This window comes from Bacillus sp. EKM501B, assembly GCF_011800505.1.
In the GTDB taxonomy this organism is placed as follows: domain Bacteria; phylum Bacillota; class Bacilli; order Bacillales; family Bacillaceae_G; genus Bacillus_A; species Bacillus_A cereus.
Window position 1 is genome coordinate 1 of sequence record NZ_JAALFZ010000021.1, and the last position, 57,671, is coordinate 57,671.

Consider the following 57,671-nt stretch of genomic DNA (forward strand, 5'->3'; position numbering starts at 1 on the left):
GGGCTATAGCCAAGCGGTAAGGCAACGGACTTTGACTCCGTCATGCGCTGGTTCGAATCCAGCTAGCCCAGCCATTTTTGCGGAAGTAGTTCAGTGGTAGAATACAACCTTGCCAAGGTTGGGGTCGCGGGTTCGAATCCCGTCTTCCGCTCCAATAAAATTTAATATGGCGGCATAGCCAAGTGGTAAGGCAGAGGTCTGCAAAACCTTTATCACCGGTTCAAATCCGGTTGCCGCCTTTTATTTTGTGCCGATGTGGCGGAATTGGCAGACGCGCACGACTCAAAATCGTGTTCCTTCGGGAGTGTCGGTTCGACCCCGACCATCGGTATCATGAACGGCGTAAAAAAGCTCTATACAATTAGTATAGAGCTTTTTTGTTTTCTTTTCATTACATGACAAAATAAGCAGAAAAAATATTGTATATACAATATTTCTTTCGAGTACTCTAGAGAGAATTTCTCCACCCCGGTGACATGAAGTTAAATCCGATACCACCAGTAGATATTAGTACATTATCAACGGTTAAGTTTGTAATCTCTAAAAACTTCTTTTTGTTAAATTATACTAGGTGCTTCTAAAATTCGTAATAAACGTAGGAATTCATGTATAATATAACTTGTCGAAAGAACAAAATGATAGTGATTTATATTATGTCTGTAATATGAATCAAAAATGAACTTTTTATATTTCTTTTAAAAATGTGTTGAACACACATTATATTTCATATTAATATTTTTATGTAGATTTAAAACGGGAAAGAGAGTGGAAAGTATGGGCCGTAAATGGAACAATATTAAAGACAAAAAAGCATCAAAAGATGCAAATACAAGCCGTATATACGCGAAATTTGGGCGTGAAATTTATGTGGCAGCAAAACAAGGCGAGCCAGATCCAGAATCAAACCAAGCGCTAAGAGTTGTATTAGAGCGTGCGAAAACATACAATGTTCCAAGAACAATTATTGATCGTGCAGTTGAAAAAGCAAAAGGCGGTTCAGAAGAAAATTATGACGAGCTTCGTTATGAAGGATTCGGACCAAATGGAGCTATGGTTATTGTAGATACACTTACAAATAACGTAAACCGTACTGCAGCAGATGTACGAGCTGCATTTAGCAAAAACAGTGGTAATATGGGTGTGAACGGTTCTGTAGCTTACATGTTTGATGCGACAGCTGTTATCGGCCTTGAAGGTAAAACATCAGATGAAGTTCTTGAAATTTTAATGGAAGCAGATGTAGATGCACGTGACATTCTAGAAGAAGAAGATTCTGTTATCGTGTATGCTGAACCAGATCAATTCCATGCAGTACAATCTGCACTTAAAGGTGCTGGCGTTGAGGAGTTTACAGTTGCAGAATTAACAATGCTTGCACAAAGTGATGTAACACTTCCTGAAGATGCTCAAGCACAATTTGAGAAAATGGTTGATGCATTAGAAGATTTGGAAGATGTTCAACAAGTTTATCACAACGTAGACTTAGGAGAGTAATACGATAGATGACCCTTTTCGCTTAGCGGATAGGGTCTTTTTTATAAAGTTAATTAAGGTGATGAAGTATTAAAGGTATTTTGTTGTAGGTAGTGAATATGATTATAGGGATATATAAAATATTCATTATCTCTAGGAGGCTTAATATGGAACATAAGACACCAAAGCATATAGTTGCTGTAGCAGGTTATTTAACAAATGAAAAAAATGAAGTGTTATTAACAAAAGTGCACTGGCGAGCTGATACGTGGGAGTTGCCAGGAGGACAGGTAGAAGAAGGCGAAGCGCTCGATCAAGCTGTCTGTAGGGAAATAAAAGAGGAAACAGGGTTAACGGTGAAGCCTATCGGAATTACAGGGGTTTATTATAATACCTCTATGCATATTCTAGCTGTTGTTTTTAAAGTAGCATATATAAGTGGTGAAATAAAAACTCAACCTGAAGAGATACAAGAGGCTAAATTTGTTGATTTAAATGAAGAGAACATAGATGAGTATATAACGCGTCCTCATATGAAATCCAGAACGCTTGATGCAATGAGAGCAACACATTTTATTCCGTATGAAACGTGGGAAGTACAGCCGTATAATTTAATAGGAAGATTGTAAAGAAAAGAGTAGCCGATTTGAGATACATTCGAATCACTACTCTTTTTTGTATACTGTTTAAGAAAAAGGTCAAAATAATAATAGCACTAGTATTGATTTGCAGAACGTTTGTTCTGTATAATAAATCTATATGTTATATACATTTAGATTACTAGATAGTCAAAAGTATATATATTTGTAGATGATATAATTAAAGTGTAAAGTGAAAATATAATAGTCTTAAGGGTTTCTCTTTTATTGGTTATTCGTGCTTTAACATAACCTATATTCAATATTTCAGATGAATAGTAGATAAAAAAATACTGTGATACAATACTTTTTTATCCCACTATTTGCTGGGCAGTAAGCCTGATTGATGAGGGGTCATTAAAGCTTCACTTTATACCTTACAATGATGTAAGGTACGTGTAAGAGAAATCGATGGGATATTTTTTTACAACAATGTATTCTTAAAGTAAGAGTTATATGCTGTGTGGAAAAGAGGTGTTCAAGATGAAAGAACGAGTATTATCTAGGGTGAACTATCATCAAAAAGTTGCATTAAATCCAATGACTAAACTTTTTTATAAAGCCATTATATTATTATTATTGTTAAGTTGTACGTTATTATTCGTTGGAAATGTAATGATTGAGAAAAGTGATATTAGTAAATTACATGTACCGGCTAAGTTAGAGGTGCCAGAATCATTAACACATGCATTTATTGCGACAGAAGATAAAAGATTTTATCATCATAACGGTTTAGATTATATAGCAATTATTAGGGCCTCAGTTGAGAATATAAAGGCTGGTGGTGTCGTGCAAGGAGGAAGTACGATTACACAACAGCTATCTAAAAATGCCTTTTTAACAAATGAACGTACATTTTCTCGTAAGTGGAAAGAGATTTTTTATACGAAAAAAATTGAACGCACATTTACGAAGGATGAAATTTTAAAATTATATGTAAGTAATATTTATTATGGAGAAGGAGCATGGGGAATTGAAAAAGCAGCAAACCTTTACTTCGGTAAAAAGGTGAACCAATTAACGTTGGCTGAAAGTGCAATGATGGCTGCTGTAGTAAAAGCACCTGCTTATTACTCACCTGCCCAAAACTATGATAAAGCAGTAGAGAGACGAAATGTCGTTTTGAGACTAATGGAGAAAGAAGGCTATATAAGCCATGATGAGTATGTTCAAGCAGTTAGTGAGAAATTAGTAATTCGTCATGATATAAAAATAGAGCAGTCGATGTTAAATAGCGCGCGTAAAAAAGCAGTAAGTTAAGAGAAGTTCCTACAGAGGAGCTTCTTTTTTTGAATAAATTGTGACAAATTGTGACACAATATCGTCACAATTATTGTGTTTTTGTAATTTATGTGAGCGTGTTCATTGCGTGACGTATATAAGTGTTGATATTATGTGTATTGTGTACAATGCTGTATACAGAATATGAATTTAAAGAGGAATGTATATGAAATCAAATAAACTCATGGCTCTTGGTATAGTTTTTTCTATCGCAGTATTGATTGTAATTGGAACAATTGCGTATAGCATCATAAATGACAAAAAAGATAAAGGGAATGAGATGTTTGCTTATTCTACGCAACAATCTTTAGGGAAAGATGATGCTCCAGTTAAGGTAGTTGAATTTGGAGACTTTAAATGTCCTGCTTGTCGTACTTGGGATGTAACAGTATTACCTCGATTAAAAGAAGAGTATATTGATAAAGGCAAAGTGCAGTTATATTTTATTAACTTCCCATTTATCGGAAAAGACTCGGATTTAGGTGCAGCAGCTGGTGAAGCAATTTATAAACAAGATAAAGATTCATTCTGGATTTTCTATGATGAGATTTATCAAAATCAAAAGAAAGATACGGAAGAATGGATTACAGAAGATTTGCTTCTTAGCATTGTGAAAGAGAAACTTCCAAAAGTTGATGTAGAGCAATTTAAGAAAGATTTACACAGTAAAGACATTAAAGAAAAAGTACGTAAAGATTCAGATCGTGCTCAAAAATTAAAAGTTCAAGGTGCTCCTTCTGTATATGTAAACGGAAATCTTGCAAACCCTGATTTCGATAGTATGAAGAAGGCAATTGATAAAGAATTGAAAAAGTGATGAGGTCTCTCATCACTTTTTCGACTTTTTTCGATAAAATTCTTGCCTCTACTTTTTTTACATGCTATACTACTTTACATAAGTTATTCTAATATCTTATATGTAATTCATATTTGCGGGTGTAGTTTAGTGGTAAAACAAGAGCCTTCCAAGCTCTGGTCGAGAGTTCGATTCTCTTCACCCGCTCCAAATTTTATTAAATGTTTTTCTATAAATTGTGATCAACGCAGTGTTTCGTTTCCGAGATAAACGAGGCATTGCGTTTTTTAATGTTTGAAAAACCTAATTACATGCGAAAATAGAAGTAAATAATAGTATTCCAAAAGTGAATTACTAACCAATAGAGTCGTTACATAAGGGATGGATTCATCTGAGGAGGCGATTAAGAGTGGATTTTGAACAATTAAAGCAAGATGTAATTGCGTATAGTAAAACAATTGGCATAGATAAAATAGGCTTTGCGAGTGCTTCTCCTTTTGAGGAATTAAAGCAGCGCTTAATCCAGCAACAACAATTAAATTATCAATCTGGATTTGAAGAGCCTGATATAGAGAAGAGAACGAATCCGCAACTGTTATTACCGGGTGCTAAATCAATTATTGCGATTGCTTTAGCATATCCTTCAAAATTAAAAAATGCACCATTAAGTAAGCGTGGAGAACGCCGTGGGATTTTTTGTCGTGCTTCTTGGGGACAAGATTATCATCTTGTTTTACGAGATCGTTTGCAAAAATTAGAAGCATATTTAATTGAAAAACTTCCGGATATAGAAGTGAAGTCCATGGTTGATACAGGTGAATTAAGTGATCGAGCTGTATCAGAGCGTGCAGGCATTGGATGGAGCGGTAAAAACTGCTCTATTATTACACCTGAATTTGGTTCGTACGTATACTTAGGGGAAATGATTACAAATGTTCCATTCCCGCCAGATAAGCCGATAGAAGATCAATGCGGGGGCTGTACGAAATGTATCGATATTTGTCCTACCGGTGCTTTAATACAGGGGGGACAGTTAGATTCGAAGAAGTGCATTGCGTTTTTAACACAGACGAAAGGATTCCTACCTGAAGAATATCGCGATAAAATAGGAAATCGTATATATGGATGTGATACGTGTCAGACTGTTTGCCCGAAAAACAAAGGAATGGATTTTCATAATCATCCTGAGATGGAGCCGGATCCTGAGCTAGTTAAACCATTATTAACGCCACTTTTAACAATTAGTAATCGTGATTTTAAAGAGAAATATGGGATTATGTCAGGGTCATGGAGAGGGAAAAAGCCACTGCAAAGAAATGCGATTTTAGCATTAGCACATTTTAAAGAAACATCGGCAATTCCTGATTTAATTGGTGTTATGAAAGATGACCCAAGACCAGTACTACGCGGAACGGCAGCATGGGCACTTGGGAAAATTGGCGGAGATGGAGTAGGCGAAGCGATTGAGAAAGCGATGGAACGTGAGAAAGATGAAGAAGTGCTTCATGAAATGAATCGCGGGCTTGAATTGTTAGCACAGAAAAAAGAGTAGATAATATTTCCCTTTTTCATATTGTAATATGGGAGGGAGACAGAATGGTTGTAAAAACGAAGATTGAAAACCAAGTACAACAATTTTTAGCATATATAACGGAGAAAAGAACGAATGTGGATGGTATTGCTGAGGATTTACTACAAATGGCACTGAGAAAGAAACAATTGTTTCAAAGACGTAGTGCACATATAGTGAAAGCAACTGCGGATGTTTCTTTCATTAGACAATTAAATAGTAATGACCATCAAGAAATTGATTATCAAATACATTTTAAATATTTAATTAAGCATAAAGAATTATTTTATATTGAAGAGGAACAATTAAAACGAAGAGTTTGTTTAAATAATAGTCGGATTATAGGCGATTATGCTATTGAAGTGTCAGAAGAAATTAGAATGGGTGAGACATTAGAAAGGGAAATTACGAAAGAGAAGTACGGTTCTTATCAGTATAATCGTTTAGAGGCAGTGAAATATGCAGAGCGTTGGTGGGATGACCGAAATCCTATGTATCGTAATTTCCCTGATAATTGTACGAATTTCATTTCTCAATGTCTTCATACTGGAGAAGTACCTATGAGCGGATATCCTAATATTCGTAAAGGATGGTGGCAAAGGGAGAATCAGTGGAGCTGGAGCTGGGCTGTTGCACATTCTTTTTATTGGTATTTGTCAGGTGCTACAACAGGACTTCGAGCAGAGGCGGTAGAGAGGCCAGAAGAACTTATTCTTGGAGATGTCATTGCTTATGATTTCGAGGATGACGGAAGATGGAATCATACGACGATTGTAGTAGCAAAAGATGCAGATGGTATGCCGCTTGTAAATGCACATTCAGCGAATAGCCGTCGACGTTATTGGAACTATGAAGACTCTAGTAAATATACACCACAAATGAAATATAAATTCTTTCATATTATTAATGGGTAGAGATTTTTCGCTCAAGTGGTATAATACGTAGTAGACAAAAAACAGAGGTGAATATCGCGTGGGAGTACATGTTGTTTTATATCAGCCAGAAATTCCAGCAAATACAGGGAATATTGCTCGTACTTGTGCAGCAACTGGAACAGAATTACATTTGATTAGACCGCTTGGATTTTCAACGGATGATAAAATGTTAAAGCGTGCAGGATTAGATTATTGGCAGCACGTAAAAATTACGTACTATGATTCAATTGAAGAATTTTATGAAAAAAATAAAGACGGTGAATTCTTCTATTTAACAAAGTATGGCGAGAAAGCTCATACAGCGTTTGACTATAGCAAGCGCGAGAAGGATTACTATTTTGTATTTGGAAGAGAAACAAACGGCTTACCAGCTAATGTAATCGAAGAAAACTTTGATCATTGTTTACGTATTCCAATGACAGATAAAGTACGTTCATTAAATTTATCTAATACAGCAGCAATTTTAATTTATGAAGCGTTCCGTCAACAAAATTACCCTGGATTAGATTTAGAAATCGTTTATTAAAAGTCGCCATATGGCGACTTTTTTTTATAAAATAAAAATAATATATAATCATACATTTAAAAGAGAGGACATAATCATATAGAATGGGATATATGATTAAAAATAGATAAGACGGGTTGAGATAAATATGAAGGAAGAATATAGTAATCAAAATACCTTTTTAAGTATGATAGATATGGATTTAATTAGACAAGGATTATTACATGCTATTCAAGATTTAGTATTCATATTGAAAGTTATTGATAATGAAACGTTTCAATATATGTATGTGAATAAAATAGGAATGGATTATGCTAGGTTAAGCGAAGAGTGCTATGGAAAAACCTTTGCAGAAGTATTACCAAAAGATATAGCGGGGATATTGCAAAGGCAATATGCAAAAGTAGTGAGAGAAGCGAAAGCACACACCTTTTGTGATGTAGTCAATTTACCAAAAGGTGAGATACACTATGAATCTTCACTTAATCCTGTCTGCGACGAAGAAGGAATATGTCAATTTGTTATTTGTATTACAAGAGATATTACAGCTCAAATTGAGGAGAAGACAGAGATAGAGGAAAAACAAATGTTATTTAAGTCGTTACTGGAATATAATAATGACTCAATTATATCTATAGATTCTATAGGGAGAGTTACATATGCAAATCCGGCAACGTATGAAATATTTGGATATCGGTATGAGGAATTAAATAATAAATTTATTTTTGAATTCATTAATAAAGAATATGAAAAAGATTTTCAAATTATATTTAAGGGATCGATGCAAGGAAAAGCAAAACAAATTGTTTCAAAGAAATATGTTCATAAAGAAGGGTACGAGCTATATATTTCTTTGAGAACTATCCCGATTATTGTGAACGGTGAAATTGTTGGGATTTATATTGTTACGAGAGATGTTACAAGGCAAGTATTAAACGAAATGCGAACAGAATATTTAGCTTACTATGACCAGTTAACGGGATTAATGAATAGAATTTCATGTACAAATAAGTTAAATACTTTTTTAAATGAGAGTGTAAATTTTGCACTTGTATTTATAGATTTAGATGAGTTTCATCGTATTAATGATACATTTGGTCATAAAGAGGGAGATAAAGTATTACAAAAAGTTACAGAATGTTTAAGTAATCTAAAAATAGAAGATATGCACTTATTTAGAGAACACGATGATCAATTTGTTATGTTGATAGAAAATATAACGAAAGAATATGTAGAGGAAGTTGCAAAAAGCATATTAAAAAACATTAGTGAATATTTTGTAATCGAAGAAGAAGATGTATATTTAAGCGCGTCAATTGGAATTGTAATGGCTCCAACAGATGGAGAAGATGAAAAAATACTATTTCAGAGAGTCGATGCTGCTTTAGAAAAAGCAAAAGAAAAAGGAAAAGGACATTATCATTTTTATTGTAGTGGATTAGACTGTGAGCGTGAACAAAGGTTTATAATAGAAAACCAGTTACATCGTGCTATAGAAAAAAATGAATTTTTCTTATATTATCAGCCACAAATTAATATTGAAACGAAAAAAATAGCTAGTATGGAAGCTTTAATAAGGTGGGAGAATAAGGAATTAGGATTTGTTTCTCCAAACCAATTTATCCCGTTGGCAGAAAGAACAGGATTTATTATTAAGCTGGATGAATGGGTAGTAAATCAAGTGTGTCAGCAATTGCGCGAATGGTTAAATAAAGGGTATGATGTGGTCCCAATTGCAGTTAATATTTCAGCTAGACACTTTCGTTCTATTACATTAATAGAGATGATTACAAGGGCTTTAAATAAGTACAATGTACCAACTCATTTATTAGCGATAGAGGTTACAGAAGGAGCTCTTATACATAAAGATATATCGAAGAGAGTGTTACTACAATTAAAAGAGCAAAATTTAAAGATTCATTTAGATGATTTTGGAACAGGCTATTCATCTTTAAGTTATTTAAAAACATATCCAATTGATACTTTAAAAATTGATCGTTCTTTTATGGAAGGTATACATATAGATGAACGTGATACGAATATTACAGCTGCAATTATTCATTTAGCTCATACTTTAGAATTGAATGTAATTGCAGAAGGAGTAGAAAAAAAGGAGCAAATACAGTTTTTGAAAGAAAAGAATGTGAAGCTTGTACAAGGTTATTATTATAGCCGACCACTATCCAAATATGATATGGAAAATATGTATTATAAATAAAAAATGATGTGCTAAAAGCACATCATTTTTTATGTGTACCTGGTTTGTCATTGTAACCGGATGTAAAAATAGCTGTAAGAAATGTGAGTGATACACCTAAAATTAATAATAATTTCATACTAATATCCTCCTTACTTTTTTCGGTTCATGAGTTTTATTTATTACCCAAAATGTATGTAAGGTTCTTAGAAGAAAAGAATTTATTTATAATGAATAGCAGTGTAAAAACGTTAATACCTATATTATACAGAATTTTCTTTGAATTTTGGAGAGAATTTTAGTGTGCTATTATATATTTCGTTTTGATTTAAAGAATGTTTAAGGACATCCTAGCATACCTTTTATAATAATCCGATTGAACAAGGAGATGGGGGAGGAGCTATAATGGATATTCTAAAAAAGATTGAACAGCATCGAGCAGCAGAAGAGCGTTTACAATGGGAAGGTACGTTTGCGGAGTATTTGGAGCTTGTGAAAGAAAGACCATGGGTGGCTCAAACAGCACACTCTCGCATTTACAATATGATAAAAGATGCTGGAATTGAAGAAGTCGATGGTAGAAGAAAGTATAACTTCTTTAGTAATCAGCTCTTTGGATTAGAGGATGCTCTAGAACGTCTTGTAGAGGAATATTTTCATCCATCTGCAAAACGATTAGATGTTAGAAAAAGAATTTTATTATTAATGGGTCCTGTTAGTGGAGGGAAATCAACGTTAGTTACAATGTTGAAACGAGGATTAGAAACATATTCAAGAACAGATCGCGGAGCAATTTTTGCAATTAAAGGATGCCCAATGCACGAGGATCCACTGCATTTAATTCCACATCATTTACGAGATGATTTCTTTGATGAGTATGGGGTTAGAATTGAAGGGAATTTATCACCACTAAATGTCATGCGTTTAGAGCAAGAATACGGATCAAGAATTGAGGATGTAGTTGTAGAGCGTATTTTCTTCTCTGAAGATCGTCGTACAGGGATTGGTACATTTAGCCCGTCTGATCCAAAATCACAAGATATTGCAGATTTAACAGGTAGTCTGGACTTTTCTACGATTGCAGAATATGGTTCAGAATCAGATCCGCGTGCGTATCGATTTGATGGAGAATTAAATAAGGCAAACCGAGGAATGATGGAGTTCCAAGAGATGTTAAAATGCGATGAGAAGTTTTTATGGCACTTATTATCGCTTACGCAAGAAGGGAATTTCAAAGCGGGAAGATTTGCGCTTATTTCAGCAGATGAATTAATTGTAGCGCATACGAATGAAACAGAGTATCGCTCATTTATAGCAAATAAGAAAAATGAAGCATTGCACTCAAGAATTATTGTAATGCCAGTTCCTTATAATTTACGAGTAAGTGAAGAAGAACATATTTATGAAAAAATGATTCGTGAAAGTGATGTATCGAATGTTCACATTGCACCACACACACTTCGCGTTGCAGCAATGTTCACCATTTTAACTCGTTTAAAAGATCCGAAGCGTCCGGATATTGATTTAATTAAAAAGATGCGTTTGTATGATGGAGAAACGGTAGAAGGTTATAATGCGATTGATGTAGAAGAATTACAACGCGAATATCAAGATGAAGGTATGAAGGGTATTGATCCTCGTTATGTCATTAACCGAATTTCGTCTACAATCATTCGAAAAGAGGTACCATCTATTAACGCGTTAGATGTACTTAGATCTTTAAAAGATGGGCTAGATCAGCATCCATCCATTAGTAATGAAGACCGTGAACGTTACATGAACTTCATCTCATTAGCGAGAAAAGAATACGATGAAATCGCGAAGAAAGAAGTACAAAAAGCGTTTGTTTATTCATATGAAGAATCAGCTAAGACGCTTATGGATAATTACTTAGATAACGTCGAGGCGTACTGCAATAAATCGAAATTACGTGATCCGTTAACAGGAGAAGAAATGAGTCCAGATGAAAAATTAATGCGCTCAATTGAAGAGCAAATTGGAATTTCAGAAAATGCTAAGAAAGCGTTCCGTGAAGAGATTTTAATTCGCATTTCTGCTTATGCCCGTAAAGGAAAACGCTTTGATTATAATTCACATGAACGTCTTCGTGAAGCGATTCAGAAAAAACTATTTGCTGATTTAAAAGATATAGTGAAAATTACAACGTCAACGAAAACGCCGGACGAAAATCAGCTTAAGAAAATCAATGATGTTGTTGCGCGTTTAATTGATGAGCATGGCTATAATTCTTCTTCAGCAAATGAATTACTACGCTATGTAGGTAGCTTGTTAAACAGATAGTTTGATAACAAAACGCTGTCTCTTGTATTTTGCGGGACAGCGTTTTATTATCCGTTCATATGTGTATAAAGTGTCATACCTTGTCCAAATGTAATAAATTAAGATGCAATTTTATGAATTTATTGTCAATTATTTTTACAATATGCATATGATAGAGTAACCAACCATTCATACGAAAAAAGCCAACACAATACAATATGTTGCAAAGTAAAAATATGTGCAACAATGCATTGTGTTTCTTTCTTATCAGTGGCTGAATATTTCTTTCTATTATGTGAGTGGCAAAATTTTGTTTAGGATGCTCGGGGTATTGTATGAAAAACGTTATAAATGTTTATGGGATGATTTTCTGTGGGCAGTTACCTTTCAAACATTCTAGCTTGCACATTACAGAACAAAATTTATAGATTGCTGTTCATACAGGAAGACAATTACAGTAAGGAGGGAAAGGAATGGGCGAAGAAAATCAACCAAATTATACGATTTCACAGGAAAACTGGTCCCTCCATCGCAAAGGATATGACGACCAACAGCGCCATCAAGAAAAAGTACAAGAGGCAATTAAGAATAATTTACCCGATCTTGTAACAGAAGAAAGTATAGTTATGTCTAATGGCAAGGATGTTGTAAAAATACCAATTCGTTCTCTAGATGAATATAAGATTAGATACAATTATGATAAAAATAAACATGTTGGGCAAGGAAACGGTGACAGCAAAGTTGGTGATGTCGTTGCGAGAGATGGATCAGGTGGTCAAAAACAAAAAGGGCCAGGAAAAGGGCAAGGAGCAGGAGATGCAGCTGGGGAAGATTACTATGAAGCTGAAGTCTCTATTTTAGAATTAGAGCAAGCGTTTTTCAGAGAGTTAGAACTGCCTAATTTAAAGAGAAAAGAAATGGATGAAAACCGGATTGAACATGTTGAATTTAATGACATTAGAAAAACAGGATTATGGGGAAATATCGATAAGAAAAGAACAATGATATCCGCATATAAACGAAATGCAATGAGTGGTAAAGCATCTTTTCATCCAATTCACCAAGAAGACTTAAAGTTCCGCACTTGGAATGAAGTATTAAAGCCAGATTCAAAAGCTGTTGTATTAGCGATGATGGATACGAGTGGATCGATGGGAATATGGGAGAAATATATGGCACGTAGCTTCTTTTTCTGGATGACAAGATTTTTACGCACAAAGTATGAAACAGTAGATATTGAATTTATTGCCCATCATACGGAGGCAAAAGTAGTTCCAGAGGAAGAGTTTTTCTCAAAAGGAGAAAGTGGCGGAACGATTTGTTCTTCTGTATACAAAAAAGCACTCGAACTTATCGATAATAAATATTCACCAGACCGCTATAATATTTATCCATTCCATTTTTCAGATGGTGATAATTTAACATCAGATAATGCTAGATGTGTAAAACTTGTTGAAGAGCTAATGAAGAAGTGTAATATGTTTGGGTATGGGGAAGTGAATCAGTACAACCGCCATAGTACACTCATGTCAGCCTATAAAAATATTAAAGATGAAAACTTTAGATACTATATTTTAAAGCAAAAAGCAGACGTATTTCATGCGATGAAAAGCTTTTTTAGAGAAGAATCAGGTGAGAAAATGGCATAACCTCTTTTAAAGAGGTTCTTTTTTTGTAAACTTTTTATTTTCCTAGTTGACAATGATAATGAAAATCATTATCATTTATTCGAGAAATGATTACATTTCGAATTATATATTTCGGAGGAGATGTAAAGTTGAAACAAAATAAAAGAAAACGTATAAATGCAATGATTATAGCGGCAGCGTTATCACTTCCGTTTGCTGTTTATTCAACACCTGCTTTAGCGGCAGTAGCAATTGAGGCGAATAAAACTGGACAAGGTTTAGAAGATGGTACATATGATGCTGTTATTAAAGCGTATAAAGATAAAACGAATGAAGAGTCTATGGCAGCTGTTTATATAAAGGATCCGAAATTAACAATTGAGAATGGAAAGAAAATTGTAACAGCAACATTAAGTGATAGTGATTTCTTTCAATACTTGAAAACAGAGGATATTCATACTCCAGGTGTGTTTCATGATGTGAAAGTAATATCAGAAGATAAAAAGAAAAATGGAACGAAAGTGATTCAGTTTGAAGTAGGGGAATTAGGAAAAAGGTATAATATGCGAATGCATATTTATATTCCAACAATGGCCTATGATAATAAGTACCAAGTACAGTTTGAAGTAAATACATTGAATTTAGAGAACAATGTTCCAGAAAAACAAAAGGAAAATAAAGAGGAGCAACAAGATGAAAACGGAAATGTAATATTAGATAAGCAATTACAAAAATATATTAATAAATATAACTTAAATAGAGATAATGTAGATGCGCCAATCACAAAGAAAGATTTATTACAAATTAAAACGTTATCCATTTATTCAGGTAAAGGAATAAATAAAATAACTGGTTTAGAGTATATGACAAACTTAGAGAAGTTGACGTTACGAGAGTCTAATGTAAAAGACATATCAGCCATCTCGAAGTTGAGAGGTTTGAAGTACGTTGATTTAACGTCTAATTCAATTGAAAGTATTCACCCAATTGAGCAGTTAGAGAATATTAATATGCTTTTTTTAAGAGATAATAAAATTTCTGATCTTACACCATTAAGTAAAATGAAAAAAATTAAAACATTAGATTTAATCGGTAATAACATTAAAGATATCCAGCCATTATTTACAGTATCAACTATGAAACAATTATACTTAGCAAATAATCAAATCAGTGATCTTACGGGAATTGATCGATTAAATAATGTGGAATTATTATGGATAGGGAACAATAAAATTAATAATGTTGAATCTATTAGTAAAATGAGTAATCTTATTGAACTAGAAATTTCTGATAGTGAAATAAAAGATATATCATCATTATCGCAATTAGGAAATTTACAAGTGCTGAATTTAGAAGAGAATTATATCTCTGATATATCGCCGTTGAGCACTTTAACAAATTTACATGAGATAAATCTTGGAGCAAATGAAATTTTTGACGTAAGGCCTGTTGAGGAATTAGGTAAGCGAATTTCAATTGATATTCAAAGACAAAAAATCTTTTTAAATGAAGGAAGCTTAGATGAAGAAATAAAAATCCCAGTATACAACCTTAAAGGAGAGCCACTTCAAAATATTAATTTGCAAAGTGAAGGGGCTACTCTGAATAACGGATTTATAAAATGGAATAGTCCTGGAGAAAAAATATATGAATTTAAACTAGATACTAATTCTACTGAAAGTAAAATAAGATTTAATGGTACGGTTATACAGAATATAGTTGAAAAACAAAAAGAAAGTCAAAATGTAATTCTCGATAAAACTTTACAACAACATATTAATAAAGAGAATTTAGGTAGAGAGAATTTAAACGCTCTTATCACAAAAGAAGATTTATTACAGATTAAAAAATTAGAGATACTTAAAGAAAAAGGAAATGAGATAAAAGATATAACAGGTTTAGAATACATGACGAACTTAGAAAAACTCACTTTAGAAGGAGTAGGTCTGAAAAATATTGAGTTCATCTCAAACTTGAAACAATTGAATAATGTGAATGTATCTCATAATCAAATTGAAGATATAACACCATTATCTTCATTGGAAAATTTACAGTGGTTAAATCTTGCGGACAATCATATTAAAGATGTAACGGTTATTGGTTCCATGCTAAACTTATTTAGCTTAAATTTAGCTGGGAATGAGATTCGTGATGTAAGGCCGTTAATACAATTAGGTCAGTGGTTTACAATTGATGTTGGAAGACAAAATATCATTTTAAATAATGCAAAAATAAACGAAGAAATTCAAGTTCCTGTATATGATTTAGAAGGAGAAAGTATTGAAAATATTCAATTGGCAAGTGAGGGAGGGACGTTTAATAACGGAGTAATAAAATGGAATACCCCAGGTGAAAAGGTGTATAAATTTGATTTAGATTCTGATGAAATTAGCATAAGGTTTAACGGAACGGTAATTCAAAATATAATTGAAAAAGAAGAAGTGAAAGAACCAGTAAAAGAAGTTGAAGAAACAAAAGAAGAAGAAAAAGAGCCGGTAAAAGAAGTTGAAGGTACAAAAGAAGAAGAAAAAGAGCCGGTAAAAGAAGTTGAAGAAACAAAAGAAGAAGTGAAAGAGCCGGTAAAAGAAGTTGAAGGTACAAAAGAAGAAGAAAAAGAGCCAACAAAAGAAGTTGAAGAAGCGAAAGAACCAAAGAAAGAAGTAAAAGAATCAGCAACAGGATTGGATCAAGAGCCAAAAGGGAATAATCAAGTTGTTGAAAACGAGGGAAGAAAAGCAGACACTTTAAATAAACAACATACTAATAAGCCAGAGGAAGGCAAGAAATTTTTACCATCAACAGGCGGTGAAGCTAGCACTTCGACTTTACTTTCTGGCATAACACTTGTTCTTTCCGCACTAAGTATGTTCGTATTTAGAAAGAGATTATTTAAGAAATAAATAACGTTTAATCTTATTATTATATATAATTAATTTTTGCTTTTTTGAGAAGACATTATCATGGCGGTTTTATTAGAAACATGCATATGATGATGTCTTTTTTTACTAGAGAAGGATATTACTAGTGATTGTCTAAGTGTATTAGAAAAGGAGGGGAAGTTATGCATATTAATTCTATTTCAAAGATCGAAGAAGCTACAGAATTTATTTCGATGATGAATAAAGATATTACGCAGCATGTTGGTTATTGCGGGGAAAATCATGAAGAAATATTGGACGCTATTCTTCATGGTTTTTCTGATATAGGGTGGGAGAAGTCTTTTGTCGTTTCTTATAATGATAATAATGAAATTGTAGGTGTATTAGGATTTGATATAGATAAGGTAAGCGAAAGTGCGGAGATTTGGGGGCCTTTTATTATAGCTTCGAATTGGGGAGAGATTGCTTTAAGTATGTGGAAGAAACTTATCGAGAAAATTCCACTTCATATTCAAAAGTTTCATGGATTTTATCACGTGAAAAATAGTAATGGCATCGACTTTATGAAATATTTACAAGCTAAAAAACAAGAGAAACATAGCGTTTTAATTTTAAAGAAAACTAATGTGGAGCAATGTACAATAAATCAAGTAGAGGAAGCATCTCAACAAGTATTTGAGCAGTTTATTGTTTTACATAATAATATTTTTCCTAATACATATTATGAAGGAAATGAAATCATTGAACGTTTAAGTGATACGAATAAATTATTTGTAAGTATGAAGAATGGTAAGTTAGAAGGTTATGTATATGTTGAAGTAAATCCGGAGTTTCATGAAGCGAATATTGAATTTATTGCAACCGCTGAAAATAGTAGAAGAAAAGGTGTCGGAGAGCGGATATTACAAGGGGCAATTCAGTATATTTTCTCCTTCCAAGGGATGAGAGAGATAGTACTATGTTTGAATACGAATAATGATCGTGCGATGAAATTGTACAAGAAAGTAGGTTTTGAGGAAAAAGCATGTTTACAACACTATATAATAGAGTGAAAAACCCATTCATATGAAAATGATATTTCATATGAATGGGTTTTATTACGGATTTAGAAGTGATTTGAGGCGCCAATCGTTACATAACCTTTTTTATTTTTTTCGGCACTTCTTTCGTTTGCAAATTAACATCTTCTTTTCGTAGCTCTTTAAAGAGTGAAGTAACCATAAGAACGACTACAATAGAAAATGGTAGCGCAGCAATTATAGCTGCGATTTGTAGTGCATTTAATCCTCCAGCTTGTAATAAAATAGCGGCAATTATCGCGATTGTTAATCCCCATATAAGTTTTAAACTATTTTTCGGTGATAAGCTTCCGTTACTCGTTTGCATGGAAACGACAAATGTTGCTGAATCGGCAGAAGTAACGAAAAATGTGGCTACTAGAATCAACCCGATAATCGTTAAAAATGTAGAGAATGGTAGGTGTGAAATAACAGCAAATAATCCAATCTCTGTACCATTTTTTGCAATTTCATCAGCTATTCCAAGCGATTGGAACATTTCCATATGGATTGCGGTACCACCAAATACTGCAAACCAAAATGTACAGATAAGAGTCGGGACTAATACAACTCCAAAAATAAATTCTTTTATTGTGCGCCCTTTAGAAATACGAGCGATGAATGTACCGACGAATGGAGACCAAGAAATCCACCATCCCCAATAGAAAATAGTCCAGTTTTCAATCCAAGAAGAAGATTTTTCATTAAATGCTCCTAAATTTAATCCCATACTAGGTAAAGCGCCGATATAAGAACCGAGTGTAGATGTGAAATATTTCATAATAAATACAGTTGGTCCTAAAAGTAAGAAAGAGATGAGTAAAATGCCTGCAAGAGAGAAATTCAAGTTACTCAAATATTTAATCCCACGATCTAAGCCAGTTTGTGCACTCGTTAAATATAAAACAGCGAAGATAGCTATAAGTACGAGCTGAGTAAGTAAAGTGTTATGAATGGAAGGGAATAAATAGCTTAATCCTCCAGCAATTTGTTGAGCACCAATCCCAACAGATGGCACAATGCCAAATACTGTGGCTAAAACAGCTAGAATATCAACTGTTTTTCCGATACGAGAATTTTTCGATCGATTAAATAATGGAGTAACTGTAGCCCCGATAGTGCTACCTTTTTGTTTGCGGAATGTGAAATATGCAATTGTTAAAGCGACCATTGCGTATAGTGACCACGGAAAGAGTCCCCAGTGGAAAAATGAATATTGCATAGCGAGTTTGGCACTTTCCTCTGTCCCCGCTTTTCCTGTTAATGGATCTGTAAAATGTGAAATCGGTTCAGCGATTCCATAAAAGAGGAGTCCAATTCCCATTCCTGCCCCAAACAACATGGATAGCCAAGATGGATAATTATATTTTGGCTTTTCTCCATCTTTACCAAGACGAATAGAACCGTACTTAGAAAATGCTAAATAAACAGCCAAAATAATCATTGTAGTCATAAGTAGAGAGTAAAACCACCCAAATTTATTGAGGATAAATGAGTTTAAAGAAGATGTAACACTTTGTAAATCGTAGCCTTGTATCCAACTTGCTGGGGTAATTCCCCATATAATGAATAATGTTGTTAGCAAGAAGGAGATATAAAATACACTGTTTTCTTTTTTTATCATAGAATCCCACCCTTATTTAATAAAGTTAACAATTATAATAATCATAACAATTAAGTTTTTAATTGTCAAAAAATTACCTTTTTATAATGTGAAAGGATGCAATTTGTTTTAGGGAGGTAAAGAGCAATGTGTTCACGATATGTACAAATTATAGGAAGAAATAATATGAAATATTGCATTTTATATTGTTACATCCAGATTTTATGTTAAATTCTTGAATGGAATATTAAAATAGGGGGCAAGGATATGAACAAGAAATCAAAGATCAATAAAGTGATGCTTAGCATTAGTACAATGGCTTTATCGTTAGGCGCACTTCAAACTCATGCAGCAGCGGAAGAAAAAGTACCGTATAACGTGTTGAAAACGAAACCGGTTGGAATTGAAAAGTCGGTAGATGAAGTTGGACATATTTCAAAAGTTGATGAAACTTTATCATTTCAAGAACGTTTAAAAGTAGGAGATTTTTCACAGCGACCAGCATCTATTACGAAGAAAACTGCAGTGAAGCAAGTTAAAGAAAGCTATTCAATGGCTGATTTAAACAAAATGAATGATCAAGAATTAGTTGAAACGTTAGGCAGTATTAAGTGGCACCACATTACAGACTTATTCCAGTTTAATGAAGATGCAAAGGCTTTTTATAAAGATAAAGGAAAAATGCAAGTCATTATAGATGAATTAGCTCATAGAGGTAGTACATTTACGAAAGATGATTCAAAAGGAATTCAAACGTTTACTGAAGTGCTGCGTTCAGCTTTTTATCTTGCATTTTATAATAGTGAATTAAGCGACTTAAATGAAAGAAGCTTCCAGGATAAATGTTTACCTGCTTTAAAAGCAATCGCAAAAAATCCAAACTTTAAGCTTGGTACAGTTGAACAAGATACAGTCGTATCTGCATACGGTAAATTAATTAGTAATGCTTCAAGCGATGTTGAAACGGTTCAATATGCATCGAATATTTTAAAGCAATACAATGATAATTATACTACTTATGTAAATGATCGAATGAAGGGACAAGCAATATACGATATTATGCAAGGTATTGACTATGATATACAGTCGTACTTAACTGAGGCTCGTAAAGAAGCGAATGAAACGATGTGGTATGGAAAAGTAGATGGGTTTATTAATGAAATAAATCGTATTGCTCTTCTAAATGAAGTAACGCCAGAAAATAAATGGCTCGTTAATAATGGCATTTATTTTGCTAGCCGTTTAGGGAAGTTTCATAGCAATCCAAATAAAGGATTAGAGGTTGTTACACAAGCAATGCATATGTACCCGCGCTTAAGTGAACCGTATTTTGTTGCGGTAGAACAAATTACAACAAATTATAATGGTAAAGATTATAGCGGGAATACAGTAGATTTAGAGAAAATACGTAAAGAAGGAAAAGAGCAATACTTACCAAAAACGTATACATTCGACGATGGATCAATTGTGTTCAAAACAGGAGATAAAGTATCAGAAGAAAAAATTAAGAGACTATATTGGGCTGCGAAGGAAGTAAAGGCACAGTACCACCGTGTAATTGGAAATGACAAAGCGTTAGAGCCAGGAAATGCGGATGATGTATTAACGATCGTAATTTATAATAGTCCAGATGAATATCAATTAAATAGACAATTGTATGGATATGAAACAAACAACGGTGGAATTTATATTGAAGAGACAGGTACATTCTTTACATATGAGCGTACACCGGAGCAAAGTATTTATAGTTTAGAAGAGTTATTCCGTCATGAATTTACTCATTACCTGCAAGGGAGATATGAAGTTCCTGGTTTATTTGGAAGAGGAGATATGTATCAAAATGAAAGGCTAACTTGGTTCCAAGAAGGAAATGCAGAGTTTTTCGCAGGATCTACTCGTACGAATAACGTTGTACCAAGAAAGAGTATAATTAGCGGATTATCATCTGATCCTGCAAGCCGTTATACAGCAGAGCGTACACTATTTGCTAAATACGGTTCTTGGGATTTCTATAATTACTCGTTCGCATTGCAGTCTTACTTATATACGCATCAGTTTGAAACATTTGATAAAATTCAAGATTTGATTCGTGCGAATGACGTGAAAAATTATGATGCATATCGTGAAAATCTAAGTAAAGATCCTAAGTTAAATAAAGAGTATCAAGAGTATATGCAGCAGTTAATTGATAATCAAGATAAATATAATGTACCGGAAGTAGCAGATGATTATTTAGCTGAACATGCACCGAAATCGTTAACTGAAGTGAAAAAAGAAATTAGTGATACGTTGCCTATGAAAGATACAAAAATGACAAAACATAATTCTCAATTCTTTAATACATTTACATTAGAAGGTACGTATACAGGTAGTGTCACAAAAGGTGAATCAGAAGATTGGAAAGCAATGAGTAAAAGAGTAAATGAATCTTTAGAACAATTGGCGCAAAAAGAATGGAGTGGCTACAAAACTGTTACAGCATACTTCGTCAATTATCGTGTGAATAGTTCAAATGAATTTGAATATGATGTAGTCTTCCATGGAATCGCAAAAGATGATGGAGAAAATAAAGCTCCAACGGTTAATATAAATGGCCCTTATAGCGGTCTTGTAAAAGAGGGAATTCAATTTAAAAGTGATGGCTCAAACGATGAAGATGGAAAAATTGTTTCTTATTTATGGGAATTTGGAGATGGAAGCACAAGTGCAGAAGTGAATCCAGTACATGTATATGAAAGAGAAGGTTCTTATAAAGTATCATTAAGAGTAAAAGATGATAAAGGCAAAGAGAGCAGAAGCGAAACAACTGTTACGATTAAAGATGGAAGTTTAACAGAATCAGAACCAAATAATCGTCTAGAAGAAGCAAATCGTATCGGGCTAAATAGTACGATAAAAGGCAGTCTTATTGGCGGGGACCACACTGATGTTTATACATTTAATGTAGCATCAGCGAAAGATATCGACATTTCTGTTTTAAATGAGTATGGAATTGGGATGACATGGGTACTTCACCATGAATCAGATATGCAAAATTATGCAGCTTACGGTCAAGCCAATGGGAATCATATAGAAGCGAAATTTAATGCAAAACCAGGCAAGTATTACTTGTATGTATATAAATATGATAATGGTGATGGAACGTACAAATTATCAGTAAAATAAGTGTCTTTCCAATGTATGTTTAACTTTACTTTTTGTGGAAAATAGTATATTATATAGATATATAATATATCGGTTATTTTCTAGGAGGAGCCTGTCACAATAGGTTTCTCCTGTTCTTTTTTAGAGGCCTGTCTTACAGGCTTTTCTTTAAAAGGTAAATAACTGAAAATTAAGAACTATAATCTTTGAAAGAGGTGGGGCATACATATAACAAAAAAGGGATTGTTTAAGAAAGGGGGATAAGAAATGGTCTTGTTTGGTTATCCACTTGAAACAATTTATTTATATGGATTTATTATTGCTACTATACTCACTGTTATTTATATCTTCTTTGGAGATATATTTGAATCGATATTTAGTTTTGGGGGCGGATCTGTATCCGTTGTTACTTTATTACTTAGTTTCTTCGCCATGTTATGTGGGCTTAGTTATATAGGAGAATATTTGTTTTCCTTTAATAGTATTACTATTTTTGGGGCTGCATTTGCTATATCTTTTATCGGTGTTTTCATCATGAAAATACTAATTTTAAAACCGATTGCAGAAGCAGAGCAAAATACCGTACAACGTATGGATGAATTTATCGGTTGCAAAGGAGAAGTCATTACGACAATTCCTACAGAAGGATTTGGAGAAGTACTAATCTCCTCTCAATTTGGAAGTAATGCAATCCCAGCTAAAACAATTGGGAAAAAAGATATTTCACAAGGAACTGAAGTTATTATCGAGGGAGTCCAAGATGGTGTTTTACTTGTACAAAACATCGCTTATTCTTTAAAAAAACCAAAATTATAAGGGGGAATTTACATGACGATTCCATTAATTATCGGTGGAGTTTTACTCGCAATTTTAATTCTACTCATTTTAGTATTCATTACGAAGTATCGTACGGTTGGTCCAGATGAAGCGTTAATTGTTACAGGGAACTGGCTTGGTGGAGGAAAGAATGTTGTTACCACTGATGATGGAAAGAAGATTAAGATTATCCGCGGGGGCGGTACTTTCGTAGTTCCAATTATGCAAAGAGCAGAACCTTTAAGCCTATTAAACTACAAATTAGAAGTTGGTACACGTGATACGTATACGAAGCAAGGTGTTCCAGTTACAGTAAATGGTGTTTCTATTATTAAAGTAGGTTCTACAATTGAAGAAGTATCTACTGCAGCTGAGCAATATTTAGGAAAAGAAACAGAAGAGTTAAAAGTAGAAGCAAAAGAGGTTTTAGAAGGTCACTTACGTGCAATCTTATCTTCTATGACAGTAGAGGATGCGTATAGTAATAGAGAGCAATTTGCTCAAAAGGTACATGAAGTAGCTTCTACAGATTTAAAGAAGATGGGACTTCGCATTGTTTCTTTCACAATTAAAGAAATAATGGATAAAAACGGATACTTAGATGCGCTTGGTCAGCCGCAAATTGCGACCGTTAAGCGTGATGCAACAATTGCGAACGCAGAGCGTGAAAAAGAAGCACGTATTGAAAAAGCACGTGCTGAAAAAGAGGCAAAAGAAGCAGAATATCAACGTGATGCACAAATCGCTGAAGCTGAAAAACATAAAGAATTAAAAGTACAGTCCTATAAGAGGGAACAAGAGCAAGCCCGTGCAGATGCGGATCTTTCTTACGAATTACAACAAGCGAAAGCACAACAAGGTGTTACAGAAGAGCAAATGCGCGTTAAAATCATTGAGCGTGAAAAGCAAATCGAGTTAGAAGAAAAAGAGATTGCGCGTCGTGAAAAGCAATATGATGCAGAAGTTAAGAAAAAAGCAGATGCAGATCGCTATGCTGTTGAGCAATCAGCGGAAGCAGAAAAAGTAAAACAAATTAAAAAGGCAGATGCGGATCAATATAAGATTGAAGCTGAAGCGAGAGCTCGTGCGGAAGAAGTACGTGTAGAAGGTTTAGCGAAGGCGGAAATCGAAAAAGCGCAAGGTCAAGCGAAAGCGGAAGTACAAAAAGCACAAGGTACGGCGGAAGCAGATGTTATTAGATTAAAAGGTTTAGCAGAAGCAGAAGCGAAGCAAAAAATTGCAGAGGCATTTGAGTTATATGGCCAAGCGGCAATTATGGATATGGTTCTTAAAATGCTTCCAAGTTATGCGAAGGAAGTTGCAAGTCCGCTTAGTAACATTGATAAAATTACAGTTGTTGATACAGGCGGCGGTGGTAAAAATAGCGGCGCTGGAAAAGTTGCGGGTTATGCAACTGATTTAATGGCAACGATGCAAGAAACGTTAAAAGCTTCTTCTGGAATTGACTTAAAAGAGCTATTAGAAGGATTTGCTGGAAAAGGAGCGGTACAACAATTATCAAGTGATAAACCTGTTGTATCTGTAGTAGAAGATGAGAAAAAAGAAGTAGAAAAAGATAAAGAATAGTAAGATGGAAAGAACCTCTAGTAAGTGAAATACTGGAGGTTCTTCTGTGAATTATAATATTTCGAATAATATACATTTTTATATATTGTTTTAATTATTTAATTTATATAGAATGAAAAAGGTATGTATTAACTCTTTAATAGAAAAAGAGACAAAGAGTTAATACAATTAATCGTGTAATTTATATAAATAAATTAAATGTGAGATAATTACATTTAAAACGGTATGGAGGGGTAGAAATATGTTTCAAGGGAAATTAAGGAGTAGTAGTTTAAAAACAAAGTTACTTGTGTCATTTGTTATCATTTTAATTCTTCCAAGTATTGTAATTGGTTGGACGTCTTATCAACAGGCGAAGACGAATTTTAATGAAACGATTTTAAACTCGGCGAAAGATAATATAAAAATTTTGGATAATGTAATTAATAAAGAATTGGATAGTAAAAAAGTAGATGCAACTTATTTTACGAAATTATTCACACAATCAAGTTACCAAGCAGATCAAATTCAAAACATACAAAATAAACTAGAAGAATACAATAAACTGCATCCAGAAATGGAAGCAATCTATACAGGATCTAGTAATGGACAGTTCATTCAATCACCAGCTATTCAGATGCCAGATGGATATAATCCTACAGAAAGAGATTGGTATAAAGAGGCCGTGAAGAAAAGTGGAGAGGTAATTGTAACTGCTCCATATAAGTCAAAAACGACAGGGAATATTGTTATTACACTAGCAAAACAAAACGAGGATAAAAGTGGAGTTCTTGGGATTGACTTAATCATTAATAATATTGTTACTACTTCCAAGATGGTTAATATAGGTAAGGAAGGATATGTAGCGATATTTGATCAAGATAAAAATGTAGTAGCGCACCCGAAAATGAAGCCAGGAGAGAAATTAGAAGAGAAACTTAGTAAAGAATTGTATAAACAGGAAGCTGGAGATTTTTATTATTCATTAGATGGTGAAGATCGCAATATCACTTTTAAAACGAATAAGAAAACTGGATGGAAAATAGCAGGAATTATGCCTTCAAAAGAAATTATCGAAGCAGCTAACCCTATTTTCTATAAAACAATAACTGTTATTGGTATTTCATTAGTAATTGGTGGGATTTTAATTTACTTCATAATTGCTTCTATTATTAGTCCGTTAAAACAACTTGTTATATCATCGAAAAAGATTAGTGAAGGCGATTTAACAGAGTCAATTACAGTTCATTCTAAAGATGAAATTGGGCAGCTAGGAGAAAGTTTTAACGAGATGGCTGCATCGTTACAAAGTGTCATTTCCAATATAAACACTTCAGCAAGTCATGTAGCGGCATCTTCAGAAGAATTAACAGCTAGTATGAAGCAGACAAGCGAAGCAACGGAACAAATTACACAGGCGATAGAGCAAGTATCAAGTGGTGCAGAAATACAAACGAAAGAAGTTGAAGAAGGAGCAACATTGTTAGAAGAAGTTACAGAAGGAATTCAGCGTGTTGCAGATAGTTCTTCATTAGTATCTACAGCCTCTATGTATACGAAGAAAAAAGCTGAAAATGGTGGGAAGTTAGTTGAACAAACTGTGAATCAAATGCAATTAATTCATGAGTCTGTTTCGCAGTCAGACAAAATCATTGGTTTGTTAGACGATAAGTCGAAACAAATTGGAGCAATCCTTGAAGTGATTCAACATATTGCTGAACAGACAAATTTATTAGCGTTAAATGCGGCAATTGAGGCTGCGAGAGCTGGAGAGCAAGGAAGAGGATTTGCAATTGTAGCAGATGAAGTGCGAAAGCTAGCAGAACAATCAGGACAGTCTTCTACGGAAATTGGGAAACTAGTGAAAGAGATTCAATTTGATATAAAAGAAACAGTAAGCTCTATGAATCAAGTTGGAGTAGAAGTACAATCAGGACTTGTAGTTGCAAATGAAACGAAGCAAAGCTTTGCTGAAATATTGAAATCTACGGATGATACAGTTGTACAAATTGATAACATGGTAGATGTAGCAAAACAAATGACGGTAGATGCAAAACAAGTAAGTGCATCTATTAATGAAATTGCAGCTACAATTGAAGAAAATGCAGCAAGCGTTCAAAATATTGCTGGTTCCTCTGAGGAACAATTAGCTTCAGTAGATGAAATAAATGCAGCAGCAGTCCATTTATCACAAATGGCAGAAGAATTACAAGAGATGATTAGTAAGTTTAAAGTGTAATAACGAATGTTAAGAAACGAGGTAGTAATTTTACTTCGTTTCTTTTTTTATGAAGAGAAAAAGAAAGAAATATAGAGTAACCGTGTTATGATTAAGTATAATTAAAGAGACTGTATATTCTTTAAATTCTATCTTTAATCATGTTAGGGGAATGGTTTTGAAATTAAAAAAATTAAAACTCCAACCGAGAATTACATTAACTATTAGTACACTTATTTTAGTTGTACTTATGCTAACGAGTTATTTATTTTATTACATATTATCTGAAACGGTAGAAGAGCAAATTGGCAAAAGGGCTTTGCATGTTGCGAAAACAGTTGCTGCTATACCTGAAATAAAGGAAGCTTTTCAAAAAGAAAACCCAGCTTCTATTATTCAGCCGATTGCAGAAAGAATTCGAATGGATACAGAGGCTGACTTCATTGTAGTTGGAAATAAAGAGGGGATTCGATATGCACATCCTGAGCGAGATAAAATAGGAGAAGCGATGATTGGTGGAGATAACAAAGGCGTTTTATTAGAAGGAAAATCATATGTTTCGAAAGCAACTGGATCATTAGGCCCTTCATTACGCGGAAAAGTTCCAATCCGTAATCAGGAAAATGAAATCATTGGTGTGGTGTCTGTTGGATTTTCAATGGATGATATTCATGGAGCGGTAGAGGTGTATGGAAAGCGTGTATTTTGGATTACAATAATAGGGCTATTAATTGGAGTAATCGGCTCTATATATTTAGCGGCAAGTATAAAAAGAATGATGTTCGGTATGGAACCAGAAGAAATTTCATCTTTATATGAAGAGCATAGTACAGTGATTCAATCTGTACGTGAAGGGATTATTGTAATCGATAAAAATGGCATGATTAGTTTAGTCAATCAAGCAGCTTATGATATTCTTTCGCTAGATAAACAACAAAATATTATTGGGGAATTTATTTTAAATGTAATTCCTAATTCAACGATACTAGATGTACTTCAAACTGGTGAAGAACAGTTTGATCGCCAATTAAATATAAAAGGACAGGCTGTTATTGCGAACCGTCTACCTATTAAAGTAAAGAATAAAGTAACTGGCGTTGTATCGAGCTTACGTTTGAAATCTGAAATGGATCAGTTAACAGCAGAATTATCTCAGACGAAGCAATATACAGAGGCATTACGAGCGCAAGCGCACGAATATAACAATTTATTGTATACGCTTTCAGGTCTTATCCAATTAGAATCATACGAAGATGCTTTAGAGCTTATTCATAAGGAAACAGCGGTATATCAAGATTTTGTTCAATTTATTATGAAGCGGATTCAAAATCCATGGCTAGGTGGAATTTTAATTGGATTTTATAATAGAGCACGAGAGTTGAAGATTGATTTTATGCTAGATAGAGAAAGTGGTTTAGACAAATTAAGTCCACATATTGAGAGTAATTATGTCGTTTCTATTTTAGGAAATTTAATTACGAATGCATTTGAAGCAATTGAAAAAAATGAAGAGAATGATAAGAGAGTAAGGATGTTTGTAACTGATATTGGAGAAGAAATATTAATTGAAGTGGAAGATTCAGGGCAAGGGATTCATGATGAAATAATTACTAGCATATTCTATAAAGGCTTTTCGACGAAAGAAGGAGGAGAGCGAGGATATGGATTAGCAAAAGTGAAAGAGTTAGTAGAAGATTTAAATGGAAGTATTGCAATCGAAAAAGGGGATTTAGGTGGTGCGTTATTTATTATTGCACTACCGAAAGAGAGAGGCGAATAGTAATGGGTGAGGAGATTGAAGTATTAATTGTAGAAGATGATATTCGGATTGCTGACATTCATCGTCGTTTTACTGAAAAAATTGAGGGATTTAAAGTAATTGGAACGGCAACGACTGGAGAACAAGCGAAAGAATGGCTAGAGCTTGTGAAGCCACAGCTTGTGTTATTAGATGTGTACTTACCTGATATGCAAGGAACGGAACTTGTCACATATATTAGGCATCATTTGCACGATACAGATATTATTATGATTACAGCGGCATCGGAAACAGATGTAGTGAGGCACGCCCTGCGGGGCGGAGTAACAGATTATATTGTAAAGCCACTAATGTTTGATCGATTTAAGGCGAGTTTGGAAAGTTATCAAAAAAAGATTGTGCAGCTGAAGAAAAATAATCAATTATCTACAGAACAAATAGAACATTTATGGTCTCAAAGAGGCGTAAAGGGAAATGAAATGGAATATGCCCCGAAAGGGATAGACCCCTTAACTTTAGCAAAAATAAAAAAACATATGTTAACAGTTAATGAAGAAGGGATTACAGCAGAGGTACTAAGTTCAATGGTAGGCGTAAGTCGATCAACTGCAAGGCGCTATTTAGAGTATTTAATATCTGGGAAGAAAGTCCACGCAGAGCTAATATATGGGAGTGTGGGGAGACCGGAGAGACGGTATTTTCTTGTTTCTTCATAATAAAAAACAGTAGAGGATTTATTTCTTCTACTGTTTTTTGCGTCTTATATTGGAATAATCCCAATTACAATGCCAGTAATCAACATCACCATTGTCGTTCCAACTGCCCACAATAAAGTAAAACGTTGATGTTCACCAAAATCAACTTTTGCCATCCCAACTAATAAATAAGTGGATGCAACAAGAGGACTTAATAAGTGAACGGGTTGCCCAAGTAAGGAAGCACGTCCCATTTCAGCTGCACTAATTCCGTAAGTAGCAGCAGCCTTAGTTAAAATAGGTAATACCCCAAAGTAAAATGCATCATTGGACATGAAAAATGTGAATGGCATACTAAGAAGAGCTGTAATAATTGGCAATTGTGGTCCAAGTGCATCTGGTATAAGAGTTACTACACTGTTAGCCATGGCATCTACCATTTTTGTTCCAGATAAAATACCAGTGAAAATACCGGCAGCAAATACGAGAGAAACAACTGCTAATACATTCCCTGCATGAGAAGCAATACGTTCTTTCTGTTGCTCTAAGTTTGGATAGTTAATCATAACAGCGATAGCAAAAGCGACTGTAAATAAAACAGGTAACGGCATAACTTCTAGTATGAGACAGACAAGTAATGTAGCGGTTAATAAAAAGTTAATCCATAGAAGTTTAGGACGTTTATGCACTGCGGCTTCGACAGTTGCAGCTTGCTCATCCATTGTTTGCATTTGTTTTAAATACTGTACATCCATAATTCCTAAACGTTTTCTTTCTTTTTTTCCAAGATAGTAAGCAACGAAAACAACCCAAATTGCACCAGCAATCATTCCTGGAATAAGAGGTGTAAATAATTCGGAAGCCTCAAGTCCAAGTGCGCTCATAACACGAGCTGTGGGTCCACCCCAAGGTGTAAGATTTGTTACCCCCGCCCCTAACATAACAACTCCAGCTAATATGAGGGGGTTCATTCCAAGGCGCTTATATAGTGGATACATTGCGGAAACTGTAATCATGTATGTTGTTGTACCGTCACCATCTAGAGAAACGATAATAGTCAATATAGCCGTTCCGATAACGATTTTTAAAGGATCTCCTTTTACAAATTTTAAAATCTTACTAATGACAGGATCGAATAAACCGCTATCAATCATAATCCCAAAATATAAAATAGCGAACATAAGCATAATACCAGTAGGTGCTAATTTTTGAATTCCCTCTAACATCATAGGCCCCATATTGGCATAGAATCCGCCAATTAATGCAAAAACACTCGGAATTAATATTAATGCTACTAGCGCTGACATACGTTTCGTCATAATTAAAAACATAAAGACAAATACCATCGCAAATCCAAGTAGTGCTAACATGTGATTTCCCCCTCAAAAGAATGATTGCGCTTTCAAAATAGAATAAAAATTCAGAAAAAGGTTTTTTATTTATAATAAAAGCATCTATTCAAATGGTAAATAATTTGAAAAATAACATCATTAGAAGCATAATTTTTATTTTGTTCATTTTGTTCACGGTAGTTAATTTGAATTTTTAAAAAGTAAGCTGCTCTTCGTAAGAATGGTAGAATAAGATGAAAATAGTGAAGTGTGAAATAGGGAGTAGATGTTATATGAAAACGAGAATTGAAGAGATTTATAGCTCTTATGAAGGAAAAGTAGAGGAGATTTTTATTAATGAATCTTCTTACGTATATGAATGGGAGAAATTACTGATGATCCGAAAAAATGACGGTGAGCTTAAAAAAATTGCAGTCGGGATTAGTGGAAATATAAGATTGGTAAATGTAGAAGTTGGACAGGAAATTAGTGAGGATACATTATTAGTTAAGTTAGAAGATGATTTGTTAATTACAGGTTGCGAGTGATGAGAGATGTGTAGAAATAACTACACATCTTTGTTTGTTTCCTATATTACAAAAAGCACATTGTTTTTTCACAAATTTCACACAACCTTTTGGTATTCTTTTCGTGGAGTATACGGTTTCTAGGGAGGAATATTGATGAAAGTAAAATATGTCGTACTTGCTATATGTTTATGTTTCGTATTTACGGTAGTCGGGTGTGGGAAAAAGGAAACAGCAGCTGTTGCCATTGATGAGAAACATGATAAATGTGATATTTGCCAAATTGGGGTAACAGATAATCAATTTGCAACAGAAATTATTTTAGAAAATGGAAAAGCGTTAAAGTTTGATGATATCGGTTGTATGTATAAATGGATGGAGATCAATTCAGGTGAAAAGACGAAAGAGAAATTTGTCCGAGATTATGATTCGAAAGATTGGATTTCGTTAGAAGAAGCTACTTACGTATATGATAAAACAATAACGACACCGATGGCTTATAATGTCATTTCATTTAAAAATAAAAAAGATGCAGAGAGCTTTGTATCTAACTATAAGGGTAAAGTTCTTTCGTATAAAGAGCTAGCAGAGCATAAATGGGAAATGAATAAAGAGATGATGGGGAAACCGAAAGCAGGAAATCATGGTGGACATCATTAATAATAGAAAAAGACAACTATATAGTTGTCTTTTTCTATTATTACTCAGGTGCAAATATAGAAAAGGTGTAAAATTTTTAGAAGAACGGTTACAATGGAATATAGTAACCTAAAGCAATCATTTATCCCGCATTAACGGGCAGTAAGATCCCCACCTCAAAATTTAGTGAAAGCAAAGAAGTTAGGTGGAGTCGGGCTGCCCGTAAAAGCCCGATTGGTGTGGGCTAATAATTAGTGGTGGATGAACAAAACCCCCACTAATTAAATTTTCACTTTATGTACTTTTTAGAAATGTATACAAATGCGGTAAAAACGTGCTAAACTAATTGCTTCATAATGTTAATGATGGGGCCATCAGGCGTATCATTTCAATAGGTTGAGAAACATAGTATAAGCTTAAGATAATCCGATTAAAGAAGGAATATAAAGGGCTTATGGATAAATGTACTCAAGAAGAGTTATTGTATGTGATGGAGGAATGGTTAAGAAAACATTATCTTTCATAGGAGCTGTAGTTGTGAGAAAACAAAAAATTTTATTATGTATTTTATTAGGACTTTTAATGACGGTAGTGGCTTGCGATAAGCAAGAAGAACCAGAATCGAAACCGGTTCATGTGAAAAATGAAAAGAAAAAAGAGAAGCATAAAGAACAGGAAGAATCTAAAGAAGAGAAAAGTATAAATTTAATGGACAAACAGTTGTTACTTTCAGCTACCCTTGGAGACACAGAGACAGCTATGAAGTTGATTCAGGATGGAGCGAATATAAACGTAGAAGGTGACAACGGAGAAACGCCTGTCCTTGCAGCGACGTACCAAAATCATGTAGAGACAGTTAAAGCATTAATTGGTGCAGGTGCTAATATTGAAATTAAAGATGAGAAAAAAAGTAATCCACTTCTTTATGCAAGTAGAGAAGGATATACGGATATTGTAAAAGTATTAATTAATGCAGGAGTTAATACGAAAGAAACGACTAGGTCAGGTGGGACAGCACTTATTTCTGCATCTGAGCGTGGCCATGTAGAGGTTGTTAAAGAATTATTAGAGCATACAGATATTGATGTGAATTATAAAAATGAACGTGGTGGAACAGCGTTATTAGAAGCAATTGTATTAGGAAATGGTAGTGAAAACCATAAGAAAGTAATTCAATTGCTTATTGATCACGGTGCAGATGTAAACATGGCTAACAAGGAACATCTGACGCCACTGCAATACGCTGAAAAAAGAGGTTTTAAAGATATTGTAAATATGTTGAGGGTAGCTGGAGCGAATGAAGTAGTACAGCCACAACAGCCAGTAGAGTAAAAAACGAAAAATAATCCCATTTAGATAGACAGAATGAAGAAATCAGTTAGTATGATGGATTCAGTAATGTGTATTTGAATGGGATTTTTATTTTGAATATGAAAAATAGATTATGAATGGATGGTAAATGGAGTAAATAAGGAGGCAACCTTATTTGGCAATTGTAAAAAATGAAAAGGTAGTTTCTGTTTGTTGCAGTGCCAGAAGTACGCCCGTAGCTACTGAGGCAAGTGTGGAAACTTTAGCGGAGTTTCAAGGGAACGGATATGTTACTGATGGTGTTACAGCCTGGGCGATATCAATAAAAGAAGAAAAAAGCATTCCACTTTATAGTACTTCTTGGAATAATTATGCTTCACAAGCCGTTGCGAGAAAACTAAAACTTATTAACTATGGAATGAATTTACATATTGATTGAATTTTAAGTATTGTTTCGTTCTATTCGTTTGTATTCGAATATATGGATTAATGTAAATCGTGATATGGTGAATATTAACATTCGGTTAACACCTAATTAACAATCTATCAAAACTGACTTAATAAATGCGTAATATAGTAAAGGTAACAAAATAAATAGGGTAGAGAACATTTGAGAACACCCACTTACATATAATGTGCCACTTTCTTAGGTGTGCTCTATTCCCTAGAGTTCAAATAAGGAGAAAGGCGTTCTATGTAAGTAGGTGTTTTTAGTTTGGATAAAAATAGAACAGTTAGGTGGAAAAAATGTTTAAAGAACCTTATATTGCGATGATAAAGGATTGGAAAGGATACAAAGCATACAAAAAATTGCCGAAAACAGTTTTTCTTATGACTGGTTCAATGCTGGAATTACCAGAGCGTGTATATGAATTGCAGAAACATGGACATGATGTATTTCTTCATTGTGATTTTATACAAGGCTTAAATACGAATACAGAGGAAGCGCTTTTGTATATTCAAGATGTTATCGGGGCACAAGGTATTATTTCAACAAAGGGTTCAACAATTCGAAATGCTAATAAAATTGGATTGAAAACAATTCAACGTATTTTTATTGTAGATACTTTATCCCTTACTAAATCAATTGAAAATTGTAAAACGACTAAACCAAATGCAGTAGAGATTATGCCGGGGATTATGCCTTCTATAATTAAACAGCTAGTAGAGGAAATAGAGTTTCCTATTATTGCAGGTGGGCTGATTCAAACGCGAGAAGATGCGGAAATTGCAATTCATGCAGGAGCAAGTGCGATTTCAACAAGTCATTATGAAGTATGGATACAAGAAGAAAAAAGGAGTGCAACCTTGTGATTGAATTGAAAAATGTTTCAAAGGTATATAAAAATGCAGAAGAGACAGCGGTTAAAGGCGTATCGGTTCATATTAAGAAGGGTGAATTTTTTGTTTTAGTTGGACCTTCGGGATGCGGGAAAAGCACATTATTACGAATGATCGCTGGCTTAGAAGAGATTTCTTCAGGAGATTTAATTATTAATGAACGTGTTGCAAATGATCTAGAGCCGAAAGACCGTAATCTATCAATGGTATTTCAAAATTATGCATTATATCCACACTTATCTGTAGAAGAAAATATTTTATTTGGACTTAAGGTAAGAAAAGTACAAAAAGAAGAGCGACAAAAGCGATTAATGGAAGCTATTGAAATGGTAGGACTGAAAGAGTATGTGAAAATGAAACCAGGCCAATTATCAGGCGGACAAAGACAGCGTGTTGCACTTGCCAGGGCAATTGTGAGTCAAGCGCCAATCTGTTTAATGGATGAACCACTTTCGAATTTGGATGCGAAATTACGTGCGCAAATGAGAATTGAAATTAGAGAAATTCAGCAGCGATTAGGAATTACGATGATTTACGTTACCCACGATCAAATAGAAGCGATGACTATGGGAGATCGTATCATGGTTTTAAATAAAGGAAGTATACAGCAAGTTGGAACACCACTTGACATATATAACGAACCAGCAAACGAATTTGTTGCAAACTTTATAGGTTCTCCTTCTATGAATATAAATGATGGGGAAGTAAATAAAGAAAAAGGTGTATTACATATAGGGCAATTGCAAATTCCATTATCTATTAGACAGTTAAAGCAATTACCAGAAGGAACAATTCGCATAGGCATGCGCCCTGAGCATATTGTACTGTCTGAGGAGGGACAAGAAGTGACGTTGCAATCTGTAGAAGTATTAGGGAATGAGTCTATATTGAACTTTGCGGTAAATGGAACAACTTGGAGTGCGAAAGTCATCGGACAGTTACTCTTGAACAAAGGTGACAAAGTAAAATTATTATTCTCGCAAGAAAAGTTATGCTTCTTTAATGAAAACACGAATGAACGCTTAAAAGTGGTAGCTGAAGAAGAGTTGAAAGTGGTGGCGAAATAATGATCGAAGTAAGTAAGTTACCAGTTCAAACAAAGGTGTCAAAAAAGAAAAAATTATGGGGGAGAACGAAAGATTTAAGAATAGGATTATTGTTTTTGGCGCCATCTATTTTGTTATTTTCGATTTTTTTGTTCTATCCATTGTTTAGGACAATTTACTATAGCTTTTATTTAACCGATATACATGGGGAAGCTAATCTTTTCGTTGGCTTAGAAAATTATCAATACTTATTCTCTGATCCAGCCTTCTACAAAAGTATAAAATCAACTTTATTATTTGTTTTATATACAGTGCCTACGAGTATTATATTTGCTTTGTTTCTTGCATTGATTGCAAATGGAAAAGTAAGAGGTATTGGGTTATTCCGAGTTCTGTTTTCTTCGACGATGGGAATATCAGTAGCTGCTAGTGCAGTGATTTGGCTATTTTTATTTCATCCAAGTGTAGGATTATTTAATAATATATTAGCTTCTATGAACCTTCCTGCAATCGCATGGTTAACGAGTCCGGACTGGGCACTATTCTCTGTATCAGTTACAACAGTTTGGGTGAATACAGGTTTTGCATTTTTAGTTATATTAGGTGGTTTACAAAATATCGATACGTCGTTATATGAGAGTGCATCTATAGATGGTGCTAGTTATTTATATAAACTTCGCCGTGTTACATTACCGATGCTATCACCAACTTTATTCTTTATTGTAACAGTAACATTAATTAGTGCGTTCCAAAGCTTTGGACAAATTGATATTTTAACGCACGGTGGACCAAATGATGCAACGAATTTGATTGTGTACTCGATTTACAAAGAGGCGTTTGTGAATCATCAATTTGGAACAGCAAGTGCACAAGCAATGGTATTATTTGTTTTCATTTTCCTTGCTACATTACTTCAATTTAAGTTTGCTGAGAGAAAGGTGCATTATAAATGATTGTTAAACAGTGGAAACAAAATTTCCTATTATACATGCTGCTCATTATTAGTGCAGTAATGGTATTTTTTCCTGTACTGTATGCATTTTTAATAAGTTTTATGACACCAGACGATGTTCAAATGAGAAGGTTATTTCCGACCCAGTTTACTTTTGATAATTTCATTAATATTTTTCAAAAAGTACCACTTTTTACATACTTATATAACAGTTTAATTGTATCGACAGTCGTTATGATTGGACAACTTATCGTATCAAGTTTAGCAGCTTATGCTTTTGTTTTTCTTCAGTTTAAAGGGAGAAACTTAATTTTCTTCCTGTTTATTTCAACGATGCTTATTCCGTGGGAAGCAACGATGGTGCCTAACTTTTTAACGATTCAAAACTTTGGTTGGATCAATAGTTTCGCCGGGATGACAGTGCCGTTTTTTGCAACAGCTTTCGGTATTTTCTTGTTACGTCAACATTTTATGACACTTCCGAATGAACTGAAAGAAGCTGCGTTTATTGAAGGGATTGGAAATATAAGATTTTTATTCAGCGTTGTAATTCCGTATTGTAAAACGAGTTTTATTACGCTTGGAGTATATAGCTTTTTAACAACATGGAATATGTATTTATGGCCACTTTTAGTGACCACTGATGAAAAAGTAAGAACAGTGCAAATCGGTGTGAAGCAGCTTCAGTCTCAAGAAGTTGCAACTGATTGGGGAAGCGTAATGGCCGGTGTTACGGTTATCGTTATTCCAACATTGATTTTACTATTTTTAGGGCAAAAGCAATTACAACAAGGATTAACAAAAGGTGCAATTAAATAATTAAGAGAAGGTGAGATTTAAATGAATCTAGTAAAAAAAGGTGCTGCTCTATTAATGGTAGCAACAATGGCATTATCTAGTGTCGCTTGTTCAAATAGTAAAACAGAGGGAAAACCTGAAGCACAGGCAAAAGTAGCACCAGTTGAAAAAAATGGTGATAAAACAGTAATTCGCTTCTGGCATGCGATGGGTGGAAAAACACAAGGAGTACTAGATGGTCTTGTTGCAGACTATAATAAGTCGCAAAATAAATATGAGATAAAGGCAGAGTTCCAAGGAACATATGAAGAGTCTTTAACGAAATTTAGAACGATGTCTGCAACGAAAGAAGCGCCAGCTCTTGTTCAATCGAGTGAAATTACAACGAAATATATGGTTGATAGTAAAAAAATCACACCAATTGATAGCTGGATAAAAAAAGATAAGTACGATACGTCAAAATTAGAAAAAGCAATTACAAATTATTATTCAGTTGATGGAAAAATGTATTCTATGCCATTTAATTCATCTACACCAGTATTAATTTATAATAAAGATGCTTTCGCAAAGGCGGGCTTAGATCCAGAGAAAGCTCCGAAAACATATGCGGAATTACAAGAAGCAGCGAAAAAGTTAACGATTAAAGAAGGCGGAAATGTAAAACAATATGGATTCTCCATGCTTAACTACGGTTGGTTCTTTGAAGAATTGTTAGCGACACAAGGTGCTTTATATGTAGATAACGAAAACGGTCGTAAGGATGCTGCAAAGAAGGCGGTATTTAACGGTAAAGAAGGACAGAAAGTATTTGGAATGTTAGATGATTTAAATAAAGCTGGCGCACTTGGAAAGTATGGAGCAAGTTGGGATGATATTCGTGCCGCGTTCCAGTCTGGACAAGTTGCTATGTATTTAGATTCTTCAGCAGGTGTTCGTGATTTAATTGATGCATCTAAGTTTAATGTAGGTGTTTCATATATTCCGTATCCAGAGGATTCGAAACAAAATGGTGTTGTTATTGGTGGAGCATCATTATGGATGACGAATATGGTTTCAGAAGAAACGCAACAAGGTGCTTGGGACTTTATGAAATATTTAACGAAGCCAGACGTACAAGCAAAATGGCATACTGCAACAGGTTATTTCTCAATTAATCCAGATGCATATAATGAGCCATTAGTAAAAGAGCAATATGAAAAATATCCACAGTTGAAAGTAACAGTAGATCAACTGCAAGCGACGAAGCAATCTCCAGCAACACAAGGGGCTTTAATTAGTGTATTCCCAGAATCACGAGATGCAGTTGTAAAAGCATTAGAAGCGATGTATGACGGGAAGAATAGTAAAGAAGCGTTAGATGAAGCTGCCAAAGCAACAGATAGAGCAATTAGCATTTCAGCTCGTACGAGTCAAAAATAAGAGAAAGCCGTATCCTTAAAAGGGATACGGCTTTCTTTATAGGGAGATAAGGGATCAAAGAAATGATGAAGTCTTATCTCTTTTATATGAGTAAAGGGTCTAGAGTGAATGTTGTCCTTTTCATTATTTATTTAACTCCATTGCGACTTGTTTACCATTTACGAAAACCTCTACTACCGCTACTACAACTTCCATTACTTTTTTCATCTCTCATCTCTCCTTGTTTTTTGTTTCATTTCTTACTTTCAGTATAAGGAGATACAGTAATTACAACTATCGAATTGGATGACAAGAGACTTACATTGTTATAAGGATAATAGTTTAGTTTGTAATAAAGTGAAACTTTAATCAGCGGGGGCCTTACGGCCCATTAATGCGAGATAAATATGATTCGGGATTTCAATTCTGAACTTTCTGTCGTTTTGAACTATAATTAGAAAGAGGGGGGATAATATGAAAAGAATTCTTGTTATTAGTGATATTCATGGAGAGATAAAAAAGTTTGAACAGTTATTGGAAGAAGCTCAATATGATGCGAAACAGGATCAATTAATCTTACTGGGAGATTATGTAGATCGTGGTCCAAATGCGCGTGCTGTAATTGAAAAGGTAAGAGAATTGAAAGAAGAGGGAGCACTCATTTTAAAGGGAAATCATGAAGATATGATGATTAAGGCGTTAACGACAAATGAGGAACATTCATGGAACCATTGGGTAAAAAGAAATGGTGGAGATAAGACATTATATAGCTATGGATTTGTAGAAGAAGATATTGCGGTTAATGAGAAAGACTTCCAAAAACCGATTTTACACTCTCGTGTATTAGAGGAACATATAAAGTTTATTCAAGAATTAGATCATTACATTGAAACAGAAGAGTATATATTTGTACATGCTGGGGTTGAACCGATGAAACGAGTTTCTGAATCTGAACCATATACGTTAATGTGGATCCGTAATGAATTTCATAATGGATATAGCGGTGAAAAGGTTGTTGTATTTGGGCATACGGAAACAAAAACGCTTCATGGTAGTGAGGAGTGCGGAGTGTATTTTGGTAGTAATCGTATTATTGGAATTGATGGCGGGGCTGTGTACGGTGGTCAGCTAAATTGTTTGGAATTGCCGAGTAAAAAGGTATATGTAATAAAAAATTGAAAGAGATAAGAGGAATCTTATTTCTTTCAATTTTTTATTAAGCTAAATTTAAGACAAAGTTTTTATAATAAAATTTCAAAATTTTAGAAGGAAATAGTTAAAAATGAAAATACGTAATGTAACTACATTCTTTTGTTATGAAGAGAAGAAATGTAATAATAAATAGAATTGAACTATTTGATGGAAGGTGAGAGCATGCGCTTACTTGTAGTAGAAGATAATGCCTCGTTATTAGAGTCTATCGTACAAATTTTGCGTGATGAATTTGAAGTAGATACGGCAATAAATGGAGAAGATGGATTGTTTTTAGCGCTTCAAAATATATATGATGCAATTTTGCTGGATGTGATGATGCCAGGGATGGATGGATTTGAAGTAATTCAAAAAATACGTGATGAAAAGATTGAAACACCAGTCCTGTTTTTGACAGCGAGAGATTCTTTAGAAGATCGGGTGAAGGGATTGGATTTTGGTGGAGATGACTATATCGTTAAGCCATTTCAGGCCCCTGAATTAAAAGCGAGAATTCGCGCTTTACTACGCAGAAGTGGTAGTTTAACAACGCAGCAAACGATTCGTTATAAAGGGATTGAATTGTTCGGAAAAGATAAAGACGTTCAAGTAGATGGACAAAGTATTAAGTTGACATTGAAACAATATGAGCTACTAGAGTATCTCATTCAAAATAGCGGGAAGATTTTAATGCGTGAACAAATTTTTGATCGTGTTTGGGGATTTGATTCAGATACGACAGTAGCCATTGTGGAAGTGTATGTGCATCATTTGCGTAAAAAATTAGAACCATTCGGTTATCAGAAAGATATTCAAACTGTTCGAGGTATTGGATATATATTAAAAGAACAATGAAAAAGGGAAGTATGTTTCAAAAGACACGCATTCGTTTGACTATAGTGAATTCATTAGTATTTATCCTATTAATAGGTATATTAGGTAGTATTATTTATTCATACACATATAAGCGTATTTATAATGAAGTGGATCAATCTATAAAAATGATGGCTCAGTATAGAGAAAAATTAGATGTTAAAATACCACCAAGAAAACGTATGGAGAATATCCAAATTGGAGATCCGCGAGTAACTAGAATAACTTGGAATGGGAAAATAGTGAAAATAGAGGGCGATAATCGTAAATTCCGTTCAATTTTTGAAGAGAATTTGGAAAAGTTTTCTCCGGAAAAAATAGGGGAGTTACAAGATATCAAAGTACAAGGACGATATTTTAGAGCATTTTCGCTTCAAAAAGATGGAGAAATAGTTCAAATCGTGCGAGATATAACAGCGGAAGAAGGAATGTTAAATACTTTATTTTTAATCCTCGTTATAGGTTGTAGCATAGGAAGTTTATGTGCGATAGGTATCGGCTTTTTCCTAGCTGGCAGAGCACTCGTACCTATTCAAAATTCATGGGAGAAACAGCAGCAATTCGTTTCTGATGCATCACATGAACTAAGGACACCGCTTGCAGTTATTCAATCAAAAACGGATGTGTTATTTCAGTCACCATCCGCTACGATAGAAGAAAAAGCGATGGATATTTCTACAATTTCAAAAGAATGTAGGCGGTTATCAAAACTCGTTAGTAATTTATTATTACTAGCACGTTCTGATTCTAATCAAATTGAGATGGATAAAAAAACATTTGAACTTGATAAATTGTTAGAAGAAATAGTAGCTCCATATAAAGAGATTGCTTCTTATCAAGAAAAAGAAATGATACTAAAAGTAGAACGTGACGTATCTTTTATGGCTGATAGAGAGCGGATTCATCAAATGATGGTCATACTGTTAGATAATGCGATGAAGTATACAAACGAAGGCGGGCATATTCAAATTGATTGCACGCAAACGAGTAGTTCGATTCGCATACAGGTGAAAGATGACGGGATAGGAGTGAAAGAAGAAGATATTCCGAAATTATTTGATCGTTTTTATCAAGGGGATAGAGCAAGAAGTACGTCAGAAGGAGCTGGATTAGGTCTTTCAATCGCAAATTGGATTGTAGAAAAGCATTACGGAAAAATATCAGTAGAGAGCAAATGGGGAGATGGCACTTGTTTTGAAGTGATTTTCCCTAAAAACCAAAAAATATAAGTAAGAAGACGATCTTGTTTTTACAAGGTCGTCTTTTTTTAAGACAAAGTTAAGAAACTATTTATATTATATATGGCATGAAGAAAGTTCGTTACATGAAGAAGAGACTAGGTGTATGTGAGTGGGGTTTATCAATCATAATGTTATCTCAAGCAGCGATGAGATGTATGTATAGTATTAAAAAAACTAGGGGAATGATGGGAAAGAAAGTATAAGAGGGAGGAATTAATTTTGAAAAAGAAAATGATGACGGTATTCACTATTGGAGTAATGAGCTTAAGTATATTAGGGGGTGCCTCTCCTTCTGAAACATCAAAAGGAAAGGCAGATTACACACAACGTAGTAAAGAACAATTAAATAATGGAAAGATACATGCTGTGCATACAGAAGAAAAGGCAGAGAATCTAGGTATTGAAACGGAAGGGAAAGAACAAATTACGTTAGAAAAAGAAATTCATGAGACAGAAGTAGGAAGAGAAGCGAAGCAGCTAGGAATTTCGATTGAAGGAAAAGATGTTGGGACGCTGTCAGAAGAAATCTATGAAACAAAAGTAAAGCAAGAAGCGTTAAAACTAGGCATATCTATAGAAAATACATCAATTGTAAATTTAATTAATCAAATTAATACGATTAAAATTAATGATGAAGCGGATAAATTAGGTATTTCGACAAATGGAAAAGAAATAGAGGACATTGCAGAAGAAATCTATGGAACGAAAGTAAGAGAGGAAGCAGGGAAGTTAGGTATTTCACCAAAAGGAAAAGAGATAGAAGTGTTAGCACAAGAGGTGTACGAACAAAAAGTGCAGGAAGAAGCAAAAAAATATCATATTGATTTATATGGGAAAGATATATATCAAGTATTAAGAGAAATTAATGAACAAAAGGTGCTACAATTGGCAGATGAGCTTAATATGGACAAAGCGAACATGAATATTCAAGAGCTAACAGAAAAAATAAAAAAAGATCAACCTGAGAGAGAAAAAGAACTAAATTTTGTACCAGTGATTCGAACGGATGCTGACGCATTTTATTCTTATTTAACGAACTAAAAAGGGCGTGAGAGTGATACGAAGGTTTAAGTGGTATATATGTATAGCATTACTAGCTATAGCGGTATGGAGTGTATATACAAATGGAATTACAAAGTATGGGGAGAAGTGGACATTCTTCAATATACAAAACGGGAAAGAACCGGAATTTAGTAATAATGATGAAAAGGTCATTTTATCAAGTGTACCATTAATTCAGCAACTACCAGAGCTAGATAGAGGCTGTGAAGTGACAAGCTTAGCGATGATGTTACAATACGCTGGTGTTTCAGTGGATAAGATGACATTAGCAAATGAAATAAAAAAAGTTGATTTTATAGACGATGGTGTGCGCGGGAATCCAAATGAAGGATTTGTAGGTAATATTTATACATTTTCTGAATCGGGATATGGTGTATATCATGGGCCACTTTTTCAGTTAGCGGAAAAATATTTACCTAATAAAGCTGTAGACTTAACAGGGAAGAATATAGAAGAAATTTATAAGAGGATAAAAGCAGGGCAACCTGTAGTCATGATCACAAATGCAACATTTGCACCATTAGATGCAGCTGAATTTACTACATGGGAAACAAATAGTGGAGATGTTTCTATTACGTATAATGAACATTGTGTTGTACTTATTGGATATGATCAGGAATTTGTATATATTCGAGATCCACTTGAGGATAGCTTAGATGTAAAAGTACCGAGAGAAACCTTTGAACAGGCATGGGTACAAATGGGAAGTCAGGCAATTAGTTATGTAAAGAGCGTCAAATAAATTAGGACGAAGAGTTTTAGTAATATGACTATAAGGCGAAGGGTAAAGATTTAAGGATTATAAGAGAAGTTTTATAGAGTAGAAGCTGTTAAGAAATAAGAGAACTTTAGCATATATAATGCTAAAGTTCTCTTATTTTTATGATTAAAATACGTATAAGGAGTGGATATGCAAAAATGCATAATTGACGAAAAATTTACATGTTATCATTATATATTGTTTTATGCATGTTAATTGTATAAAATGACACAAGTATCCACATTACATAAAGGAGGCTTATTATGCAAAAAATATTTAACTGGGTTAAATGTATGAGTATCAATAAAAAATTAATCATTTCATTCTTTATTATTTTAACTATACCAGGAATTATTATTGGTGGTGTTTCATATCAAACTGCCAAAACAAATTTTGAACATCAAATGACAGCTAAAGCAAAGGAGAATATTTCGATTTTAAATACTGTTATTTCTCAAAATATAGAAGAGAAATTTGTTGATGCGACGTACTTTGCAGACATCTTAACAGAAGATACATATCTAAATGGACAGGAAGAAATAGTAAGAACGAAGCTAGCGCAATATATAAAACTTCATCCAGAAGTAGAAGGTATTTATATTGGAACAGAGACGGGAAAGTTTATAAGAGAACCATTTATCCAAATGGCTGATGGATACAATCCAAGAGATAGATCTTGGTATAAAGAAGCACATGAAAATAAAGGGAAAGTAATTGTTACTTCACCATATCAATCAGCATCTACCAAAAATATGGTAGTGACAATTGCTAAAGAAGTAAAAGATGGTAAAGGTGTTATAGGAATTAACTTAAATTTAGATAACATCTTAAAAATTTCCAAAATGATTAATATTGGTGAAAAAGGTTATGCAGTTATTTTAGATCAAAATAAGCAAATTGTTAGTCATCCATCTAGAAAACCAGGTGCAAAAGTTACTGATCCTTGGATTAAACCAATTTATGAAGAAAAACAAGGAAATGTGTCTTATACAGAACAAGATGATAAAAAGAATTTAATCTTTGCAACAAATGAGAAAACAGGCTGGAAAGTAGTTGGTGTTATGTTCGATGAAGAAATTAACCAAGCTGCCAGTCCAGTGTTTTATAAGACTTTGATTGTCATTGCTATTGCTATTGCATTTGGTAGTATATTAATTTATTTCATTACAAAGTCTATTACAGGGCCATTACGAAAAATAGCTGAATCGGCATATAAAATTAGTAAGGGAGATTTAACAGAGAAAATTACAATCCATTCCAAGGATGACATAGGGAAATTAGGGAATTCATTTAATGAAATGTCTATGTCTTTACAGGATGTTATTACCCAAATTAGCTTTTCAGCAGAACATGTTGCAGCATCGGCTGAAGAGTTAACAGCGAGCGTACAGCAAGCAAATGATGCGACAGATCAAATTACAATTGCGATGGAACAAGTATCAGGTGGGGCTGAGTCACAAAGTCAAGGTGTTGAAGAAGGTGCGGCTACATTACAACAAGTAAATACAGCAATTCAAGATGTAACTGGAAGCGCAGAGTCAATTTCTATTTCCTCATTACATGCCCGTGAAAGAGCTGAAGAGGGAGAAGATTTAGTTGAACAAACCGCAAAACAAATGCAGTCTATTTCTAGGTCGGTATCCGAGTCAGATGCTATTATTAAACTTCTTGATGAGAAATCAAAGCAAGTAGGAGCTATTTCTGAAGCAATTCAAAACATTGCAACTCAAACAAACTTATTAGCTTTAAATGCGGCTATTGAAGCAGCAAGAGCAGGTGAACAGGGACGAGGATTTGCTATTGTAGCAGATGAGGTTAGAAAATTAGCAGAGCAATCAGGAGAGTCATCTGGAGAGATTGCAAATTTAATTGCAGAAATTAAGGCGGATATTGAACATACTGTTAAGGCGATGGATAATGTGAATGGAGAAGTTCAACAAGGCCTTGATGTTGTAACAAAAACGAAAGTAAGTTTTACGGAAATTTTAAGTTCTACTACACATATTGTTTCTCAAGTTAATCAAATGGTAGAAACAACGAAGAGAATTGCTGGAGATGCAAATGAAGTGACAAATGCTATTGATGAAATTGCAGCTGCTGCAGAAGAAAATACAGCTAGTATGCAAAGTGTTGCAGCTTCAACAGAAGAACAGGTTAATTCCATGGAGGAAATTAGTTCAGCTTCGCAAAACTTAGCTGAGATGGCAGAAGAACTACAAGCGATGACTAGTAAATTTAAAGTATAATAACAGCAGATAAGTAAGGTGAAAATAATATCACCTTACTTATTTTTCTATTCAGCAATTAGGGGAGTCATTAACAGGATGAAAAAAAGAAAAAGACTATGGAATTTATGGAAAACGATTACATTGTTAGTTTGTACAGTTGTAATTTTTTCTTTACTTGTGACAGATATATTAATTAGTCATAATGTAGAACGGACGACGGAGGATAGCCAAGCAGAGAAAGCAAAAACAATTGCACACATTGTGGCGAATGATTCGATTGTAATCGATGGTTTGGTTGGGAAAGCAGATACCTCTGCAATCCAAACGTATACAAATAGAATATTACAAAACACAGGTGTTCAATTTATTGTAGTTATGGACATGAATGGAATAAGAAAGTCACATCCAAATCCTCAAAAAATAGGGCATCATTTTATTGGGGGAGATGAAGGGCCTGCATTGAAAGGAAAAGAACATGTATCGTTAGCAGAAGGAACTTTAGGTATTTCCATGCGAGTGTTTGTACCAATATTTTCTGAAACAGGTGAACAACTTGGAGCAGTGGCTGTTGGTATTTCAGCAGATAATGTAAAAGAGAGAGTTAAGGAAAGTAGACATATTATTTATATTGGTGTCGGAGTGGGTGTATTAGTCGGAATTATAGGAGCAATATTGCTAGCTAGACATATAAAGAAAAGTTTATTCGGTCTTGAGCCGCACAGGATAGCAAAAATTCTTGAAGAAAGAAATACGATGCTACAATCTGTAAAGGAAGGTATTATTGCTGTAGATAAAGAGGCTAGAGTAACGTTAATTAATAATGAAGCGAAACGTCTATTTAAAAAAAGCGGACTTGAAGAAGATTTTATCGGTAAAGATGTTGAGTTGTATATGCCAAATTCACGTATAAAAGAAGTATTGCAAACGGGAGAAGTACAATTAAACGAAGAACAAAATATTTATGGAATTACGATTGTGACGAATCGAGTTCCTTTATATGTAAAAGGAGAAATAGTTGGTGCAATTGCAACATTTCGTGATAAAACAGAGATTAGAAAACTAGCAGAGGAACTAACTGGTATTAGACTATATGCAGAAGCATTACGGGCACAATCTCATGAGTTTATGAATAAGATGCATGTCGTATTAGGGCTTACACATATGAAACAGTATGAAGAATTACAGAAGTATATAAGCGGCATGGTATCAGAGCATCAATATGAAATTGGTGGAGTTATGAAAAGAATAAAAAGTCCAGTATTTGCTGGTTTTTTACTAGGTAAGCTCAGCTATGCTAGAGAGAAAAATATAAAATTAATTATAAGTGAAGATTCTTACATGCCGGAAATAGATGTTGAAAGTATTACTCATGAACTTATTACGATTGTCGGAAATTTAATTGATAATGCATTAGAGGCAGTTACGAATTGTGAAAAGAAGCGAGTTGAAGTTAAGATACAACATGGGGATATACTAACTATTACAGTGCAAGATACGGGAAAAGGTATAAAAGAAAAAGAAATAGAGGAATTATTTACGAAAGGTTATTCCACAAAGGGAGATAACCGCGGTTATGGTTTGTATCTTGTAAAAGAAAGTATACAGCGAATAAATGGGGAAATTCATATGCATTCATTAGTAGGAAAGGGAACAACGATAACGATTGAAATACCTAAAGGTAGGGATGAGAGGCAAATATGATTAAAGTTTTAATTGTAGAAGATGACCCGATGGTAGCAATGTTAAATACGCATTATTTAGAGCAAGTAGGAGGATTTGAACTTGTTCAAGCAGTTAACTCAGTAAAGTCAGCGATAGAAATATTAGAGAAATCACGAGTAGATTTAGTATTACTTGATATTTTTATGCCTGAAGAGACTGGTTTTGAGATTTTAATGTATATCCGGAACCAAGAAAAAGAAAGCGATATTATAATGATTTCAGCTGTACATGATATGGGAAGTATAAAAAAAGCATTACAATATGGTGTAGTAGATTATTTAATTAAACCATTTACATTTGAACGATTTAAAGAGGCATTAACTATATATCGAGAAAAACTTACTTTCATGAAAGAACAACAAAAAATTAGTCAATCGGAATTAGATTCATTAATTTTACAAAAAGAAAAAAGAGAGCCTACTGTGACGAAAGAGCTTCCAAAAGGGTTAACGAAGCAAACGTTGCAATTAATTTGGCAGAAGATCGAGTCTCTGAATGGAAGAGTATTTACAACAGATGAAATGGCACAATTAGTTGGAATTTCAAGAGTTTCTATTCGAAAATATGTAATGTTTCTGACTGACATTGGGGTGTTAGAAAACGAAATGATGTACCAACATGTGGGAAGACCTGTAAGTAAATTAAGATGTGTTGATCAAAAGAAAATAGAGTTTTACGTATAAGCGACTTAACATAAGTCGCTTATACTTTTTTTAATTACAAAATCAATTACAAAACTTACAAAAACTATTTTTACTATTGAAAGCGTTTTAATATTGTTATTAAGAAAACGAGGGGGTGCCATATGGGAATTCAAAAGAATGTGGAAGCGGTATCATTTTCTGAAGGAAATGAAGTACAAAGAGAATCTTTCGCTTCTAAAATTATGAATGTAAAAATCGGTGTTATACCTTTACCGTTATATGTAGTATTGGCTGCTATTATTTATGGGGCATCTGTATATAATAAATTGCCAGCAGATATGATTGGTGGATTTGCAGTTATTATGATCATGGGGATTTTCTTAGGCGATATTGGGATGAGAATTCCAATTTTAAAAAATATCGGTGGTCCAGCAATACTTTCGTTATTTATTCCATCATTACTTGTATTTTTTAACTGGATGAATCCAGCTTCAATGGAAGCTGCGACTATGTTAATGAAAAAATCGAACTTTTTATATTTATATATTTCTTGTTTAGTAGTCGGAAGTATTTTAGGAATGAACCGTAAAGTGTTAGTACAAGGTTTCGTTCGTATGTTTATTCCTTTAGTAGTAGGGACGTTAGCTTCTGTAGCAGTAGGATTATTGGTCGGTTCATTATTTGGATTTGAAATGAAGCACACATTCTTCTTTATCATCGTACCAATTGTGAGTGGTGGTATCGGGGAAGGGATTTTACCATTGTCGCTAGCTTATAGTGATATTTTAAATGAATCATCAGCAACGTTTGTATCACAGCTTATTCCAGCAGCTATTATTGGAAATATGTTCGCAATTGTAAGTGCAGGGTATATGAAGCGTTTAGGTGAGAAGAAACCGGAGCTTAGTGGTAACGGTGTATTAGTGAAAACAGACAATCAAGCAGAATTATTAAAAGAACAAAATACAGAGAAGCCAATTGACTTCTCATTAATGGGAGCAGGTTTATTAATTGCGTGTACGTTCTTCATCTTCGGAGGATTTGCTTCTAAGTTCATTGGTATTCCTGGGGCAATCATTATGATTTTCTCAGCAGCGCTTGTGAAATACTTTAAATTAATGCCAGCAAAAATGGAGCAAGGAGCATTCCATTTATATAAATTTATTTCGAAGAACTTAACTTGGCCTTTAATGGTTGGATTAGGATTGCTATATATTCCGTTAAAAGACGTAGCAGCAGTTCTTTCAGTAGGATATGTTGTTGTGTGCGCATCGGTTGTTCTTACAATGGTAGCATCAGGTTTTCTTGTAGGGAAAGTGATGAAAATGTATCCAGTTGAATCAGCGATTGTAACTGGATGTCATAGCGGTTTAGGTGGAACTGGAGATGTTGCTATTTTATCAGCTTCAAATCGTATGGAATTAATGCCGTTCGCGCAAATTTCGACTCGTTTAGGCGGAGCGGCAATGGTTGTAACAGCGACAATATTATTAAAGATGTTTTCATGATTAAACAAGCTAGCTATATTCATATAGCTAGCTTGTCAAATTAAGGGGAGATTATAAGTATGTTAGCAAATCAAATTAATGAAAGATCATTGTTATTGCATAAAGAATTAGTAGGGAAAATTGAAATTACAAGTAAAGTAGAAGTAAATTCAGCGGATGATTTAAGCCTGACGTATACACCAGGTGTAGCGGAGTCTTGTAAAGCAATTGCGGCAGATGAAGAAACGGTGTATGACTATACAGCACGTGGTAATATGGTGGCAGTTGTCTCAGATGGAACAGCGGTACTCGGTTTAGGAAACATTGGACCGAAAGCGGCTATGCCTGTTATGGAAGGAAAAAGTATTTTGTTTAAGAAGTTTGCGAATGTAGATGCTTTCCCATTATGTTTAGGCACAACGGATGTAGATGAAATCGTTACCCTTGTGAAAAATTTAGAGCCTACATTTGCAGGGATTAATTTAGAAGATATTGCAGCACCGCGTTGTTTTGAAATTGAAAAACGATTAAAAGAAGAAACGAATATTCCTGTATTCCATGATGATCAACATGGAACAGCTATTGTCGTTTTAGCAGCTGTTATTAATGCATTAAAAGTTGTTAGCAAACAAATGGATAATGTGAAAATCGTTATTAACGGTGCGGGTTCGGCAGGAATTGCAATTGGAAAATTATTATTAAAGGCTGGTGCAAAGCACATTACGCTAGTTAGCCTAGAAGGTATTGTTTGTGAAGGTGAAACATGGATGAACGAAGCGCAAATTGAAGTTTCAAAAAAGACAAATCGTGAACATGTGCGTGGAACGTTAAAAGAAGCGATTAACCAAGCTGATATTTTTATTGGCGTATCTGCTCCTAACGTATTAACGAAAGAACTTGTACAGACGATGAATGAGAAAGCAATTGTGTTTGCAATGGCGAATCCAATTCCAGAAATCTTCCCTGAGGATGCATTAGAGGCTGGGGCAGCTGTAGTAGGAACTGGGCGCTCGGATTATGCGAATCAAGTAAATAATGTATTGGCGTTTCCCGGAATATTCCGCGGTGCGTTAGATGTGCGCGCAACTGATATTACAGAAGAGATGAAATTAGCGGCAGCATATGGGATCGCTAACATCATTACTGATGAAGAACGTAATGCGAATTATGTAATCCCGAATCCATTAGATAAAAGAGTTGTTCCAAGTGTTGCGGAAGCAGTAGCGAAAGCAGCTATTGATTCAGGCGTGGCACAAATTACGAAAATACCACGTTATTAATAGCTAAAAGCAGTGCCTAAAAGGCACTGCTTTTTTGAGATAAGAAATCAAAATAATGAAGAAGTGTAGAATTATTTATGTTTCTTCACTATTTATTTAATTCCATTGCAACTTGTTTACCATTCACTAAAACCTCAGTTACTGCTACGATTACTTCTATCATTTTTTTCATCTCTCCTCGCTTCATTTCTTACTTTAAGTATAAGAGAAGAGAGATAATTCAACTATCGAAGTACATGACGTAGAAATTACATTGTTGTAAGAAAGTGGTTTATTTTTGTCACTTTACTTAGCGGTGATTACAAACTGATCATAATATTTTTCATTCACATAGATATTTAATAACCATAATCCAGATGAAGGTAGTGACATAGCGAGAGGGAGTTCGCTTGTAGTAGAATTGATTGTATTTGAAGTAGTCCAAGTTTGTTTGGAAATTTCTTTTTGAAAGAGTACTGGTGTTGGAGTTACAGATCCTTGTTTTAGCGCAATAATAGACAATTTTCCAGTAGGTATTTCAGAATCTAGAAAGTACCACATTATTTCATTTTGTTCATTTGCGATAATAGGACTATCAGCCATTGCGATTTTTCCTTCGATGCCTTTTAAAGGTATTTTTCCGTCTATGAATGAGGGGGCTTCTTCCCAATTTACATCTTTTAAAACACTAAGGTGAAAGAAGGAAGGTGCGTTCACTTGAGTGGATGAAGTTGCTATTACGTCTTTTTTTTGTTCTTTTGAATCCGGTTGAGTTTGTGTGCATCCAGTGATGAGGAGGGAGAGAAGTAGCATAGTTCCGATTTTTTTCATGGTGCCACACTCCTAGTTTTTATTGTTAGTGTAATTGTATTTGCTAGAAGGCGGGACAATTCCTTTAAAGTATAAAAAGAGGTCGTAAGTTTTGTACGACCTCTTTTGACATTTTTTATCCCGTAAAGCCCGATTGGTGTAGGTTAATAATCAGTGGGAGATAGCCCCACTAATTAAAGTTTCATTTTATATTTGTTCCGTTGTATAGGTTGGTTCGGTTTCTTTTTGAGGCATCGTCAAAAAAATAACGGACAGAACGATACATACGCCGCCTAATAATTGGTATGCTCCAAAAGCTTCATTTAGCCAAGTGATTGAAACGATGGCAGCTACAAGGGGTTCAATGCTAGATAAAATGCTTGTTTCTGTTGCTGCTAAATATTTAAGACTACCGATATATAGAAGGAAAGAAAGGGTACCACTAACAATGATAAGAATAAGCATAGAAAAAGTTTTCAGTGTAAGGGTTTGTGAAAATTGATTCCACCCGAATGAACGATTATAAATAAGTAGTGCAATTCCTCCGATTAACATCCCCCAACCAATTACTACAGTTGTCCCGCATTCTTTAATGAGAGAAGCCGGATGAAGGGTATAAAATGCAAATCCGATTGCTGTTAATAGTCCAAAAATAATAGCTTCTTTAGATAAAACAATATTTTCAATTGAGCCATTTGTAATAATAAAGTATGTTCCTATTAGCGCGGCTATAATTGCGAATAGTTGCATGGAAGCAGGGAATTTTCTTTGTTCAAATGCAACATACACGGTAATAAGAACAGGACCTAGAAATTGAAATAGCGTTGCAGTGACCGCGTTACTAATATGAACCGTTTCGATAAAGGCGTATTGTGCACCGAGCATGCCGAGAATAGAGAAAATAATAAGTTGTATAGAATATCTAGGATGTTTCCAAATTTGAAATATGTTTTGTTTCTTTATAAGTAAGAAAGACAAAATAAATATTCCTGCAAGTAACAATCGAATTGTTAAAAAATCAATTGAGGATACATTAGTATGCTGAAATAGCCACTGAATCATTGGACCAGATAATCCCCATAATGTAGCCCCTGTAATAATCATAATGAGTCCGATACGTCTACCATTGTTCATTATCATGTTTCTCCTCTCCGGTATTTGATTTTTGATGTGTGACATGATAAAAGGAATTATATATAAAATCTGGTACTGTAAAAAGTATCAGATTTTAATTTTATTAAGGGGTCAGATATTATGTTAGAATTAACGCCTAATTTAAATGTGAATAGTAAAAAGGCATTGTATGTGCAATTGTATGAGTATATAAAAAAAGAGATTAAAGATGGATCGATTGTCCCTTTTACGAAATTACCGGCTAAGCGAAAGTTAGCGATACATTTACAAGTAAGTAAAAATACAGTAGAGGCAGCCTACGAACAATTACTTGCAGAAGGTTATATTGAATCGATATCGAGAAAAGGTTATTTTGTATGCAAGATTGAGCAAATGGTTCATGTAGAGGATAGCGAAGAGAGGATAGAAGAAGTCCCGTTTCAGGAGAAGTGTTATAAATTTGACTTTACACAAACAGGAATTGATACAAATGCTTTTCCATTTAATATGTATCGGAAAATTGTAAATGAAGTATGGCAGCCGCATAATAACGAACTTCTCTTTCTAGGACACCCTCAAGGGGAAGCAAGCTTAAGAGAAGAGATTACGAATTATTTGTATGAATCTAGAGGTGTGCGTTGTTCAGCTAGTCAAATTGTATTAGGAGCGGGAACACAAATATTAGTGAAACTATTGTTTCAATTGTTAAAGGGAAGCAATTATGCAGTTGAAAACCCAGGGTATCATAGGAAGATGGTTGTTTTTGAACAGGGAGAAGCAAGAGTCAAAATGTTATCTTTAGATAGAGATGGAATTTGTATTGCAGATTTAGAAAATAGCAATGCGAATGTTGTATTTGTTACACCTTCCCATCAGTTTCCATATGGAATGATTATGCCTATTACGAGAAGGATGCAGCTTTTACAATGGGCAAAGAAAGAAGAGAGCAGGTATATTATTGAAGATGATTACGATAGTGAATTTCGTTATTCTGGAAAGCCTATACCGGCGCTGCAAGGGTTAGATACAGAGGGGAAAGTTATTTATATGGGGACGCTATCTAAAGCATTATTGCCATCGCTACGGATGAGCTATATGGTGTTGCCGAAGAAATTAATTAAAAAGTATCAACAGCAATATTTATTTTATACACAAAGTGTTTCAAGAATAGATCAAGAAGTGATTAGAAGATTTTTAAATGAAGGATATTGGGAAAAACATATTCATAAAATGCGTGTTGTCTACCGAAAGAAGAGAGATAGACTTGTTTTTGAAATAGAGAAGTATTTCTCTAATCGTGTTGAAGTGATAGGAGAAGATTCGGGATTACACATTTTATTAAAAGTGCATAATGGAATGCGGGAAGAAGAATTAATTCAAGAAGCTGCGAAATATAGTATTAAAATATATCCTGTGTCTACGTACTATAAAGACGGTATGGCGCCTGAGAGTGTAGTTTTACTTGGGTTTGCGATATTATCAGAGGAAGAGATTGCGAAAGCGATTCAATTATTACACACGGCATGGTTTACAAGAAAGTAAAAAACATCCTCCAAACATGAGGATGTTTTTTATTATTTATTTTCATCTAAGAATAAGACCATATGCTCTTCGTCCCAATATTGTCCGTTATATTTTAATGAACGTTCTTGTACACCGAATGTTTTAAAACCTAATGATTCATAAAGTTTTTTCGCTCCATCGTTGCCAACAACAACATCAAGCATAACTTGTTCTACTTCTAAAGATTTAGCAAGCTCAAGACATTCTTTAATAAGTGCTTTTCCTGCTCCAAGTCCGCGTGCTTTTGGAGATACATATACAGAACCGATTTTAGCTTTATGTTCTTGTTTTACATATGGTTTCGTTTCCAGTGTTGCAACCCCGATTAATTTTCCATCTTTAAATGCACCTAGCGTATAGTTTTCATCTTGTGCTAATTTTTGTGCTTTATATTCAATCGCACACTCTTTATTAATAATATCTTCATAAGAAGAGCTGAATGCTTCAGGGTTTTGCTTTAATCCTTCTACGCGAAGTTCTAAGTAAATTTCTGCTTCGTCTTTTGTTAATACATGGATATCCAATTATATCACCCTCCAAATCTTTGCAAATGTACCTTTATTTTATATTGAAATAAGAATAATTTCAAAAGCTTAGCTTATATGAGCTGTTTTTATGAACAAAATAACACCAGTAGTGTTTACTACTACTGGTGTTTTCACACGCATATTATTCAAAAGGTAGCTCGATTATAAAGTTTGTTCCCGCTCCTAATTGGCTTGTTACTAGAATAGAACCGTTATGCAATTCTACAATTTCCTTTGCAACAGCTAGCCCGATGCCTTTTCCGCCTGTAGCTCGTGTTCTGGATTTATCAACACGATAAAAACGGTCAAAAATATGCGGGATATCTTCTTCAGGAATACCTTCACCTTCATCTTGTACACTTATTGTAAAAGAATATGTTTCCATGAGTACACGTATCGTAATGGATGTGTTTTCTGGCGAATGTTGATAAGCGTTGTGTAATAAATTTAACATAACTTGTTCCATACGTCTTTCGTCTATACAAACTTCTAAATCATCTTTGCAATATACATGAAGTTGCATTTGCTTATTCGTTAATGTTGTTTTTGTCTTTTCAACCATTCGTTCTAAAAATGGCTGAAGAAGCACTTTTTGTTTTTTTATAACAAATTGGTGTTGTTCTAATTGTACAAGCATAAATAAATCTTGGACGAGATCGGTTACACTATCCGTTTCATCCTCAATGATTTGTAAGTATTCTTCTCGCTCCGCTTTTGTTAAAGAGTCTCTCTTTGCTACCTTTGCATAACCTTTCATATAGGTCAATGGAGTTAATAGTTCATGAGCGACACTAGCGAGAAATTCATTGCGCTCTTTTTTCATATACGTAAGCTCACTCGATAAATCTTCAATTGTTTTTGCTAAACTTCCGAGTTCATCATTTCGTTTAATACCTAATTGAATTGGCTTGTTTAATTTTGACATTTTTTCTGTCGCTCTCTTCATTTTTATAAGAGGATCTGTAATAAGTTTAGAAAAAACAAAGACAGAAATAGTTGTTAAAATAATCGTCAAAATACTAATGATAAGAAATTGATGCAGGAGTTTAAGTAACATCTTTTCTAAGAAAGATGTTTTTAATAACATATGTAAATTACCTTGAAATCCTTGAATTTCAAGTGGACTTACTGTTGAGATGAATTTTGATTTTTTCCAGTTTCTTTCTACAATTAACCCGCTTTTTGGAATAGATTTTGTTTTACAAATAAGTTGTTTTTGCATTTCTTTCGTTATGGGTTCTGAGTTAGAAATAATTTTGCCGTTATTGTCAGTTATAATGATTGTGATATCAGTATTAGCAATTAATTCGGAACCGATTAAATCTTCAGCTGCATGCTCGATAGTGAAATCCTGATACCGAGGGTGTTTAGGACGTTCTGTGTATTGCTGTTGTTTAGAATGATCATTCCATCTTGCACGGTTTACAATCTTATCACGATACCGATTACCTTTCTCTAATAGAGCATCGGTTTCTTCTTTCACACGCATTGTTGAAAGGCTTTTATAAAAAGATACGAAAGCAATTGTTTCAATACATAAAGCTAATATTAAAAAGTATGTCCCAATTTTAAGGGAAAGTTTACTCATTTTCTCACCATACCTTATTCATAATAAAGAGTCAGTGGTATACGATTTCCCACTGACCGAAGTAATTATTCACTTTTCCATTTATATCCGACTTTATAGACCGTTTCTAGGTAATCTTCAATCGGAAATCCTTTTTTGCGTAGTTTATCACGGATATTACGAATGTGTGAATCAATTGTTCTATATTCGATATCTGTTTCATAGCCCCAAATTTTTTCGATTAAATCATCTCGGCTATAAGCACGGTTTGTATTTTGCAAAAATAGTCCGAGTAACGAAAATTCGATAGGAGTTAGCGAGATTTTTTCATCGTACACCGTGACGGTATGTTTCGTTTTATCCCACTCAATACCATTGAAACTAACAAAGCCATCTTTTTTTGTACGGCGTAATATAGCCTCGATTCGTGCGACTAATACATGCTCATCAAATGGTTTTGTAATATAATCATCTGCGCCCATCGTGAGGCCTTTCACCATATCGTAGTTTTGGTTGCGAGCTGTTAACATAATGATAGGAACGTTAGAAATTTGACGAATTTGATAGCAAGTATCCCATCCATCCATATTCGGCATCATAACATCTAATAAAATAATATCGAATTCTTTTTGTTCGATTAATTTTAGTGCTTCAAGGCCAGAGGTAGCTTTCATACAAAAATAGCCGCGAGGGCTTAAGAATAGATCTAATAATCGTAACATACGTTCTTCATCGTCTACTAATAAAATTTTTACCATAATCTTGTGCACCCCAAACTGTTCATTCTACTTGTATAGTTTACATGAAAATAATAAAAAACTCTTTTTATGTGATTGAATGGAGGGATGATTTTTTCGCTCGGAGTAATTGACATAAAAAATGCACTAGTTTTGCACAACTATTTTTTATAATAAAAAACGTAGCGACACAAAATACCCTATGTTGCGACATAACGTCATGTCATTTTATTTATAAAATGACAATTCCATTCTATTGTGTATGTGAGATAGAGAGGGTTTTCGTATTCACCTCGCATCGGATAAGAAAAATTTCCTATCTCACACTTTTTTTAAAAGGAGATCATACACATGAATTCAAAAGAAGAAATTTCAAAAAAAGAAAAGCAAGATCGTAATACGGTTGTCATGTGCGTTGCCGTATCTATGGTTATTATTATAAGTTGCGTAAATAAAATTTTGGGGATTTTATAATATAAAAAAAGCTGATTGCTTCTTAAGAA

At 34.2% G+C, this 57,671-nt stretch carries 45 protein-coding genes, 4 tRNA genes and 4 pseudogenes; 45 read left to right on the forward strand and 8 right to left on the reverse strand.

Features of this window, described 5'->3' with window-relative positions:
* Positions 1–79: 79 nt before the first annotated feature.
* From HFD78_RS24790 to HFD78_RS24800, 3 genes are all read left to right on the forward strand, one after another.
* Positions 80–154: transfer RNA gene (locus tag HFD78_RS24790), tRNA-Gly, on the forward strand.
* Positions 155–168: 14 nt separating this feature from the next.
* Positions 169–239, forward strand: a tRNA-Cys gene (locus tag HFD78_RS24795).
* A gap of 10 nt (positions 240–249) precedes the next feature.
* A tRNA-Leu gene (locus tag HFD78_RS24800) sits at positions 250–331 on the forward strand.
* 117 nt (positions 332–448) lie between these two features.
* On the opposite strand, the pseudogene HFD78_RS24805 reads toward HFD78_RS24800, so the two are convergent.
* A pseudogene (locus tag HFD78_RS24805) lies at positions 449–556 on the reverse strand (DUF3884 family protein); the annotation flags it as partial.
* Positions 557–774: 218 nt separating this feature from the next.
* Here HFD78_RS24805 and HFD78_RS24810 point away from each other — a divergent pair.
* The 13 genes from HFD78_RS24810 (at position 775) to HFD78_RS24870 (ending at position 17,234) form a co-directional block, all read left to right on the forward strand.
* The gene (locus HFD78_RS24810) at positions 775–1,494 is read left to right on the forward strand and encodes a YebC/PmpR family DNA-binding transcriptional regulator (protein ID WP_000532952.1); all 720 of its coding nucleotides are present in this window, start codon (positions 775–777) and stop codon (positions 1,492–1,494) included.
* A 146-nt stretch (positions 1,495–1,640) separates the two neighbouring features.
* Positions 1,641–2,102, forward strand: a complete 462-nt coding sequence (locus HFD78_RS24815) for an NUDIX hydrolase (RefSeq protein ID WP_000400456.1) — start codon at positions 1,641–1,643, stop codon at positions 2,100–2,102.
* A gap of 492 nt (positions 2,103–2,594) precedes the next feature.
* Positions 2,595–3,371: a transglycosylase domain-containing protein gene (locus HFD78_RS24820; protein WP_000664720.1), complete on the forward strand. Its 777-nt coding sequence runs from the start codon at positions 2,595–2,597 to the stop codon at positions 3,369–3,371.
* A gap of 187 nt (positions 3,372–3,558) precedes the next feature.
* Positions 3,559–4,209: a DsbA family protein gene (locus HFD78_RS24825; protein WP_000841306.1), complete on the forward strand. Its 651-nt coding sequence runs from the start codon at positions 3,559–3,561 to the stop codon at positions 4,207–4,209.
* A gap of 115 nt (positions 4,210–4,324) precedes the next feature.
* Positions 4,325–4,398: transfer RNA gene (locus HFD78_RS24830), tRNA-Gly, on the forward strand.
* A gap of 199 nt (positions 4,399–4,597) precedes the next feature.
* Positions 4,598–5,740, forward strand: a complete 1,143-nt coding sequence (gene queG, locus HFD78_RS24835) for a tRNA epoxyqueuosine(34) reductase QueG (protein ID WP_000345216.1) — start codon at positions 4,598–4,600, stop codon at positions 5,738–5,740.
* A gap of 44 nt (positions 5,741–5,784) precedes the next feature.
* Positions 5,785–6,672 (forward strand): amidase domain-containing protein, encoded by an 888-nt coding sequence (locus HFD78_RS24840; RefSeq protein ID WP_000260592.1) that lies wholly within the window; start codon positions 5,785–5,787, stop codon positions 6,670–6,672.
* 58 nt (positions 6,673–6,730) lie between these two features.
* Positions 6,731–7,219 (forward strand): tRNA (uridine(34)/cytosine(34)/5-carboxymethylaminomethyluridine(34)-2'-O)-methyltransferase TrmL, encoded by a 489-nt coding sequence (gene trmL, locus HFD78_RS24845; RefSeq protein ID WP_000538147.1) that lies wholly within the window; start codon positions 6,731–6,733, stop codon positions 7,217–7,219.
* Between the two features lie 127 nt (positions 7,220–7,346).
* On the forward strand, positions 7,347–9,416 hold the full coding sequence (locus tag HFD78_RS24850; protein ID WP_000657169.1) for a sensor domain-containing protein: 2,070 nt from the start codon (positions 7,347–7,349) through the stop codon (positions 9,414–9,416).
* 384 nt (positions 9,417–9,800) lie between these two features.
* Positions 9,801–11,696, forward strand: a complete 1,896-nt coding sequence (locus tag HFD78_RS24855) for a PrkA family serine protein kinase (RefSeq protein ID WP_000353273.1) — start codon at positions 9,801–9,803, stop codon at positions 11,694–11,696.
* A gap of 452 nt (positions 11,697–12,148) precedes the next feature.
* Positions 12,149–13,324 (forward strand): sporulation protein YhbH, encoded by a 1,176-nt coding sequence (gene yhbH / locus HFD78_RS24860; protein ID WP_000503518.1) that lies wholly within the window; start codon positions 12,149–12,151, stop codon positions 13,322–13,324.
* 128 nt (positions 13,325–13,452) lie between these two features.
* Entirely contained in the window at positions 13,453–16,203 is a 2,751-nt protein-coding gene (locus tag HFD78_RS24865) for a leucine-rich repeat domain-containing protein (RefSeq protein WP_098023251.1), read from the forward strand.
* Between the two features lie 161 nt (positions 16,204–16,364).
* Positions 16,365–17,234 (forward strand): GNAT family N-acetyltransferase, encoded by an 870-nt coding sequence (locus HFD78_RS24870; protein WP_000547924.1) that lies wholly within the window; start codon positions 16,365–16,367, stop codon positions 17,232–17,234.
* Positions 17,235–17,313: 79 nt separating this feature from the next.
* On the opposite strand, the gene opuD is transcribed toward HFD78_RS24870, so the two are convergent.
* Positions 17,314–18,864, reverse strand: coding sequence for a glycine betaine transporter OpuD (gene opuD / locus HFD78_RS24875; RefSeq protein WP_000591579.1), 1,551 nt, complete (start codon positions 18,862–18,864; stop codon positions 17,314–17,316).
* Between the two features lie 246 nt (positions 18,865–19,110).
* On the opposite strand from opuD, the gene colA reads away from it, so the two are divergent.
* The 7 genes and pseudogenes from colA (at position 19,111) to HFD78_RS24905 (ending at position 29,062) form a co-directional block, all read left to right on the forward strand.
* On the forward strand, positions 19,111–22,008 hold the full coding sequence (gene colA, locus HFD78_RS24880) for a collagenase ColA (RefSeq protein ID WP_191968125.1): 2,898 nt from the start codon (positions 19,111–19,113) through the stop codon (positions 22,006–22,008).
* A 246-nt stretch (positions 22,009–22,254) separates the two neighbouring features.
* Entirely contained in the window at positions 22,255–22,803 is a 549-nt protein-coding gene (locus HFD78_RS24885) for an NfeD family protein (protein WP_000242446.1), read from the forward strand.
* A 12-nt stretch (positions 22,804–22,815) separates the two neighbouring features.
* Positions 22,816–24,390, forward strand: coding sequence for a flotillin family protein (locus HFD78_RS24890; protein WP_000155019.1), 1,575 nt, complete (start codon positions 22,816–22,818; stop codon positions 24,388–24,390).
* A 241-nt stretch (positions 24,391–24,631) separates the two neighbouring features.
* Positions 24,632–25,666, forward strand: a pseudogene (locus HFD78_RS30155) (HAMP domain-containing protein); the annotation flags it as partial.
* A gap of 81 nt (positions 25,667–25,747) precedes the next feature.
* The gene (locus HFD78_RS30160) at positions 25,748–26,608 is read left to right on the forward strand and encodes a methyl-accepting chemotaxis protein (RefSeq protein WP_370941341.1); all 861 of its coding nucleotides are present in this window, start codon (positions 25,748–25,750) and stop codon (positions 26,606–26,608) included.
* Between the two features lie 151 nt (positions 26,609–26,759).
* Complete coding sequence (locus HFD78_RS24900) at positions 26,760–28,367, forward strand: ATP-binding protein (protein ID WP_002060713.1); 1,608 nt, start codon at positions 26,760–26,762, stop codon at positions 28,365–28,367.
* A 2-nt stretch (positions 28,368–28,369) separates the two neighbouring features.
* Positions 28,370–29,062, forward strand: coding sequence for a response regulator (locus tag HFD78_RS24905; RefSeq protein ID WP_000503463.1), 693 nt, complete (start codon positions 28,370–28,372; stop codon positions 29,060–29,062).
* 44 nt (positions 29,063–29,106) lie between these two features.
* Here HFD78_RS24905 and HFD78_RS24910 read toward each other — a convergent pair whose 3' ends face one another.
* Positions 29,107–30,411, reverse strand: coding sequence for a CitMHS family transporter (locus HFD78_RS24910; protein ID WP_000880467.1), 1,305 nt, complete (start codon positions 30,409–30,411; stop codon positions 29,107–29,109).
* Between the two features lie 254 nt (positions 30,412–30,665).
* Here HFD78_RS24910 and HFD78_RS24915 point away from each other — a divergent pair, with 254 nt between their 5' ends.
* The 20 genes and pseudogenes from HFD78_RS24915 (at position 30,666) to HFD78_RS25005 (ending at position 50,872) form a co-directional block, all read left to right on the forward strand.
* A complete protein-coding gene (locus tag HFD78_RS24915) occupies positions 30,666–30,920 on the forward strand; it encodes a hypothetical protein (protein ID WP_000857377.1) in 255 nt (84 codons plus the stop codon).
* A 135-nt stretch (positions 30,921–31,055) separates the two neighbouring features.
* On the forward strand, positions 31,056–31,559 hold the full coding sequence (locus HFD78_RS24920) for a nitrous oxide reductase accessory protein NosL (RefSeq protein ID WP_000865667.1): 504 nt from the start codon (positions 31,056–31,058) through the stop codon (positions 31,557–31,559).
* 441 nt (positions 31,560–32,000) lie between these two features.
* Complete coding sequence (locus tag HFD78_RS24925; protein WP_000287336.1) at positions 32,001–32,870, forward strand: ankyrin repeat domain-containing protein; 870 nt, start codon at positions 32,001–32,003, stop codon at positions 32,868–32,870.
* 142 nt (positions 32,871–33,012) lie between these two features.
* Positions 33,013–33,288: pseudogene (locus HFD78_RS24930) on the forward strand (GNAT family N-acetyltransferase); the annotation flags it as partial.
* 308 nt (positions 33,289–33,596) lie between these two features.
* Positions 33,597–34,163, forward strand: a complete 567-nt coding sequence (locus tag HFD78_RS24935) for a glycerol-3-phosphate responsive antiterminator (protein WP_000472001.1) — start codon at positions 33,597–33,599, stop codon at positions 34,161–34,163.
* The gene (locus HFD78_RS24940) at positions 34,160–35,257 is read left to right on the forward strand and encodes an ABC transporter ATP-binding protein (RefSeq protein WP_000571380.1); all 1,098 of its coding nucleotides are present in this window, start codon (positions 34,160–34,162) and stop codon (positions 35,255–35,257) included. Before HFD78_RS24935 ends, HFD78_RS24940 begins: the two co-directional genes overlap by 4 nt.
* Positions 35,257–36,189, forward strand: a complete 933-nt coding sequence (locus HFD78_RS24945; protein WP_000573803.1) for a carbohydrate ABC transporter permease — start codon at positions 35,257–35,259, stop codon at positions 36,187–36,189. The genes HFD78_RS24940 and HFD78_RS24945 overlap by 1 nt, the downstream gene beginning before the upstream one ends.
* A complete protein-coding gene (locus tag HFD78_RS24950) occupies positions 36,186–37,007 on the forward strand; it encodes a carbohydrate ABC transporter permease (protein ID WP_000635956.1) in 822 nt (273 codons plus the stop codon). Before HFD78_RS24945 ends, HFD78_RS24950 begins: the two co-directional genes overlap by 4 nt.
* 21 nt (positions 37,008–37,028) lie before the next feature.
* Complete coding sequence (locus tag HFD78_RS24955) at positions 37,029–38,405, forward strand: ABC transporter substrate-binding protein (RefSeq protein ID WP_001055009.1); 1,377 nt, start codon at positions 37,029–37,031, stop codon at positions 38,403–38,405.
* 453 nt (positions 38,406–38,858) lie between these two features.
* Positions 38,859–39,563, forward strand: a complete 705-nt coding sequence (locus tag HFD78_RS24960) for a metallophosphoesterase family protein (protein ID WP_000821994.1) — start codon at positions 38,859–38,861, stop codon at positions 39,561–39,563.
* Between the two features lie 195 nt (positions 39,564–39,758).
* Entirely contained in the window at positions 39,759–40,430 is a 672-nt protein-coding gene (locus HFD78_RS24965; protein WP_001238623.1) for a response regulator transcription factor, read from the forward strand.
* Positions 40,427–41,677 (forward strand): sensor histidine kinase, encoded by a 1,251-nt coding sequence (locus tag HFD78_RS24970; protein WP_000715830.1) that lies wholly within the window; start codon positions 40,427–40,429, stop codon positions 41,675–41,677. The genes HFD78_RS24965 and HFD78_RS24970 overlap by 4 nt, the downstream gene beginning before the upstream one ends.
* A 231-nt stretch (positions 41,678–41,908) precedes the next feature.
* The gene (locus HFD78_RS24975; protein WP_191968126.1) at positions 41,909–42,730 is read left to right on the forward strand and encodes a transporter; all 822 of its coding nucleotides are present in this window, start codon (positions 41,909–41,911) and stop codon (positions 42,728–42,730) included.
* 13 nt (positions 42,731–42,743) lie between these two features.
* Positions 42,744–43,493 (forward strand): C39 family peptidase, encoded by a 750-nt coding sequence (locus HFD78_RS24980; protein ID WP_000621163.1) that lies wholly within the window; start codon positions 42,744–42,746, stop codon positions 43,491–43,493.
* 422 nt (positions 43,494–43,915) lie between these two features.
* Positions 43,916–44,818, forward strand: a pseudogene (locus HFD78_RS30165) (HAMP domain-containing protein); the annotation flags it as partial.
* A 120-nt stretch (positions 44,819–44,938) separates the two neighbouring features.
* Entirely contained in the window at positions 44,939–45,757 is an 819-nt protein-coding gene (locus tag HFD78_RS30170) for a methyl-accepting chemotaxis protein (RefSeq protein WP_432804035.1), read from the forward strand.
* Positions 45,758–45,835: 78 nt separating this feature from the next.
* Positions 45,836–47,440, forward strand: coding sequence for a sensor histidine kinase (locus HFD78_RS24990; protein WP_000746422.1), 1,605 nt, complete (start codon positions 45,836–45,838; stop codon positions 47,438–47,440).
* Complete coding sequence (locus HFD78_RS24995; protein WP_000598663.1) at positions 47,437–48,144, forward strand: response regulator; 708 nt, start codon at positions 47,437–47,439, stop codon at positions 48,142–48,144. The genes HFD78_RS24990 and HFD78_RS24995 overlap by 4 nt, the downstream gene beginning before the upstream one ends.
* A 122-nt stretch (positions 48,145–48,266) precedes the next feature.
* Positions 48,267–49,613, forward strand: coding sequence for a 2-hydroxycarboxylate transporter family protein (locus HFD78_RS25000; protein WP_000512722.1), 1,347 nt, complete (start codon positions 48,267–48,269; stop codon positions 49,611–49,613).
* Positions 49,614–49,672: 59 nt separating this feature from the next.
* Positions 49,673–50,872, forward strand: a complete 1,200-nt coding sequence (locus HFD78_RS25005; protein WP_000880782.1) for an NAD(P)-dependent malic enzyme — start codon at positions 49,673–49,675, stop codon at positions 50,870–50,872.
* Positions 50,873–51,157: 285 nt separating this feature from the next.
* On the opposite strand, the gene HFD78_RS25010 is transcribed toward HFD78_RS25005, so the two are convergent.
* Positions 51,158–51,682, reverse strand: coding sequence for a DUF4871 domain-containing protein (locus HFD78_RS25010; RefSeq protein ID WP_000719695.1), 525 nt, complete (start codon positions 51,680–51,682; stop codon positions 51,158–51,160).
* Positions 51,683–51,868: 186 nt separating this feature from the next.
* Positions 51,869–52,795, reverse strand: a complete 927-nt coding sequence (locus HFD78_RS25015; protein ID WP_001059059.1) for a DMT family transporter — start codon at positions 52,793–52,795, stop codon at positions 51,869–51,871.
* Positions 52,796–52,915: 120 nt separating this feature from the next.
* On the opposite strand from HFD78_RS25015, the gene pdxR reads away from it, so the two are divergent.
* The gene (gene pdxR, locus HFD78_RS25020) at positions 52,916–54,316 is read left to right on the forward strand and encodes a MocR-like pyridoxine biosynthesis transcription factor PdxR (RefSeq protein WP_000891925.1); all 1,401 of its coding nucleotides are present in this window, start codon (positions 52,916–52,918) and stop codon (positions 54,314–54,316) included.
* 32 nt (positions 54,317–54,348) lie between these two features.
* On the opposite strand, the gene HFD78_RS25025 is transcribed toward pdxR, so the two are convergent.
* The 3 genes from HFD78_RS25025 to HFD78_RS25035 form a co-directional block, all read right to left on the reverse strand.
* The gene (locus HFD78_RS25025) at positions 54,349–54,861 is read right to left on the reverse strand and encodes a GNAT family N-acetyltransferase (protein WP_000351212.1); all 513 of its coding nucleotides are present in this window, start codon (positions 54,859–54,861) and stop codon (positions 54,349–54,351) included.
* Between the two features lie 145 nt (positions 54,862–55,006).
* Complete coding sequence (locus HFD78_RS25030) at positions 55,007–56,452, reverse strand: HAMP domain-containing sensor histidine kinase (RefSeq protein WP_000041029.1); 1,446 nt, start codon at positions 56,450–56,452, stop codon at positions 55,007–55,009.
* Positions 56,453–56,517: 65 nt separating this feature from the next.
* Positions 56,518–57,189, reverse strand: a complete 672-nt coding sequence (locus HFD78_RS25035; protein ID WP_000238956.1) for a response regulator transcription factor — start codon at positions 57,187–57,189, stop codon at positions 56,518–56,520.
* Positions 57,190–57,519: 330 nt separating this feature from the next.
* Between HFD78_RS25035 and HFD78_RS29860 the strand changes: the two genes are divergently transcribed.
* Positions 57,520–57,642: a hypothetical protein gene (locus HFD78_RS29860; protein ID WP_001085006.1), complete on the forward strand. Its 123-nt coding sequence runs from the start codon at positions 57,520–57,522 to the stop codon at positions 57,640–57,642.
* Positions 57,643–57,671 lie beyond the last annotated feature (29 nt).

What these genes read in the sequence shown, in the direction of transcription:
- HFD78_RS24955 (WP_001055009.1), top strand. Translation starts at nt 37,029, where the DNA reads ATGAATCTAGTAAAAAAAGGTGCTGCTCTATTAATGGTAGCAACAATG.
- HFD78_RS24815 (WP_000400456.1), top strand. Translation starts at nt 1,641, where the DNA reads ATGGAACATAAGACACCAAAGCATATAGTTGCTGTAGCAGGTTATTTA.
- HFD78_RS24925 (WP_000287336.1), top strand. Translation starts at nt 32,001, where the DNA reads ATGTACTCAAGAAGAGTTATTGTATGTGATGGAGGAATGGTTAAGAAA.
- HFD78_RS24870 (WP_000547924.1), top strand. Translation starts at nt 16,365, where the DNA reads ATGCATATTAATTCTATTTCAAAGATCGAAGAAGCTACAGAATTTATT.
- colA (WP_191968125.1), top strand. Translation starts at nt 19,111, where the DNA reads ATGAACAAGAAATCAAAGATCAATAAAGTGATGCTTAGCATTAGTACA.
- HFD78_RS25005 (WP_000880782.1), top strand. Translation starts at nt 49,673, where the DNA reads ATGTTAGCAAATCAAATTAATGAAAGATCATTGTTATTGCATAAAGAA.
- HFD78_RS25000 (WP_000512722.1), top strand. Translation starts at nt 48,267, where the DNA reads ATGGGAATTCAAAAGAATGTGGAAGCGGTATCATTTTCTGAAGGAAAT.
- opuD (WP_000591579.1), bottom strand. Translation starts at nt 18,864, where the DNA reads ATGATAAAAAAAGAAAACAGTGTATTTTATATCTCCTTCTTGCTAACA.
- HFD78_RS24910 (WP_000880467.1), bottom strand. Translation starts at nt 30,411, where the DNA reads ATGTTAGCACTACTTGGATTTGCGATGGTATTTGTCTTTATGTTTTTA.
- HFD78_RS25010 (WP_000719695.1), bottom strand. Translation starts at nt 51,682, where the DNA reads ATGAAAAAAATCGGAACTATGCTACTTCTCTCCCTCCTCATCACTGGA.
- HFD78_RS24810 (WP_000532952.1), top strand. Translation starts at nt 775, where the DNA reads ATGGGCCGTAAATGGAACAATATTAAAGACAAAAAAGCATCAAAAGAT.
- HFD78_RS25015 (WP_001059059.1), bottom strand. Translation starts at nt 52,795, where the DNA reads ATGAACAATGGTAGACGTATCGGACTCATTATGATTATTACAGGGGCT.
- HFD78_RS24960 (WP_000821994.1), top strand. Translation starts at nt 38,859, where the DNA reads ATGAAAAGAATTCTTGTTATTAGTGATATTCATGGAGAGATAAAAAAG.
- HFD78_RS24970 (WP_000715830.1), top strand. Translation starts at nt 40,427, where the DNA reads ATGAAAAAGGGAAGTATGTTTCAAAAGACACGCATTCGTTTGACTATA.
- HFD78_RS25030 (WP_000041029.1), bottom strand. Translation starts at nt 56,452, where the DNA reads ATGAGTAAACTTTCCCTTAAAATTGGGACATACTTTTTAATATTAGCT.
- HFD78_RS24905 (WP_000503463.1), top strand. Translation starts at nt 28,370, where the DNA reads ATGGGTGAGGAGATTGAAGTATTAATTGTAGAAGATGATATTCGGATT.
- HFD78_RS29860 (WP_001085006.1), top strand. Translation starts at nt 57,520, where the DNA reads ATGAATTCAAAAGAAGAAATTTCAAAAAAAGAAAAGCAAGATCGTAAT.
- HFD78_RS24935 (WP_000472001.1), top strand. Translation starts at nt 33,597, where the DNA reads ATGTTTAAAGAACCTTATATTGCGATGATAAAGGATTGGAAAGGATAC.
- yhbH (WP_000503518.1), top strand. Translation starts at nt 12,149, where the DNA reads ATGGGCGAAGAAAATCAACCAAATTATACGATTTCACAGGAAAACTGG.
- HFD78_RS25035 (WP_000238956.1), bottom strand. Translation starts at nt 57,189, where the DNA reads ATGGTAAAAATTTTATTAGTAGACGATGAAGAACGTATGTTACGATTA.
- HFD78_RS24920 (WP_000865667.1), top strand. Translation starts at nt 31,056, where the DNA reads ATGAAAGTAAAATATGTCGTACTTGCTATATGTTTATGTTTCGTATTT.
- HFD78_RS24900 (WP_002060713.1), top strand. Translation starts at nt 26,760, where the DNA reads ATGGTTTTGAAATTAAAAAAATTAAAACTCCAACCGAGAATTACATTA.
- HFD78_RS24890 (WP_000155019.1), top strand. Translation starts at nt 22,816, where the DNA reads ATGACGATTCCATTAATTATCGGTGGAGTTTTACTCGCAATTTTAATT.
- HFD78_RS30170 (WP_432804035.1), top strand. Translation starts at nt 44,939, where the DNA reads ATGGAACAAGTATCAGGTGGGGCTGAGTCACAAAGTCAAGGTGTTGAA.
- HFD78_RS24990 (WP_000746422.1), top strand. Translation starts at nt 45,836, where the DNA reads ATGAAAAAAAGAAAAAGACTATGGAATTTATGGAAAACGATTACATTG.
- HFD78_RS24855 (WP_000353273.1), top strand. Translation starts at nt 9,801, where the DNA reads ATGGATATTCTAAAAAAGATTGAACAGCATCGAGCAGCAGAAGAGCGT.
- HFD78_RS24995 (WP_000598663.1), top strand. Translation starts at nt 47,437, where the DNA reads ATGATTAAAGTTTTAATTGTAGAAGATGACCCGATGGTAGCAATGTTA.
- HFD78_RS24965 (WP_001238623.1), top strand. Translation starts at nt 39,759, where the DNA reads ATGCGCTTACTTGTAGTAGAAGATAATGCCTCGTTATTAGAGTCTATC.
- HFD78_RS24945 (WP_000573803.1), top strand. Translation starts at nt 35,257, where the DNA reads ATGATCGAAGTAAGTAAGTTACCAGTTCAAACAAAGGTGTCAAAAAAG.
- HFD78_RS24840 (WP_000260592.1), top strand. Translation starts at nt 5,785, where the DNA reads ATGGTTGTAAAAACGAAGATTGAAAACCAAGTACAACAATTTTTAGCA.
- HFD78_RS24850 (WP_000657169.1), top strand. Translation starts at nt 7,347, where the DNA reads ATGAAGGAAGAATATAGTAATCAAAATACCTTTTTAAGTATGATAGAT.
- HFD78_RS24825 (WP_000841306.1), top strand. Translation starts at nt 3,559, where the DNA reads ATGAAATCAAATAAACTCATGGCTCTTGGTATAGTTTTTTCTATCGCA.
- HFD78_RS30160 (WP_370941341.1), top strand. Translation starts at nt 25,748, where the DNA reads ATGAAGCAGACAAGCGAAGCAACGGAACAAATTACACAGGCGATAGAG.
- HFD78_RS24915 (WP_000857377.1), top strand. Translation starts at nt 30,666, where the DNA reads ATGAAAACGAGAATTGAAGAGATTTATAGCTCTTATGAAGGAAAAGTA.
- HFD78_RS24820 (WP_000664720.1), top strand. Translation starts at nt 2,595, where the DNA reads ATGAAAGAACGAGTATTATCTAGGGTGAACTATCATCAAAAAGTTGCA.
- pdxR (WP_000891925.1), top strand. Translation starts at nt 52,916, where the DNA reads ATGTTAGAATTAACGCCTAATTTAAATGTGAATAGTAAAAAGGCATTG.
- HFD78_RS24950 (WP_000635956.1), top strand. Translation starts at nt 36,186, where the DNA reads ATGATTGTTAAACAGTGGAAACAAAATTTCCTATTATACATGCTGCTC.
- HFD78_RS24885 (WP_000242446.1), top strand. Translation starts at nt 22,255, where the DNA reads ATGGTCTTGTTTGGTTATCCACTTGAAACAATTTATTTATATGGATTT.